Below are 54655 nucleotides of genomic sequence, written 5' to 3'. Positions count from 1 at the left end.
GTCGCCGTGCCCGCGCTGGTCCGGTGCGATCACCCGCCACTCGGAGCCGAGGGCGAGGGCGAGCGCGGTGAACGAGGCGCCCTCGGCGAGATGGCCGTGCAGCGCGAGCAGCGGCCGGCCCGCGCCGCCGGTGTCCAGATAGGACAGGCGGCGCCCGCCCAGGTCGAGGGAGGAGCGGGTGAACGGCGAACGGGTGGATCCGGTCATGGCGAAGCTCCTTGGGGCGGTGGCCGGTTGGCGCGACACCAGGAACTATACGCACGTTTAATACGCCCGTACAAGACGCTTGTTTAAATCGACCCGCTGTCGGGCCCCTGCGTACCGGGTGGAGGCGTCGGTGCGCCGGGCAGCTTCACCACGGCCACCGTGCCGCCGCCCTCGGCCGCCTCCAGGGCGACCGAGCCGCCGCTCTGCTGCACCGTGCGCGCCACGATCGACAGGCCCAGGCCCGAGCCGGGCAGCTGGCGGGCACTCGGTGAGCGCCAGAACCGGTCGAAGACATACGGGAGTTCGTCGGCCGGTACGCCGGGGCCGTGGTCGCGCACGCGGAGGGTGCCGCGGTCGAGGGTGACCTCGACGGTGCCGCCGGGCGGGCTGAACTTCACGGCGTTGTCGAGCACGTTGACCAGCGCCCGCTCCAGGGCCGCGGCATCGGCGCGCACGTACCAGGGGGCGAGCTCCGCGCTGATCGTCAGCTCCGGGCCGCGCAGCCGGGCCCGGTCGACCGCGGTCTGCGCGACCTGGTGGAACCCGACGACCTCGACCTTCGCGGCCTGCGTGGAATCGGGCCGCGACAGCTCCTGCAAGTCGCCGATCAGCGCGGCGAGTTCGGTCATCTGCGCCTTGACGCTGGCGAGCAGCGCCTTGCGGTCCTCGGGCGGGATCGCCCGGCCCGTCTCCTCGCTGCGGGCGAGCAGTTCGATGTTCGTACGGAGGGAGGTCAGCGGCGTCCGCAGCTCGTGCCCCGCATCGGCGATGAGCTGCGCCTGGCGCTCCTGCGAGGACTCCAGGGCGGCGGTCATGGCGTTGAAGGACCGCGAGAGCCGCGCGATCTCGTCGTCGCCCTCGGCGGGGATGCGGACGGTGAGGTCTTCGGTGCGGGCTACGTGTTCGACGGTGTCGGTGAGTTGGTCCACGGGGCGGAGTCCGGTGCGGGCGACCCACATGCCGGCGGCTCCGGCGCCGAGGACGCCCACTGCGGCCACCACGGTGAGGACCAGCGTGAGCTTGCTGAGGGCGTCCGTGGCCTCGCTGAGCGGGCGTGCCACGGTGATGGCGCCCGAGTAGCCCTGGATGGGGTAGGTGTACGCCCGGTACTCGACGCCGTTGTCCGCCTTGACGTTGTGCAGAATGCCGCTCGACTCACCCTTGGCGACGGCCACGTCCGAGTCGTTCACCGCGACGGCGTGCTGCCCGAAGACGACACAGCTGCCGCCCTGGGAGTCCACCAGCTGGATTGTCTGGTCGAACAGATCGGGTCCGCCGATGACCCGGGCCTTCAGGCACTGTCCGTCCGGCGTGACAAGCCCGGCCGCCTCGCGGGGCGTCATGCGGTTGTTCTGGAGGGCGTCGTCGAGCGAGTCCACCAGCGCGTCGCGTACGAAGAGCCAGCAGACCACCGCGCAGGCGGTCACCGCGAACGCCACCGCGGCGGAGACGAGGATCGCGATCCGCGACCGCAGGGGCAGCCGCCGGGCGCGCTCGACCAGAGCGTTCACTCCGCCCCACCCGACCGCAACACATACCCCACACCCCGCACCGTATGAACCAGCCGCGGCTCACCCCCCGCCTCCGTCTTCCTTCGGAGGTACATGACGTAGACGTCCAGGGAGTTGGAGGAGGGCTCGAAGTCGAAGCCCCAGACCGACTTCAGGATCTGCTCGCGCGTGAGCACCTGGCGCGGGTGGGCCAGAAACATCTCCAGGAGTGTGAACTCCGTGCGCGTGAGCTCCACGGCGCGCGACCCCCGTACGACCTCCCGCGTCGCGAGGTTCATCCGCAGGTCCGCGAACGACAGCACGTCGTCGTCGACCTGGTCCGCCGCCACGGCGGCCGCGTACGAGCTGCGGCGCAGCAACGCGCGGATCCGGGCGAAGAGTTCGTCCAGTTCGAAGGGCTTGACCAGGTAGTCGTCCGCGCCCGCGTCGAGGCCCGTGACCCGGTCGCCCACCGTGTCGCGGGCCGTGAGCATCAGGATCGGCGTCGTCGCGCCGGACGCGCGCAGGCGGCGCGCGGCCGTCAGGCCGTCCATGCGGGGCATCTGGATGTCGAGGACCACGAGGTCGGGGGCGCAGGCGGCCGCCTTCTCCAGGGCCTCGGCCCCGTCGGCGGCCACCTCGGTGGCGTATCCCTCGAACGCGAGGCTGCGCTGGAGCGCCTCGCGCACGGCGGGTTCGTCGTCGACGATCAGGATGCGCTGCTGTTCGCCTTCGGCGGGACTCATCGGTCTTCGTGTCCTCGTTGGTCAGGGCTGATGGGAGGCTCGGCGGCCGGTGCCGCTCTCAGCCTCGCACGGTGTGCGCGCTCGTGCGGCGGGCTCGGCCGCGGCGGGCGGCCGTGGCCGGTTCGGCGGCCACTTCGGGGGCCCGCTGCCCGGGGTCCCGGCCGTCGGCCGGCGGGTGCAGCGCGCCGGCCAGGGCGAGCGGTCCTGCCACGCCCGAGGGGCGGCCCCAGCCGAGGGCTTCGGCGAGCGTGTGGCGGATGCGGTTCACGGTCACGGTCACGGTGGGCAGGGACATGGGGTCCTCCCTCGCGGTGGGCGCCGTGACGTGCGCCGTCACGGCGAGGGGTGCGGTGCCGGGGCGGCGGGGTCAGGTCATCGAGCCGCCGCGCAGCTTCGCCAGGTCGTCCTTGACGTCGTTGATCGGGATGGCGAAGCCCAGGCCCACGCTGCCGGAGTTCGACCCGGCCGAGGAACTCGGGGAGTACATCGCGGAGTTGATGCCGATGATCTCGCCGTTCATGTCGATCAGGGCGCCGCCGGAGTTGCCCGGGTTGAGCGAGGCGTCGGTCTGCAGGGCCTTGTACGTGGTCGTGTCCGAGCCGGTGTCGCCGTTGAACTGCTGTCCGCCGAACTCGAAGGGCCACTGCCCGTCGCCCTGCTGCCCCGGCGCCTGCCGCTCGTCGGTGGAGACGGTCACGTCGCGGTCGAGCGCGGAGATGATGCCGCTGGTGACCGTGCCGGTCAGGCCCTCGGGGGAGCCGATCGCGACGACCTGGTCGCCGACGCCGACCTTGTCGGAGTCGCCGAGCGTGGCGGCCTTGAGACCGGAGGCGTCCTTCAGCTTCAGGAGCGCGAGGTCCTTCTTGCTGTCGGTGCCGACGACCTCGGCCGTGTAGGTCTTGCCGTCGTTCGTCTGCACCTGGACCTGGCTCGCGCCCGCGATCACGTGGTTGTTGGTGATGATCTCGCCGTCGGAGGTGATGATCACGCCCGAGCCGGTGGACGTACCGCTGCCGGTGTTCGCCTTGATCTCGACGATGCTGTCGCTGACCGCGTTGGCCACACCGGCGACGGTGCCCTTGCTGCCGGCGGATGCGTTCGTGCCGTTGATGCCGGTGGTCGCTGTGGTGTCGTTGCCGAAGAGTTCCTGGGCGGCGTACGCGGTGCCGCCGCCGACGGCCGCGGCGACCAGGGCGACGGCGGCGAGCACGGCCACCGGGCCGCGGGCGCGCTTCCTCGGGGCGGGCGCCGGGTGCGCGGCGGGCTCGTGGCCGAAGGCCGCCCAGCCGTTGCCGTTGGCGGGAGTACCGCCGTCACCGCCGCTACCGCCGCCGGCCGGCTCGGACGCGGGCCAGACGGTGGTGCCGGGCGAGACGGAGACCGGCGCCACGGGAGGCTGGGCGGGAGGCGGCGGGTACGCGCCGTACGCCGGGGGCGGCGTGCCGTACGCCGTGTCGGGGGAGGGCTGCGAGGACTGCCCGTACGCGGGCTGCCCGTGCGAAGGCTGCGGGGAGGGCTGCTGCTCGGGGTGGTTGCCGCTCTGGCGGTAGCTCTCGGTCATGTCTCAGAGCTTCGCCGCGGATCATGAGAGCTTCCTGAGGCCGTGCTGAGAAGCCCGGCAGAACCCCGTATGCCCCAAATAAAGACGGCCGGGCCTACGGCTGAAGACGGCCGCGCCTACGACCCGCAGCCGCAGGACCGCCGTACGACGAGCCGCGCCGGGAACTGCCGCAGCCGCTCGCGCCGCGAGCCCGCCACGCGCAGGGCGTCGTCGAGGACGAGGTCCACCGCCGCGCGGGCCATCGCCGGGCGGTCCGAGGCGACCGTGGTCAGCGGCGGGTCCGTGAGGCCGGCCTCCTTGACGTCGTCGAAGCCGGCGACGGCCAGCTCGCCGGGGACGTCGATGCGCAGCTCGCGCGCCGCGCGCAGCACGCCGATCGCCTGGTCGTCGGTGGCGCACACCAGCGCCGGCGGCCGGTCGGGCCCGGCGAGCAGCGACAGGGCGACCTGGTAGGCGTCGTAGCGGTTGTACGGGGCCTGGAACAGGCGGCCCTCGGTGGAGATGCCCGCCTCCTGCATCGCCCGGCGCCAGCCCTCGACGTGGTCGGTGACCGGGTCGCCGACGACCGGGGTGCCCTCGGTGCCGCCGAGGCAGGCCACGTACGGGTGGCCGTGCTCGAGGAGGTGGCGGGTGGCGAGCTGGGCGCCGCCCACGTCGTCCGTGACGACCGCGACGTCGTCGAGCGCCTCGGGCCTGCGGTGCAGCAGCACCAGACGGGCGTCCCACGCCTCGATCTCGGCGGCCGCGTGCTCGCTCGGGCCCTGGCTGACCAGGATCAGGCCGGAGACCCGCATCCCGAGGAAGGCCCGCAGGTAGTGCACCTCGCGCTCGTCGAGGTAGTCGGAGTTCCCGACGAGGACCATCTTTCCGCGCTCGGCGGCGGCCTGTTCGACCGCGTGCGCCATCTCCGCGAAGAAGGGCTGGCGCGCGTCCGGCACGATCATGCCTATGAGGTCGGTGCGCCGCGACGCCATCGCCTGCGCCACCCGGTCCGGGCGGTAACCCAGCTCCTTGATGGCGGCGAGTACCCGCTCGCGCGTGGCCGGGGCGACCGGCCGGGGTCCGTTGTTGATGACATAGCTGACGACGGCGGTGGAAGTCCCCGCCAGTCGCGCCACATCGTCCCGCGTCACCTTGGCCACGCGCGGCAGTCTACGCGGGAAGAGTCACCTGGTGGCAGGTCGAATGACAGCTTCCGTACGCCCGCCGGAAGGGCTTTCGCCCCCTTCGGACCCCTTGTCCCCGGCGGCCTGTGCCGTGCCGGCCGGGTCCGAGGGGCGTTCCGCCTTGTCGGCCTTCTCCGGCGTAACAAAGCGATAACCGACGTTCCGGACCGTGCCGATCAGCGCCTCGTGCTCGGGCCCGAGCTTCGCCCGCAGCCGTCGTACGTGGACGTCGACCGTGCGCGTACCGCCGAAGTAGTCGTAGCCCCAGACCTCCTGGAGCAGCTGGGCGCGCGTGAACACGCGGCCCGGGTGCTGGGCCAGGTACTTCAGGAGCTCGAACTCCTTGAAGGTCAGGTCGAGCACGCGGCCCTTGAGCTTCGCGCTGTACGTGGCCTCGTCCACCGACAGATCGCCGTTGCGGATCTCCATCGGGGAGTCGTCGCCGGTCAGGCTCTGCTTGCCCATCGCGAGCCGGATCCGGGCCTCGACCTCGGCCGGGCCCGCGGTGTCGAGCAGCACGTCGTCGATGCCCCAGTCCGCGGTGACGGCCGCCAGGCCGCCCTCCGTCACGACGAGGATCAGCGGGCAGCCGGGCCCGGTGGAGCGCAGCAGCTGGCACAGGCTGCGCACCTGCGGAAGGTCGCGGCGGCCGTCGATCAGGATCACGTCGGCACCCGGGGTGTCGACGAGGGCCGGGCCCTCGGCGGGGGCCACGCGCACGTTGTGGAGCAGCAGTCCGAGGGCGGGCAGCACCTCCGTCGACGGCTGGAGGGCATTGGTGAGAAGCAGCAGAGAACTCATCGCCGCCCTCCTGCCCCGGTCTCGGTCGCAAGATGGTGATGCTCGGTTCGCTCGCCCATAACGTCTGGTTCCTCCTCGGTCCCTGCGAGGACGTTTACGGCACTGCTGGCACTGCTGGTACCGCTCGGTCTTTCCCGTGGTGCTGCCCGCGGGTCACGCGCCCATGAACCCTGCAGAAAAGCACAAAAGGACCCGGGGGCTGCGCTGCCCGGATCCTCTGGCAAGGAGAATAGCCCACATGAGTTCACCTCCGGCAGGCCGAACGGCGCGATCTTCTGTGCTACCGATCACGCGCGGGAGGCGCCGCACCACGCTGCGTGCGGCCGACGGAGTCGCGATCGAGGCCGCGTACGAGCCCTGTGTGCAGGGCGCCGAGGCCTCCGGGGGCCTGGCGTTCGTGGTCGCGCACGGCTTCACGGGCGATCTCCTCAAGCCGCACGTACGCCGGGCCGCCGGGGTCTTCGCCCAGGTCGCGGGCGTGATCACCTTCTCCTTCCGCGGACACGGCCGGTCCGGCGGGCGCTCCACGGTCGGCGACCTCGAAGTGCTCGACCTCGCCGCGGCCGTCGCGTGGGCCCGCTCCCTCGGCTACACCCGCGTGGTCACCGTCGGCTTCTCGATGGGCGGTTCGGTGGTGCTGCGCCAGGCCGCGGAGCACAGGGGGCGCACGGAAGCGCGCCCCGACGCGGTGGTGGCCGTCAGCGCCCCGGCCCGCTGGTACTACCGCGGTACGCCCTCGATGCGGCGCCTGCACTGGCTGATCACGCGGCGCACGGGCCGGGTGGTGGGCCGCCACGTCCTGCGCACCCGTATCCACCACAAGGACTGGGACCCGGTCCCGCGCTCGCCGGTCGAGTCGGTCCCGCTGATCGAGTCCCCCTTGCTGGTGGTCCACGGGGACCGGGACCCGTACTTCCCGCTGGACCACCCCCGGATGCTGGCCTCGGCGGCTCCCGGCGTGGAGCTGTGGGTGGAGCCCGGGATGGGGCACGCGGAACATGCGGCCGGGGACGAGCTCCTGGGCCGGATCGGGGAGTGGGCCACGCGCGCGGCCGGCTCCTAGCCGGTGGGCTGCGCGGCACCGGGCCGGTGGTCCGCCCGGCCCGTTCCCCGGGTACGCCCGGCCGTGACAAGAACCGCACCCGGCCCCGAACACCCCCGCCCACCCCGCATCATGGATGCGAACCACACGAAGGAGGGGCCCACATGGCACAGGGCACGATCCGGTACTGGGCCGCCGCCAAATCCGCCGCCGGCCTCGCAGAGGAGCCCTACGACGCCGAGACGCTGGCCGAAGCGCTGGACGCGGCCCGGGTGCGACACCCCGGCGAACTCGTCCGCGTCCTGCAGCGATGCTCGTTCCTCATCGACGGCGATCCCGTCGGCACCCGCGGACATGAGACCGTACGCCTTGCCGAGGGCGGCACGGTCGAGGTGCTCCCGCCGTTCGCAGGAGGGTGACCCGCACACGATGAGCGACCAGCACAGTCAGGAGCACGGCGGGTCCGGCCCGTACGACCCGTACCGGCAGCAGCAGCCCGAGCCGCAGTGGCCGACGGGCGCGGGCGGCCAGGACGACGGGCCGCACACCCAGCGCTGGCAGGGCCGCACCTGGGAGACCCAGTCGCACCCGCACACCCCCGCCGCGGCCGCGGACACGGCGTACCTGCCGCCCCAGCACGCGGCGGAGTCCCCGCAGCAGTCCTACGGCGGCCCGCAGCCCGGTCACGCCGCCCCGCAGCAGACGTACGGCGGCCCGCTCCCGCCGGAGGCCCCGGCCACACCCGACCCGTATACGGGCCAGGATCCGTACGGGCACCAGCAGGCGTACGCGGCTCAGCAGCCGTACCCGCAGCAGTCGTACGGGGATCAGCAGTCGTACGCGGATCAGCCCTCGTACGGCGATCAGCCCTCGTACCAGGCGGCGACGCAGGAGCCGTACCCGCAGCAGTCCGCCGCCGACCCCTATCCGCACCAGCAGTCCGCCGCCGACCCCTATCCGCACCAGCAGTCCGCCGCCGCCCCGTACCCCTACGAGGAGCGCGCCGCCGACGCCTACGCGTACAGCGCGGCCCAGGCAGCCGCGGCCGCACCGGAGGCGGGTCAGGCGCAGGTCCATGCGCAGGCGCCCGCCGAGCCGGCGCCCGCCGCGGCCCCCGAGGGCGCCCCCGCCTACGGGCCCGCCACCGTCGTCGGCAATACGCGGATCACCGACGCCCAGCGCGCCCGCGCCGAGGGCCGTTCGCCGATCATCGCGCCCGGCATCCAGCCCGCCGGGATCACCGCCGCGCTCGGTCTGCTGCTCGCGGGCGGCGCGGCCCTCGGCGACTACGCGCTGCTCGTTCCACTGCTCGCGCTCCAGGGGCTGACCGCGGCCGGCTGGTTCCGCCTGAACGGGATGTGGCCCGCGCGCCAGGGCATCGCCCTCGCCTTCGCGGGCGCGCTCACCGCGGACATCGTGCTGCTCGCGGCCGGCCGCGAGCACGCGCCCGCCGCGATCATCGGCACGCTCGGCGTCTGGGTGCTGCTCACGCTGGTGATCCAGCTGCGCTCGCGCGCCGACGCGGACGACCGGATGCAGGGACTGATGGCCACGGTGGCCTCGGCGGCCCTCGCGATCATCGCGGCCGGCTTCCTCGGGGCGTCCGCCGACGCCGCGACGGTGGGCGCGCTCGCCGTCGCGGTCGCCACCCTCGCGCGGGCGCTGCCGCTCCCGGCGGCCGGGTCCGTCGTGGTCTCGCTGCTCGCGGCGGCCGGCGCGGGTGTCGCGGCCGGTGCGATGACCGGCCTCGGTTCGGGCGGTGCGCTGCTCGGGTTCGGCGCCGGGGTCTGCGCGCTGGTCGGGCTCCGGGTGGCCAGCTACGACTACCCGTCGCGGTTCGTGCACATGACGGCGGGCGTCGCCCTGCCGCTCGCGGCGGCCGCGCCCGCGGTGTACCTGCTCGGGCGGGTCATCGGCTGAGGCGCCCGGCCATCTTCCCGGCCTTCTTCCCGTACGGCGCCGGGGTGCTGTTCCACGAGGAACGCACCCCGGCGCCGTCGTTCGTCACAGCTCCTCGACAAGATCCGGAAGCCCCGCCGTCCGCACAAACGCGCGAGTTAGGCTCCCGGGAACGACACCGAAGCGAGGGCCCCACCGTGCGCGGACTGCGAATACTCCTGATCATCGCCGTGATCCTGGGCGGACTCTTCGTCGCGGCCGACCGCATCGCCGTGGGCATCGCCGAGGACGAGGCGGCGGAGCAGCTGCGCACCAGTGAGAACCTCGCCGAGAAGCCGGACGTGTCCATCAACGGCTTCCCCTTCCTGACCCAGCTCGCCGGGGGTGAGCTGGACGACGTGTCGATCGGCATCGACGACTACGACGCCCCTGCCGACGGTGTGCAGGGCGGCAAGATCCGTATCGCCGAACTCGACGCCACCATGCGCGGCGTCGCCTTCTCCGACGGCTACAGCTCGGCCACCGCCGACAGCGCCGAGGGCACCGCACTCGTCGCGTACGACGAGCTCCTCAAGGCCGCGAAGGTGGAGGACGCGCAGGTCGCGCCCGGGATGACCGCGAAGGTCGTGGGTCTGTCGCAGGGCCAGGGCGGCAAGATCAAGGTCGCCATCCAGGTCACCGCCTTCGGCAAGCAGCTGCCGCCCATCGGTCTGACCAGCACGGTCACCGTGGAGGAGGGCAACACGGTGTACGTGCACGCCGACGCGATCCCGAAGGTCGGCGGCATCGCGGTCGCAGACCGCAAGATGCGCGAGATCTCCGACTTCAAGCAGAAGATCGACGGGCTGCCCGCGGGCATCGACCTCAAGTCGGTCCAGGCGGCGGAGAAGGGCGTGGAGATCGCGGTCACCGGCTCGCAGGTGAAGCTGGTCGGCTGACCTGACCTGGGCGGTTGGTTCGGCGGCCCGGCATTGTCAGTGGGCGCCGATAGCCTTGAGGGGCTGGTGCGGCCCCCGGGCGGGAGGGGTCTGTCCGGCGTACTCCCGCCCAGCCACGCTGTGGACCCGCCCCGTCCCGTTCTACGAGACACCGACGTCCACGCCACGACTGTGACGGGCGCGACACCGCCCTCCCGGGCCCGTGGAAGCTGGTCCGACGCCACTCGAATCCCAAAGTCCGGACGATCGCGTATCAGCATACGGACGACCGGTGACACGGCGACCGATACGTCCCTACGATCGGGCCCATGAAGCAACAGGCATGGGGCCTCCCCAGCTCGAAGAGCGAGGGGACGGATCTCACGAAGCGGCGGGCAGTGGACCTGTGCCGCGTCGCCGCCATGCTCTGTCGCACCGTCTGAGCGGGCATCCAGGCCTCCCCGGTCGCCAACTCCCGCTTTCACCGGACCTCTTGAGCCCATCGGCTCGGGGTCACCCTGTGCCCGTGCGCTACGCACCCGTACCCGTACGTCCGCACACCCCGACGCATCCCTGCCGCAACTGCCCCGGAGGAGACAGCACATGAGCCGCACCGACGTCCTGGTGGACGCCGACTGGGTCGAGGCCAACCTCGACAACCCGAAGGTCGTCATCGTCGAGGTCGACGAGGACGCCTCGGCGTACGACAAGAACCACATCAAGAACGCCATCAAGATCGACTGGCAGCAGGACCTCCAGGACCCGGTCCGCCGCGACTTCATCGACCAGGCCGGCTTCGAGAAGCTGCTGTCCGAGCGCGGTATCGCCAACGACGACACGGTCGTCCTCTACGGCGGCAACAACAACTGGTTCGCCTCCTACGCCTACTGGTACTTCAAGCTCTACGGCCACCAGGACGTCAAGCTCCTCGACGGTGGCCGCAAGAAGTGGGAGCTGGACTCGCGCGACCTCGTCACCGAGATCACCCCGCGCCCGGCCACCGAGTACAAGGCCAAGGCCCAGAACACCGCGATCCGCGCCTTCCGCGACGACGTCGTGAACGCGATCGGCAACCAGAACCTGGTCGACGTGCGCTCGCCCGACGAGTTCAGCGGCAAGCTGCTCGCCCCGGCGCACCTGCCGCAGGAGCAGTCGCAGCGCCCCGGCCACGTGCCCTCGGCCCGCAACATCCCGTGGTCGAAGAACGCCAACGACGACGGCACCTTCAAGTCGGACGAGGAGCTGAAGAAGCTCTACGCCGACGAGCAGGTGGACCTCGCCAAGGACACCATCGCGTACTGCCGCATCGGCGAGCGCTCGGCCCTGACCTGGTTCGTGCTGCACGAGCTGCTCGGTGTCGAGAACGTCAAGAACTACGACGGCTCCTGGACCGAGTACGGCTCCCTGGTCGGCGTGCCGATCGAGCTCGGCGCCGGCAAGTAAGCAACCGCCCCTTTTCCTCTAGGAGTTCAGCATGTGCGGAGCGAAGGCCGGCGGCCCGGACGCCTCGACGATCAAGCCCGGTGAGACCACCATCCAGGGCCAGGTGACCCGCGACGGCGAGCCCGTCACCGGTTACGTGCGCCTGCTCGACTCGACCGGTGAGTTCACCGCCGAGGTGCCCACCTCGGCGACGGGCCAGTTCCGGTTCTACGCGGCCGAGGGCACGTGGACCGTACGGGCCCTGGTGCCCGGCGGCACCGCGGACCGCACGGTCGTCGCGCAGACCGGCGGTCTCGCCGAGGTCGCCATCGCGGTGTAGCCACCGCACGGGCAGCGTGCCGGCTGCCCACCGGAAACGGCCGGAGGGCCGCACCCCTGGGGGTTGGACGCCATACCAGGAACTGGGTGCGGTCCTCCGGCTTCTGCGTGCGGGCCGCCGGCTTCCGCGTGCCGTTCCGGGCCCTCGCGACGGGGCTACGCTGGAGATATGTACGCGCGAAGGCGGCACGTCTACTTCGCCATGATGGGGCTCTGTCTGGGCCTGTTCGTGCTGGCGTGGGCCGTCGTCCGGCTGTGGTCCGTCCCGGTGGCCGTCGGCATGTGCGTGGTGGCCATGGTGATCCCGCCCGTGGCCGCGATCGTCGCCAACCGGCGGGGACCCGAGGACCGTTGGTGGGACGACCCTTCGGGCGACCCGCAGTCCGACACCTGGTGGGACGAGCTGGACGGCAAGCGCAGGCCTCCTTCGTAGCGCGGCGGACACGCTGCGCGGCGGGCACGCCACGTACCGCGCTCAGGCCTCGCAGTGTGCCGCCAGGCCTGCGAGCAGCATCTCGCTGCCCTCGCGCGCCTGGTCGTGGGCCTCCTTCGTGGCGGTGGTCTGGGAGAGCGTCACCTTCGTGTGCGCACCCTGTTCGGTGAAGGTGAGCTCCATGACCTCGGACTCGCCGCCCGGCACGTCCATCGCGACCACGATGTGCTCGCGCTCGACGACCTCGCGGAACTCGCCGCTCAGCGGGAACTGCCCCCCGTCCGGCATCCCGAGCGTGGCCTTCCATGGACCGCCGGGACGCAGATCGATCTCGACGGTGCCCTCCACGGCCCCGAACCAGGACGGCCACTCGGCCGGCGTCGTGTAGGCCTGCCACACGCGGGACACGGGGGCGGCGATCTCGCGGGACACGGAGTAGGAGTAGCCGGTGGTGTGCTGCTGCTCGCTCATGGTCGTATGCCTCTCTCGTCAGGTGGTGCATCGGTGCGGCTCCAACTGGGCGCCGCGTTCGAGGTGTTGACGTGCCGGGGCGGGAAAAGTCATCGGCGCCCACCGGTCCGAGGTCCGGTTGGCCAGCTGTGTACCGGTGACGGGCGGTGCGATGTGTTCTGCGGCGAGATGGTTCCGCGCAGGTCAGAGGGTGTCCGAACCGTTATCGGCGGCCGTGCAACTCCCCGTGTTTCCCGGGGGTCTTCTGGGCGCGTCGATACGGAATCGGCGCGTCCCAGGAACCCAGGGGGGATCGTGGAACCAGCAGCACCGCCCGTGCCGCCGGACGCAGGGGAGGCGTCCGGCCCCTTCGCAGGGTCGGCGTCCGGGCCCTTCGCCGGGGAGGCGCTCGGCCCCTTCGCAGGCGAGCCGCCCGCACCCGATGAGCCCGCCGCGCCGCCGCGGCCCAAGCGCCGTCGCGGGCGCACGACTGCGCTGATCCTCGCCGCCGCGGTCCTCGGCGTCACGGGCGGCGGGGCGTACGGGTACACGGTCCAGGCGGACCGTGAGCCGACGCCGTTGCCGGCGCTGTCGCAGCACGGTCTCGTGTATCCGGACAAGCCGTCGAAGGCGGCGAAGGACGCGGCCGGGCGGCACAAGACGGACGGGGATCTGCGCAAGCTCCTCGTGCCGCGGCCGAAGGGTGCGCGCACCCCGGGCGCGGCCGACGTCGGTGGCGCGCTGCCGGACTCCGGCTGGCTGTCGCCGCGCGACTACGTCCTCAACTACGACGACCCGGACTGGATGGTCGAGTACCTCAACGGTCTGGGCATCCGCCGCGTCGCCTCCGCGTCCTGGATGCAGGGCGCCCACCGTGTCACCAGCGTCGACCTCGTGCAGTTCCGGGCCGACGGCCAGCGGGGCGCGGTCGAGCACGCGGTCGAGCAGCTGTCGTACATGCCCGAGACGAAGGCGGGGGCGGGCAACCCGGGCCACGCGTTCAAGGGCAGCGTCGAGGGGCGCTACTTCGTCTACCCGGTCGAGAACAAGCCGGGCTATCTCCCCTTCTACCGAGCGCGGGCGATCGCCTACCGCGGTGACGTGATGGTCGATGTGCACATCTCCGACACGAAGCCGATCAGCAAGAACGACATCCGCTCGATCGTGGAGAAGCAGGTGGGCCGGCTGTGAACGAGGTACCCGAGACGCTGACCGCGGGGCCCGAGCGGCCCGAGCGCGGATCCGGGCGCGGACGCAGGATCGTGGCCCTCGTTCTGCCGGCCGTGGTGGTCCTCGGAGCCGTCGGCGGCGCCGCCTTCCACGTCAGGTCGACGGTGGACCGGGCCGATACGACGGTGACCACCCGGCACTGGGGCACCCACAAGTCCGGCAAGGACCCGGCGGCCGACGCCCACCGCGGCCGGCACGACACCGAGCTCTCCAAGCTCCTGCTGCCGGTGCCCGTGGGCTACCGGCTCGGCCCGGACATCGACGAGAACGGCAACGACAGCTCCCTGACGGGCAAGCAGGCCACGGCCCGCCTGAAGGCCGCGGGCCGTGGCCTCACCGGCCAGCAGCGCCGGCAGTTCAACCAGCGGGTCGAGAAGTTCGGGGTGGAGGGGGTCGCCGGGCGTTCCTACGTCGAGGAGCAGGCCGGCATGGTCGTGGAGACCACGCTCACCAAGGCGAAGGACAGCAAGGCGCTGCGTCAGCTCCAGTCCTTCATGACCGATCTGCTCAAGGTCCTCCCCGGATCCAAGAAGGGCCCGAAGGTGGAGGGGCACCCGGGCGTCCGGTGCACGCTCGTCCCCGGGGACAAGGACGAGCCGGTCGACGACCTCTTCTGCTCCGCGCAGGTCAAGGGCGTCTACGTGAGCTTCTACGCGTACGGCCCGAAGCCCATGAGCACCACCGAGGCGGCCCGCCTCCTGAAGAAGCAGCTCGACCACATCGATGCGCCGGGGGAGTACGTATGACCGACCAGCAGCTGCCTCCGGCCGCTCCGGCACCGCAGCCGGAGATCCCCGCGCAGTGGGGCGGGGTCACCCAGGTCGAGGCCGAGGGGCCGGCCACCTGGGTGCAGCCACCGCCGCCCAAGCCCTCGCTCAAGGACCGGCATGTGCTGCGGGCCGTCGCCCGCTGGACCCTGGCCGTGCTGGTGTTCGGCGGGGCAGGCGCCGGCACCGCGTACGGCATCACGTCCATGGAGCGGACAGACGTGCCGGGCCTCGCGACCCAGGCGGACGGGCGCTGGGATTACCCGGCCCTGAAGCTGCCCGCACTCCCCGAGGGCAAGCCCCGCCCCTTCGGCGAGGCGAACCCCGGCGAGATCCACCACGCGGCCCTGACCGACCTGATGCTGGACGCGCCCAAGGGGGCGAAGGACGACACGGGTCCGAAGGCCGTCACGGGCAAGGAGTTCGCCGGGCTGTACGCGAAGGACAGCCGCGGCGAGGTGGCGAACGGGCTGCGCGACTACGGCATCCGCGAGATCGTCTCCCGCTCCTGGACCGCTCCCGACGGCACGCAGAGCCGGATCTATCTGGTCCGTTTCCCCTCGGTCGGGTACGCGGACGGCTTCCTGGACGAGATCCTCTCGCCCGCCGGGGACGCGGGCCGGGAGATCGAGGGCGTCGGGGCGACGGTGGTCGACGAGAAGTGGGAGAACCCCCGTGAGGACATCGAGACCCAGCTGTACATGTACGACTCGGCCCCCGAAGACAAGGGGGACGACCGGGTCGCCTACCTGGCCTCCGGCGACACCATCGGTGTGATCGTCCAGACCCGCAAGGGCGGCGCCGAGCGGGTCCCCTTCCACCAGACCGTGGTCCTGCAGACCCAGCTCCTGGACTGAGGCGGGCCCGACCGGACCCACCTCACAGCGACCCCCGGGCCCCGGCCGACTAAGCTGGGGCCCGGCCGTTTACCTGCCCCACCGCTCATCGAGGAGCACCGAAGTGCTTGAGGCATTCTTCTCAGCCCTGCTCGTCCTGGTCTGCGTCGGCGTTCTCGCCTTCGCCGGACTGACCGTGAAGAAGCTGTACCAGGGTCAGCGCTGACCTTCGTACGCCGCCGTCCGCCGCGTACCCCCCTACGCCGTACTGAGAGCAAGTCATGATCGAGATCCCGTCCGACCTGAACCCCTCCCTCGTGCCCCTCGCCTTCCTGCTCGGCAACTGGGCGGGTGCGGGCGTCTCGGACTTCCCCGGTGCCGAGAAGTGCAACTTCGGGCAGGAGGTCACCTTCAGCCACGACGGGCGTGACTTCCTCGAGTACCACTCGCGTACGTGGGTCCTGGACGCCGAGGGCAACAAGGTCAAGCCGCTCGAGACCGAGTCCGGCTTCTGGCGGATCGACGCCGAGCGCAAGGTCGAGGTCGTGATGGTCCGCGACGACGGTGTCGTCGAGGTCTGGTACGGCGAGCTGGCCGACAAGAAGCCGCAGATCGACCTGGCCACGGACGCCGTCGCGCGCACCGCCGCCTCGGGCCCGTACAGCGGCGGCAAGCGCCTGTACGGCTACGTCAAGGGCGACCTGATGTGGGTGGGCGAGAAGCAGACCCCCGAGGTCCCGCTGCGCCCGTACATGTCGGCCCAGCTGAAGAAGGTCGTGACCCCGGAGGAGGTCGCCGAGATGGCGCGCAACCTCCCGGACATGCCGGATGACGGCATCGCGTTCTTCAAGTAGGCCGCGCCTCCGCCGAGCCGCAGGGCTTCTGAGCCTCGCAAGGGCGGCACCCGTTCCCGGGTGCCGCCCTTCTGCATGCGCTTGGCAATTTTAGTACGGATCCGTATAGTCCATAAACGTGAATACCGAATCCGTAGAATCAAGGCTGGAGCCCGGCGGGGAGAGCCTGCTGGCGCTTCAGCGCGCCACCCACGCGACCCTGCACGTGCTCACCACGGAGCTCGCCGCCCTCAAGCTCACGCCCTCCGAGATCAACGCGCTCGCCAACCTCGCCGACGGCCGGCCGCGCACGGTCAGCGAGCTCGGCGCCGCGATCGGGTCCAAGCCGACCACGACGACGGGTGTGCTCGACCGGCTGGAGAAGCGCGGCCATCTGACCCGCGCGCTCAAGCCGGGCGACCGCCGCTCCGTGCGGATCGAGCTCACCGAGCAGGGGCGGGCCGCCGCGGCCACGGTGCGCGAGGCCTTCGCGGAACTGGAGGCGCGGGCGCTCGCGGCGGTGCGGCCCGAGGATGTGGCCGGCTACCGGGCCGTGCTCGCCGCACTCGGGGAGGCCGCGCGATGACCGGGGCCGAGGCCTTCGAGGGGAAGGTGGCCGGGACCTTCGACGGGCTCATGGCCGAAGTCATGGCCGACGCGTCCCGGTTCGGGCACCGTCAGCATGTCCATCTGACCTGGCTCGCGGTCCGCCGGCACGGCACGGAGGCGGCGATACGGCTGGTCAGTGACGGAATCCGGCGGACGGCCCGGTACGCCGGTGCCCCGCAGAAGTACCACGCGACGGTCAGCCGCGCCTGGGTCGAGCTGGTCGGGCATCACGCAGACGAGACCGACGAGTTCGACGAACTCCTCGTACGGCGGCCGGAGTTGCTCGACAAGCGGCTGCTGGTCCGGTACTACACCTCGGCCGCGCTCGCCGCCCCGTAGGCCCGCACCGGCTGGGTGGCACCGGACCGGGCACCCTTCCCGTTCCCCTCCGCCGCCTGAACGGACCGGCTCCCGTCCGCCTGAACGACCGGCCCCCGTCCGCCTGAACGCACAGCCCCCGCACCGCACACCCCCGCCCACCTACACTGGGCCCTGTGGTGAGCACCGACTGGAAGAGCGACCTCAGGCAGCGCGGCTACCGGCTGACGCCGCAGCGTCAGCTTGTCCTCGAGGCGGTGGACACCCTCGAGCACGCGACCCCCGACGACATCCTCGCGGAGGTCCGCAGGACGGCCTCGGGCGTGAACATCTCCACGGTCTACCGCACGCTGGAGCTCCTGGAGGAGCTCGGTCTGGTCAGCCACGCCCACCTCGGCCACGGCGCCCCGACGTACCACCTCGCGGACCGCCACCACCATCTGCACCTGGTCTGCCGCGACTGCACGAACGTGATCGAGGCCGACGTGTCGGTGGCCGCCGACTTCACGGCGAAGCTCAAGGCCGAGTTCGGGTTCGACACCGACATGAAGCACTTCGCGATCTTCGGCCGCTGCAAGGACTGCACGGCACAAGCGGGCCAGGCCGCGGAGGCAGCCTCCCGGGGCCCCGGGGAATAAGCCCGGCCGTCGCCTCGTCGTAGATTGGGTGACCATGAAGAGCCCTTTGCTGTCCCTGCCCGGCGCCGTCCCCGCCGAGGGCGCCGACGAAGGTGTCGCCGCGCACTACGGCGAGCTGTACCGGGAGCAGCGCGCCCTCGCAGACGGCAGCGGGGTCGTCGACCTCTCGCACCGCGGCGTCCTGACCGTCACCGGCGACGACCGCCTGAGCTGGCTGCACCTGCTGCTCACCCAGCACGTGGAACAGCTGCCCCCGCACCAGGCCACCGAGGCGCTGATCCTCTCGGCCAACGGCCACATCGAGCACCACCTCTCGCTCGTGGACGACGGCACGACCACGTGGGCGTACTTCGAGGCCGGCACGGGCGAGGCGCTGCTCGCGTACCTGGAGTCGATGAAGTTCTTCTACCGGGTCGAAGTGGCCGACCGCACCGAGGAGTTCGCGGTCGTGCATCTTCCGGCCGGTTCGATCGCGCCGGTGCCGGAGGGCGTCGTCGCCCGTGAGACCGCGTACGGCCGCGATCTCTTCCTGCCGCGCGACCAGCTGGAGTCGTACGTGGCCGAGCACGGCCCGGCGGTCGGCATCCTCGCGTACGAGGCGCTGCGCGTGGAGGCCCACCGGCCGCGGCTCGGCTTCGAGACCGACCACCGCACCATCCCGCACGAGCTGGGCTGGATCGGCAGCGCGGTCCATCTCCAGAAGGGCTGCTACCGCGGCCAGGAGACGGTCGCCCGCGTGCAGAACCTGGGCAAGCCCCCGCGCCGCCTGGTCTTCCTGCACCTGGACGGCAGCGAGGTCCACCTGCCCGGCCACGGCACGGAGGTCAGGCTGGCCTCCGACGGCCCCGAGGGCCGCAAGATCGGCTTCGTGACCACCTCGGCCCGCCACCACGAGCTGGGCCCGATCGCGCTCGCGCTGGTCAAGCGGAACGTTCCGGTGGACGCCCAGCTCCTGGTGGGGACGACGGCGGCGGCTCAGGAAGTCGTCGTAGAGCCGTAAGCAGCAATCAAGGCAGTCAGCCGCCCACCGACTCCAGCGCCGTGCGCAGCGCCCACGGTGTCGCCGCCGCCCACGCCTGCGGGGAGCAGGAGTGCGGGTACGGGACGGGCCGCGCGGAAGCGGCGCGTTCGTAGCCGCCGAGCACCTCGGGCAGCCGGTATCCGTGGTGGGCGGCCGCCTCGGTGAGGCCGGCCGCGACCTTGCGCAGTTCGTCGGCGAGACCGTAGCGGGCCAGGCCGAGGGCGATGACGCCGTTGTCGTGCGGCCAGGCGCTGCCCCGGTGGTACGAGAGCGGGTGGTACGGCAGTTGGCCCGCGGCCAGGGTGCGGATCGCCCAGCCGGAGAAGAAGTCGGGCTCCACCAGGCGGCGGCCCACGCGCCGGGCGCGGTCCTCGTCGAGGATGCCGGACCACAGCAGATGGCCCGCGTCGGAGGCGAGCGCGTCGACCTGCTGTCCCTTGCCGTCCAGGGCGAGGGCCGGGAAGTCGTCATCGGCCAGCCAGAAGTCCCGTACGAAACGGGCCCGCAGGTCGTCGGCCCGGGCGTCCAACTCCCGTGCCAGGGAAGGGTCCTGCCAGACCTCCTCGGCCACGCGCGCGGTGCGCCGCAGCGCGTCGTACGCGTATCCCTGCGCCTCGCAGACCGCGATCGGGCCCTCGGCCTGCCGGCCGTCCTTGAAGCAGACGGCGCCCGCGGAGTCCTTCCAGTTCTGGTTGACCAGGCCGTCGGGGTCGGGCGAGTAGACGAGATAGCCGTGCTCGTCGAGGCCGCCGTCGCCGGTCATCCAGGCGACCGCCGCGCGTGCGTGGGCTTCGAGCCGGCGCGCGAGGGTGTCGTCGGCCGTGCGCGCCCAGTGGGCATGGAGCAGGACGAGGAAGAGCGGGGTGGCGTCGACGGCACCGTAGTAGCGGCCGTATGGGACCTGGCGGAAGTGCGCGAGTTCGCCCAGGCGGGTCTCGTGCACGATGCGCCCCGGCTGTTCGCCGCTGTACGCGTCGTACCGCTCGCCCTGCACGGCCGCGAGCGCGCTCAGGGTGCCCGCCGCGAGCTCCGGCCGGTACGGGAGCATGAAGTACGAGGTGAGCAGCGAGTCCCGGCCGAAGAGGGTGAGGAACCAGGGGATCCCGGCCGCGGGCACGCCGACCGTCTCGCCGTCCACGCCGGTGGCCGGGATGGTGAGCAGCCGCAGGTCGTCGAGGCCCTTGGCGCAGGCCAGGGAGAGGGGGTCGGTGCCGGTCGGGCCCTCGGCACCGGACGTGCCGGGTGCCGCGGTGAGGGGCGGGCCGTACGGTTGTGCTTCCGTGCGGAGCCGCAACTCCGCCTGCCCGTGGGGCGGTACGTGCAGCCGCCAGGTCAATCGGCAGGAACCGTCGGCCTGTTGGACCTCCACCTCGTCCGGGGCGGGGTCCGCCGTGACGGCCGTCCGCGCATACCAGTCCTCGCGCCGGTAGCCGAACTCCACGCCCGTCGCGGTGGGCGTCGTGCGGTACTCGGCGCCCGGCTTCGCGTAGGCGCGGTCGTCGGCGCGCAGCTCGAACAGGTCCGCGAAGTCCGCGCCGACGGTCAGCGTCACCTCGGCCGTCAGCGGCTCGGCGCCGCTGCCGACGATCCGCAGCGCGTCGGTGAACTCCCCGGCGGCTACGGCCTGTCGGCGGAACACGGCGTACGCGGGCGGCGCGTCCCGGGTGCCCTCGGGCGTGAGCACGCACTCCGCGGCGCCCTCGCCGGAGGGGGCGGCGGGGGACAGGACGAAGGGGGAGTCGCCGTCGACGGTCAGCTGCCAGCGGCTCAGGTGGCGGGCGTCGCGCGCGAACAGGCCGTCGGGCGAGGTGCCGCGCGTGCCGGTGATCGAGCCGTCCGCGGTGAGATGCGCGAACGTGGCGTCCCGGACGAGCTGCACGCGTGCCCCGGTGCCGCTCATCGCCCCGCCTCCGTGCGGTCGTCGGTGTGCAGCAGGTCGAGCGTGAGCGCGGCCGTCCAGGAGAAGGAGCGTGCGCCGCGGCCCTCGCCGGTGGTGGGGTCGACGTACTCGGCGAACCCGGAGCCGCCCGCCGTCTCCAGGAGCGAGGCGCGGATGCGGTCGGCGTGCGCGTGCCGGCCGTGCGTGCGCAGTCCGCGCTCGATCAGCCAGGCCGTGTTGAACCAGGCGGGCCCGCGCCAGTACCGGGTGCGGTCGAAGGCGGGACCGGTCAGGTCGTAACTCGGCACGAGCGCGGTGGCGTCGGCGTGGAAGCCGGGTCCGTCGAGCGTGCCGACCAGGCGGTCGACGATCGATGCGGGGAGTCCGGGCACGAGCAGTGGTGCCAGGCCGGCGACACTCCGCTCCCGTACGAGCTCGTCACTCACCAGATCGCGGGCGAGGAACGCACCCGCCTCCTCGTCCCACAGCCGCGCCACGAGCGTCTCGGTCAGACGCTCAGCGCGTGCCCTGTGCGGTGCCGGGTCGGCGCCCAGCTCGGCCGCGATGTCGGCGAGCGCGTGCTCGCTGACGGTCAACAGGGCGTTGAAGCAAGGGTCTTCGAGCGCGAAGGCATGGCGGGCTGCGCGGTCGTCGTAGCTCGCGTCCCGGTAGTCGGCCGCGAGCCGGACGTACCGCCCGTAGTCGAGGTCCGTCGGGCGGTCGGCGGGGTGGCCGTGGTCGAGGTCGGCGCGGCGGAAGCTGCCGGTGTCGATGGGGGAGATACGGGACAACGGGCCGTCCCAGCACGGGCTGTTGTCCATGCCCGGCTCCCACGGGTGGACGATCGCCGCGAGCCCCGAGCCGCCGAGGTCGCGCGCGCCCAGGAGGTACGCGTGCCAGGCCGTGAGGTGCGGGAAGACCCGCGACAGGAAGCCGCGGCGCCGCGACTCGGCAGGATCGGCTTGGTGGACGAGCCATGCGGCGAGCGCGTGCACCGGCGGCTGCACGATGCCCGAGGTCTCCAGGGAGGCGGGGGCGCCGGCCGGGTGACCGGCCGTGGACGACCGCCAGAAGTCGGGGCTGGGGAAGTAGGCCCCGTTCGGTACGGCCGAGTTGAAGACGATGTGCGGGACGCGCCCGTCCGCCCACTGAGCCGCGAGCAGCGACTCCAGCTCGCGCTGGGCACGGCGCGCCGACAGATGCCGCAGTCCGATGGCGATGAACGCCGAGTCCCAGCTCCACTGGTGCGGGTACAGGGTGCGGGAGGGGACCGTGCCGGACCCCGTCCAGTTGTCGAGCAGGACGCGCGCCGCACCGCGCCGCAGGGTCAGGTCCGCGGCGGCGGTGCGGGCGGGCCGGTCAAGGAGTGCCGTCACGCGCCGGACCCCTTGAGGAACGCGGGCACGGAGCGCACGGCCTCGACCGGGTCCCCGGTCAGGCGGCACTCGGCGGCGAGATAGCCCTCGTACCCGATGGTGTGCAGGGCGCCCAGCCAGGCCTGCCAGTCGAGGTGTCCCGCGCCGGGCTGGAAGCGGTTGGAGTCGGAGACCTGGGCGTGCCCGATGTACGGGGCGTGCGCGATGATCGCCGCCGCAGGGTCGGACTCCTCGATGTTCATGTGGTAGCTGTCGATGCCGATCTTCACGGAGTCCAGACCGACCTCCTTGATCAACTCGGCTGCCTGCTCGAGGCGGTTGACCATGTGGTCCTCGTACCGGTTGAGCGGTTCGAGGTAGAGCGTGACGCCCTCGCGCGCCGCGTGCTCGCCCAGCTCGGCGAGACCGGAGAGCAGCACCTCGCGGTCCTCGGCCTCGGAGCGCGGCGGCTCGAACGGGGGCAGCCGGCGCGAGAACATCCCGTACGAGGCCGGGGTCTGGGCCCCGAGCCCGCCGATCTCGCCGATCACCGTGAGCTGCGACTTCATCTGCTTGATCGCGTCGCGGCGCAGCTCCTCGTCGAAGGCGCCGAAGAAGTGCAGCATCTCCACGCACACGGTCGGCATCACGACGCCGTCCTTGAGTGCCTGCTTCAGCTCCGGCAGGCGCGAGGCGAAGTGCAGATCGCCTTTGGCGCGCAGCTCGACGGCGTCGTAACCGGCCTCCTGCGCGAACTCCCACTTCTCCTGGAGGGATTCACCGGGAAGGAGCTGTTCCTGGGCAGCGGTCTTCAGCATGAGTTCGGGACCTCTCAGAATTCCAGGACGACCTGGAGGGCGTCGGCGGGGCGCTCGTCGAGCAGGACGTACGCGTCGGCGGCCTCGGCCACCGGCACGACATGGCTGACCAGCGAGGTCACATCCACCTGGCCCTCGGCGACCAGGCGCAGGAAGGTCTGCTGCAGGCGCTCCACGCTCCAGCGGCCCGAGAGCGGGGCGGGCACGCCGCCGATCTGGGAGCAGACGATCTCGACGCGGTTGTGGTGGAACTCGTCGCCGAGCCGCAGCCCGATCCCGTCGCCCTGGTAGAAGCCGGAGGCCACGACGCGGCCGCCGACGGTGACCGAGCGGACCGCCTCGTGCAGCGCCGGGTACACCCCGCTGATCTCGATGGCGAGGTCCGCGCCGCGGCCGTCCGTGGCCTGCCGTACGAGATCGGCCACCTCGCCGGAGCGGGCGTTGAGCGCGGTGTGGGCGCCGTACTTCTTCGCGGTCTCCAGGCGTACGTCCATGGCGTCGACGGCGGTGACGCGGGCGCCGCTGAGCTGCGCGAGGCGGGTGGCGATCAGGCCGATGACGCCCTGGCCGAAGACGGCCACGTCCTCACCGAGGTTGATGCCGCCGGCCAGGACCGCGTTGTACGCGATGGCGCCGACCCGGGCGAACGCGCCCGCGAGCGGCTCGAGTCCGGCGGGCAGCGTGTGGCCGATCATGCGCTCGACGGGGACGATGCCCTCGCTGCGGTGGCCCCAGATGCCCCAGACCAGGTCGCCCACGGCCGGCAGCCCGGGGGTGCCCGCCAACTCCGGGGAGATCTCGGTGACTTCGCCGACCTCGGAGTAGCCCCAGCCGACGACCGGATACGCGATTCCCGCCGCGCCGTCGCGGAAGAGCCGGGACTCGGCGTCCCAGGTGCGGGTCAGATACGGGTTCGTGCCGCGGTAGGCCGTCAGTTCCGTGCCCGCCGAGATGCCCGAGTAGCGGGTGTGGACGCGCAGATGGCCGGGCGGCAGCTCGGCCGGTGCGTGCTCGGCCACCTCCACCTGGCGGGGACCTGTGAATTGAACGACGCGTTCCACGGACGACTCCGGAAAGAGGTGGTTCGGCTGGTGTTACGCCGACACTATCTCGCACTTATGTCTTGTCAACAGTCAAAAGTAGTGCTGAGATGCGTCACGGACAGGCGAAAGTCGGCGACGAGGACGGCAATGCGTACGAGGATCCAGCGGTCGAGGATGATCGCGGTCGGCGTCACGGCGGCTCTGGGCACCGGGCTGCTCACGGGCTGCTCCGGCAGCACCGGGCCGGGCAAGCCCGACCGCGAGATCACCGTGTGGTCGCAGGAGAACCTGCCGGACCGCATCGCCGCGACGCGGAAGGTCATCGACGGCTTCGAGGAGAAGACCGGCGTCAAGGTCAAGCTCGTCGGGGTCGACGAGGGGCAGATGCCGCAGCTGATCATGTCGGCCGCCGCCTCCGGCAATCTGCCGGACGTGATCGCCGCGGCCCCGCTCGGCCAGACCTGGCAGATGTACAGCAACGGCCTGCTGAACACGGAGATACCGCGCGAGATCCTCGGCAAGCTGGACCGCTCCACCTTCGACAAGAACGCCCTGGATCTGACCTCGGACGGCGCCACCAGCCTCGGCGTCCCCTCCGACTCCTGGCTCCAGCTGCTCGTCTACCGCAAGGACCAGTTCGACAAGGCGGGCCTCGCCGCCCCGGACACGTACGAGAGCGCCCTCGCCGCCGCGAAGCAGCTGACCACCAAGGGCAACGACGGCATCTCCGCCGCCACCGACCCCTCCGACGTGTTCACCTCGCAGAGCTTCGAGAGCCTCGCCCTCGCCAACGACTGCCAACTCGTGGACGACAAGGGCGAGTCCGCGCTCGGGTCCCCGCAGTGCGCGCAGGCCTTCGCCGCGTACGACGAACTCGCCCGCGAATACGGCGCACCCGGCATCCAGACCGTCGACTCCACCCGCGCCACCTACTTCGCGGGCCGCTCCTCGATGATCATCTGGTCCTCGTTCCTGCTGGACGAGCTCGCGGGCCTGCGCAAGGACGCGCTGCCGAGCTGCGCCGAGTGCAAGAAGGACGAGGAGTTCCTCGCCCGCAACAGCGGCATCGTCACCGCGCTCAAGGGACCCGACGGCCAGGAACCCGCGCAGTTCGGCGAGATCACCTCGTGGGTGACCACCAAGACCGCGGAGACCGCGGCCTCGCGTGAGTTCATCGAGTACATGATGGGCACCGGCTACGAGTCCTGGTTCGGGATGGCCCCCGAGGGCAAGATCCCGGTCCGGCACGGCACCGCCGCCGAGCCGCAGAAGTACGTGGACGCGTGGCGGCAGAGCGAGGTCGGGGTGGACACCCGCAAGCCGCTCGACGAGGTGTTCCCCGACGCGCTGCTCGACCAACTCGCCGACGGCGTCGGCAACTTGCGCCGCTGGGGGATCAGCCAGGGCGAGGGCGCGCTGGTCGGCGCGACCAACGGCGAACTGCCCGTGCCCAAGGCCATCGGCGCCATGACCAGCGGCCAGCTCTCGCCCGATGAGGCCGCGCGCGAGGCGGAAGAAGAGGTCGCCGCCTTGAAGAAGTCGCTGCAGTAGCTGCTCCCGTACGAGCCCTCACACGTACCTCACGAAAGCCGTGCCCATGACCACCGTCACCCCCAGCGCGGAGCCGCGCCCCAACCCGCCGGACGGACCGGCCGAGCCGCGCGCCCGGGCCCGCGCCCGCAAGCCGCTCACCGCGAGCCGCCGCGCCAACCGCGCGGGCCTCGCCTTCGTCAGCCCCACCTTCCTCGTCGTGCTCGTCGTCGTGGTGCTGCCGATCCTGTGGACCGTGCTGCTCGCCTTCCAGCACGCGAAGCTGGTGGACATCCAGGGCATGGGCCTCATCGGCAACTGGAGCCTGGACAACTTCCGGCAGGTCTTCGACTCGGCCGGCTTCTGGTCCAGCCTCGGCACCACCCTCATCTACACGGCCGGTTCCACCTTCGGCTCGATCGCGCTCGGCCTGGTCGCCGCGCTCGCGCTGCGCCGCCCGTTCCGCGGCCGCGGCTTCCTGCGCGCCGCGATGCTCCTGCCGTACGTGGCCCCGGTCGTCGCCGTCGCGTTCGTGTGGGAGGTCGCGCTCAGCCCGCAGTACGGCATCGTGAACGAGTGGGGGCGGCGGCTGTTCGGCTGGGACGACCCGATCGCGTTCCTGTCCACGCGCAGCTACGAAGTCGGCCTGCTCGGCGTGCACTTCGAGATACCGCTCGCGCTGTTCACCGTCATCGCCTTCGAGATCTGGCGCTACTTCCCCTTCGCCTTCCTCTTCATCCTCGCCCGCCTCCAGGCGGTGCCGGACGGGCTCGAAGAGGCCGCGAAGGTCGACGGCGCCACCCTCACGCAGACCTTCCGGCACGTGCTGCTTCCCCAGTTGATGCCGGTGATCGCGCTGCTGAGCGTGCTGCGCTTCATCATGACGTTCAACAAGTTCGACGACGTCTACCTGCTGACCGGCGGCGGCGCCGGCACGGACGTGGCCGCCGTGCGCGTCTACGACTTCCTCACCGCCCGCTACGACGTGGGCGCCGCGGCCGCCCAGGCCCTCGTCCTGGCCGTGGCCCTCATGGTCCTGCTCGGCCTGTACTTCAAGTTCTTCGGCAACAAGATGCAGGAGGAGTCGTGACCTCGTCCCGCAAGGCGGCCATGTCGCGCGCCCGCTTCGAGGAGAAGTTCTTCGGCGCCGCACGGTGGGTGGTCATCGCGTTCCTCGTGCTGATCACCGTCGTGCCCTTCTACTACATGCTGCTTCTGTCGGTGAAGCCGATCGACGCGCTGCTGCTCGACCCGGGCGCGCTGTGGGTGTCGGCGAAGGACTTCACCGTCTCCACGTACCAGGAAGTCCTCCGCTCCACGGACGACGGCGGCCAGGGCTTCCTCGGCCTGCTGTGGAACTCGGCGCTCGTCTCGCTCGGCACGGTCGCGCTGACCCTGCTCGCCGCGGTGCCGGGCGCGTACGCCATCAGCCGCCTGAAGTTCTTCGGCGGTCGCCAAGTCAGCGCGCTCTTCCTCGCGGTGTACCTGTTCCCGTCGACGCTGCTCGCCGTCCCGCTCTTCGTGATGTTCGCGAAGATGGGGCTCTCCTCCAGCCTCGTCGGCCTCGCGATCGTCTACGTGGCGCAGACCGTGCCCGTCGCGATCTACATGCTGAAGAACTACCTCGTGACCATCCCTTACTCGATCGAGGAGGCCGCCGCCCTCGACGGGTGCAGCCGGCTTCAGACCGTGCGCAAGGTGATCCTGCCGCTCGCGCTGCCGTCCCTGATGGCCACCGGCCTGTACGTGCTGATGATCGCGTGGAACGAGTTCCTCTTCGCGCTCCTCTTCCTGGCCGCCGAGCCCGGCAAGTGGACGGTCTCGCTCGGCCTCGCCCAACTGGCCAACGGCATCGAGGTCTCCAAGACGGTGCTCATGGCGGGTTCGGTGGTCCTGACGATTCCCGTGGTAGTTCTGTTCTTCGCCGCCGAACGCCTCCTCACCGAGGGCCTGACCAGCGGCGCCGACAAGAGCTGAGCAGGGGGAAGACGCGATGACGACGCCGATCCAGGCGACCGCGGGACGGCTGCTGCAGCTGATCCGCACGGGCCAGGCCAACACCCGGGCCGACCTCCAGCGCGCCACGGGCCTGTCCCGCTCGACGGTCGGCCACCGCCTCGACGAGCTCAACGGGGCCGGCTGGCTGCGCCAGGACTCCGGCACGTCCACCGGCGGACGGCCCTCGCACCGGCTCGTCTTCGACCCCGCGCACGCCGCCGTCCTCGCCGTCGACCTGGAGACCCGGCACGCCCGCGCGGCCGTCGTGGACCTCGCGGGCACCGTGCTCGCCGAACACCGCGGCTCCGTGGTGATCGCCGACGGCCCCGACCTCGTACTGGACCAAGTCGCGGGCTGGCTCCCGAAGTTGCTCGACGAGGCCGGCGTCCCCGCCGCGAAGGTCTGCGGCATCGGGCTCTCCGTACCGGGCCCGGTCGACTGGGAGAGCGGCACGATCGTGCAGCCGCCGATCATGCCCGGCTGGGACCGCTACCCCGTCCGCGAGCGGATGCAGCAGGCGTACGGGGAGCATGTCGGCGCGAGCCTGGAGGCCGGCGCGGTCCCGGTGTTCGTCGACAACGACGCCAACCTGATGGCGCTCGCCGAGCAGCAGCACGGCTACCCCGACTGCTCGGCCTTCGTCCTCGTGAAGGCCTCCACCGGCATCGGCGCCGGTGTGGTCGTGCGCGGCGAGGCCTACCGCGGCATCGACGGCGGCGCCGGCGACATCGGCCACATCCGGCTGCACGACCGTGCCGACGCCCTGTGCATGTGCGGCTCGTACGGCTGCCTCGCCGCCGTCGCGAGCGGCCGCGCCCTCGCCGGACAGCTGGCCGACTCCGGCCTGGACGTCTCCTCCGGTACGGACGTCAGGGCCCTGCTCGAACAGGGCCACCCCGAGGCCGTACGGCTCGCGCGCGAGGCCGGGCAGCGGGTGGGCGAGGTGCTGGCCACCGTCGTCACGCTGCTCAACCCCGGGGTGCTGATGCTGGCCGGCGACCTGGAGAGCATCCCGTTCATGACGGGCGTACGCGAACTCCTCTATCAGCGCGCGATGGCACGCACCACCGCCCACCTCGACGTCGTGACCTCCGGACTCGGCGAACAGGCCGGACTGATCGGCGCCGCCGCGATGGTGGTGGACGTCCTCTACGCACCCGGGCGCGCGGACGCGCGACTGCGGGCGATGGCGGCGGCCTCGGCCTCGAAGTCCGCTCCCGATTCCGACGGCACCCCCGCCCTCGATCCCACCGAACAGGACCCCAAGTGACCGACACCGCCGTATGGACCGAGGACCCGGTACGGGTCGGGCTCGTCGGGGCCGGACCCTGGGCCCGCGCGATGCACGCCCGGATGCTCGCCGCCGGACCCGAAACCCGGCTCACCGCGGTGTGGGCCCGGCGCGCGGACGCCGCCCGCGAGACCGCCGAGCCGTACGGGGCCGCGGTGGCCGCGGAGTTCGCGGAACTCCTCGACCGGTGCGAGGCCGTGGCCTTCGCCGTGCCGCCCTCCGTCCAGGCCGAACTCGCCCCGCTCGCGGCCAAGAGCGGCAAGGCGCTCCTCCTGGAGAAGCCCATCGCCCTCGACCTCGCGGCCGGCCGGCGCCTCGCGGACGCCGTGGACGAGGCGGGCGTGGTCACGCAGCTCGTCCTGACCAAGCGCTACCACCCCACGACCCGCGCTTTCATCGCGGCGGCGCAGCAGTTGGAGGTCACCGGCGCCCGCTCCTGCTACCTCCACGGGGCCTTCCTGGGCGGCGACTTCGCCACCTCCTGGCGCCTGGAGCACGGCGCGCTGCTCGACCTCGGCCCGCATCTGCTCGACCTGCTCGACGCGGCCGTCGGCCCGATCACCCGCATCCGCGCCACCGGCGACCCGCGCCGCTGGACCGAGCTGACCTGCGAACACGAGAACGGCGCCGTGAGCCAGGCCTCGCTGTCGGGTTCCGTGGCGCGCGAACGGGCCCTGACCCGCGTGGAGTTGTTCGGGCCCGGCCCCGAGCTCGTCTACGACACGGCGGAGATCGACCACGAGGAGTGCTGGCCCGTCCTGCGCCGCGAGTTCGCCACCGCCGTACGGGCCGGGCGCTCCGGCGAGCTGGACGTGCACCGGGGGCTGCGGCTCCAGCGGCTCATCGAGGAAGCGGTACGGGACCTCCGGAGCTAGACCTCAAGGAGCACCGCGAGTCCTGAGCCGCTAGATCTCGAGCAGCACCGTGAACGGCCCGTCGTTCGTCAGCGACACCTGCATCGACGCACCGAAGCGCCCCGTGCCCACCGTCGCCCCCAACGCCCGCAGCTGAGCGACCACTTCGTCGACCAGGGGCTCGGCGACCGGGCCGGGGGCGGCCGCGTTCCACGTGGGGCGGCGGCCCTTGCGGGCGTCCCCGTACAGCGTGAACTGGGAGATGACCAGCAGCGGTGCGTCGATGTCCGAGCAGGACTTCTCGTCCGCGAGCATCCGCAGGCTCCAGAGCTTGCGGGCCAGCTGGGCCGCCTTCTCCTTGGTGTCGTCATGCGTCACGCCGACCAGGACGCACAGGCCCTCGCCCGTGAACGCGCCGGTCGTCTCCGGACCGTTCTCACCCTGGACGACGACGCTCGCCCCGTTCGCTCTCTGCACCACCGCACGCATACGGGACATCATGCCGTGCGGCCGCGAAGGCCCGGTGATCCGCTCCCCGTACGACCGAACGGCAGCACCGAACAGGCACCCCCGAGCGGGGGTGAAAAGCCTCAACTGCCGGGTGAACCACGGCAGAAGTTCCCCCGCGCGACCCATCCGCCGCGTAATGCCATGCACCTATCCGGGGCCGATCGAGTGCACTCCGCCACAATTCCCCACACTCAGTGGCACGATGCTCACACACGGTGCACCGCGCCGTTCGAGAGAGCTTGGGGGAGGAACAGTCGCATGAGTACACCGAGTACCGGACAGCCTTCCGGGCCCGTGCCGACCGCCCGTTCCGCGAGGGCGGAGACCGGCGCCGTACCGCGTCCGCCGGTTCAGCGCAGCGCGAGCCCCTCGCCGAGCTCTTCCGGCACGGCGTGGCCCATGCCCGAGCTGCCCGAGCACGACCTGCGCGCGCTGCGCCTGCCGGAGCTGCGCCGGCTGCGCCGCACCTCGCAGCAGGACGAGGCGGACCTCAGCTATCTGCGCCGCCTCCTCCAGGGCCGGATCGACATCCTGCGCGCCGAGCTCGCCCGCCGGCTGCACACCCGGGCGCCCGAGGCCGCCGCACCCGACCCGGCCGTGGTCGAGCGGCTCTCGGAGATCCTCGCGGACGCCCCGTCCTCGCACCGCTCGTCGGCCCGCCACGTGACGCTCGGCACCCCGCACGGCGAGGAGTACCGGCTGCTCGCCAGCGAGATGCTCGCGGAGGTCGAGCTGAGCGACCTCGACGCCCGTACGGACGAAGAGCTGCACACCGCGATGGGCCGCCTCGTGCGCTACGAGCAGCAGGTCTCCCGGCGCCGCCAGGCCCTCCAGCGCACCGCGGACGATTGCAGCGCGGAGATCGCACGCAGGTACCGTGAAGGCGAAGCACAAGTAGACGACCTGCTGTCCTGAGCCGCCACGGCCGCATCGGGGCGCGGGTCCGCGCCACCGGAAGGCCGACGATGACCTCCACCGCCCCTGCCACGGCTCCCGCCACCGCCGCGATACCCCCGGTCCTCGCCGAGGTCGTACGGTCCGGCTTCGTCGAGGGCCACCACCGGGGCTCCCTCGTCGTCCTCGCCGCGGACGGCAGCGTGGAGCACGCGATCGGCGACGTGACCGCCCCCGTCTTCCCGCGCTCGGCCAACAAGCCCATGCAGGCGGCCGGCATCCTGCGCGCGGGCCTCGACCTCGCCGGCGAGCGGCTCGCCCTCACCGCGGCCAGCCACTCCGGCGAACCGTTCCACCTGGACCTCGTCCGCAAGATGCTGGCCGAGCAGGGCCTCGCCGAGACCCAGCTCCAGTGCCCGCCGGACCTGCCCCTCGACCCCGTCGAGGCCGAGACCTACCTGGCCGGGGGCCGCACCCGCGAGCGCGTCACCATGAACTGCTCGGGCAAGCACACCTCGATGATCGCGGCCTGCGTGCGGGCCGGCTGGCCCACCGAGAGCTACCTCGACCCCGCCCACCCCTTGCAGCAGCTGATCCGCGAGGTCGTCGAGGAGGCGGCCGGCGAGCGGGTGGCGTCCATCGGCACCGACGGCTGCGGCGCCCCGCTGATGGCCCTGACGCTGCCGGGCCTGGCCCGCGCCTTCCGCCACTTCGTCCTCGCCGCTCCGGGTACGGCCGAGCGCCGCGTGGCCGACGCCATGCGCGCCCACCCCGAGTACGTGGCCGGCACGCGGCGTCCCGACACCTGGCTGATGCGCGAGGTGCCCGGTGCGCTGTCGAAGATGGGCGCCGAGGCGGTGCAGGCGGTCGCGCTGCCGGACGGCCGCGCGCTCGCGTTCAAGATCGACGACGGTGCGACCCGGGCGCTGGGCCCGGTGCTCGCCCGCGCCCTGGATCTGATGGGCGTCGAGGCGTCCGTGGTCGAGCGGATCGGCGCGTCCCCGCTGCTCGGCGGCGGGGTGCCGGTGGGGGAGATCCGGGCCGCGTTCTGACGGTCGGTGGGCCCGCGGCGGCCGGTCTTCAGCGGCAGGTGGTGCCCTCGTCCGGGAGGCGGCCCTCCGTGAGGTAGCGCTCCACGTGCTCGTGGACGCAGGTGCTCGGCGTGACGTACGCGCCGTGGCCCTCGCCCTCGTACGTGAGGATCCGGCTGTCGTTGCCGAGCGCGTCCGCCATGTGCGCGGTGTTCTCGTACGGCGTCGCGGGATCGCCGCGCGTGCCCACGAGCAGCGCGGGCGGCGCGTCCTCGGCGGCGACTTCGCGTGCGGAGTCGTCGCCGGGCACGGGCCAGCCCGTGCACTGGAGCATCGCGGCGGCGGTGCGCCGGCCGAAGACCGGTGAGGCCTCGGTGAACTCGTCCACGGCGGCCAGGAAGTCCGCGGGCGTGGGGCGTTCGGCCGTGTCCCGGCAGGAGACGGCCCGCAGCGCGTCCGACTCCTGCTGCTCGCGGTCGCCGGGCGCGGCGGGCAGTGTCCCGGGAGCGGTGAGCGGGAGCCCGGGTACGGCGGGCAGTACCCCGGGTACGGCGGGCGGCAGGCCGGGCGTCACGGGCCGGGTGTCCGGCGGTGAGGTGCCTGCGGTGTCCGGCCGCGAGGTGCCCGTGAAGGTCTGGCCGCCGAGTGCCGCGAGTGCCGTGCCGTCGCCGCGTACCACCAGATCCGCGAGGGCCGCACGCAGCGGCGGCCACCCCTTCGTACGGCTGTACAGCGAAGCCTGTACGGCCTCGGTGAACGTCCCCTGGTCCAGGCGCCCTTCACCGGCCCGCACCGAAGTGCCGTCGAGCGCCTTGAACCGGTCCTCCACCGTGCGCCGTGCCGCGGCGGCGCTCGCGCCGAGCGGGCACTCCTTCGGGCCCTGCCGTACGCAGTCGGCGAGGAAGTCGTCCAGGGCGAGCTGGAACGCCCTGGTGTTCGCGAGCGCCGCACCGCGGGTGTCCACGGTCGGGTCGTCCACGCCGTCGAGCACGAACTTCCCCGCCCGGCCGGGGAATTGGTGCAGGTAGTTCGCGCCGAGCTTGGTGCCGTACGAGAAGCCCAGGTAGTGCAGCTTGTCGTCGCCGAGTGCGGCGCGCAGCACGTCCAGGTCCCGGGCGGCGTTGGTGGTGCCCACCCAGGGCAGTACGTCGCGGGCCTCGTCGCAGCGGGCGTTGTACCGGCGCTGCGCATCGGCCACGCGGCGGGCCTCGTCGGCGGTGTCGGGAGTCTGGTCGTGGTCCGCGGGTGCGTCTGCCGGTGCGTCCGAGGGCTCGTCCGGCGGTTCGTCCGGCGGCCGGCAGAACACCGGGTCACTGTTGCCGACCCCGCGCGGATCGGGGGCCACGAGGTCGAACCGCTCGTTCAGACGGGCGAGTTCGGGCAGGTGGGAGTTGAGCGCGAGGCGGCCCGAGAGGCCGGGGCCGCCGAAGTTGAGCACGAGGGAACCGATCCGCCGCTTCGCATCGGCGGCCCCGATGCGCAGCATCGCGATCTTCGCGGTGCCGGCCGGGCCGGACGGAGCGGCGTAGTCGCGCGGCACGTCGATGTCCCCGCACTCCGCGCGCGCCATGGCGGCGGGCAGCTTCTCCTCGGAGCTCGCCCACGTGCGCCGTGCCTCGTCGGCCATCTCGGCGGCGCAGTCCTCCCAGGCGATGCGCTGGGCGTAGAAGCGCGTGAGGTCGGGCTGGTCCGCGGCGGCGCGGGCCGGGGCCGAGGCCGGTGCCATGAGGGCGAGGACCAGGGAGGCCGCGGTGGTGAGAACCAAGGCGGCGGTGCGGGGGCGACTGCGATGGGTGCCAGTTATGTCACCTTTTGCGGTCATGTCTCCACCGTAGGTGAAGGAGGGGCATGGCGCTGCGGCGTATGGCTGGCGCCATGTGTGGCGCCATAGCGTCGCCATTGGCTCGACAGTGGCGCCACATGTGTGCCATAGTGGTGCCACCGGTTAGTTCGGCCGTCCCGGACGGTCGTACTGAGCAAGAGGGGCCGGTGTCACAGAGAAGCCTTCGGCGCCGTCATAGGGGTGTGGGGACCGTGGAGACAGGACACAGCAACCAGCAGGCGCAGGCGCCGGGCGCCTTCGTGGCGTTCGCCCGCTTCGTGCTCTGCGGCGGCGGCGTCGGTGTCCTCTCCAGCTTCGCCGTGGCGGGCCTGGCCGCCTGGATGCCGTGGGTGCTCGCCAACGCGCTGATCACCGTCGCGTCCACGCTGCTCGCCACCGAGCTGCACGCCCGCTTCACCTTCGGCGCCGGCGGCCGCGCGACCTGGCGCCAGCACGCGCAGTCGGCCGGTTCGGCCGCGGCCGCGTACGCGGTCACCAGCATCGCGATGCTGATCCTTCAGCTGCTCGTGACGGCGCCCGGCGCGGTGGTCGAGCAGGTCGTCTACCTGTCCGCCTCCGGGCTCGCGGGCATCGGCCGGTTCGTGGTCCTGCGCCTGGTGGTCTTCGCCCGCAACCGCGCGCAGACGGCGACCGCGAGCGCCACTGCCGGCGCGAAGGCCACCGCGACCACCGCCGCGACACCCGTGCCCGCGGCGGTCCGCGCCTCCATGCCGGCCGGTCCGCAGGCGCTCTGTCCGGCGGCCTGACGGGTGGCCGTCCCGTCCGCGGTACGGCGGGTCCGTCCCGCCGGGCCGCGGACGGCCCCGGAAAACCCGGATGCATCGCGGCACAACCCCCGCTTACGGTGGTCCGTATGGTCGACATCCGTACGCTCGAAGACGCCGACGTAGCCGACTGGACCCGGGCCCTGAGCACCGGCTTTCTGCGCAACCCGGTCGTCGGCGAGGAGGAGTTGGCGTACCGGCGCTCCTTCCTCGACCTCAACCGCACCCTGGGAGCCTTCGACAAGGGCCGGTGCGTGGCCACCTTCCGCTCCTTCCCGCAGGAGCTCACCGCCGTGGGCGGCGCGCCGGTGCGGGCCGACGCGATCTCCAACGTCACCGTCTCGCCCACCCACCGCCGCCGCGGACTGCTCGGCCGCATGATGGCCGCCGACCTCGACGCGGCGAAGGAGCGCGGCGACACCGTGGCCACGCTGATCGCCGCCGAGTACCCGATCTACGGGCGGTACGGATTCGGCCCCGCGACCTGGACCACCCAGTGGGAGATCGACGTCCCGCGCACCGGCCTCGACCCGCGCTGGTCCGGCCCGGAGTGCGGCGGCCGGATCGATCTCGTCGACGGCGCGGACGTACGCAAGCTCGGACCCGAGCTGCACGAGCGGCTGCGCGCGCGGCAGCACGGGGCGATCGACCGCGACGAGCGCTGGTGGAAGGCGAACACGGGTGCCCTTCCGTACCCGAACCACCCGTGGACGGAGCCCCACTACGCCACCTACCGCGCACCGGACGGCGAGCTCCAGGGCCTGGTCGTCTACGCGGCCGACGACAACTGGAACGACAACAAGCAGCCGCAGAACACCGCGACGGTCCGCGGCCTCGACGCCGTCACCCCGGCCGCCGAGCGCGCGCTGTGGCAGTACGTGGCCTCGATCGACTGGATCACCAAGGTCCGTACGGGATACCGCGCCCCGGACGACCTGCTGCCCGACGTCTTCCCGGACCCGAGGGCGGCCCGCGTGACCAGTCACGCCGACTGGCTGTGGGTCCGCATCCTCGACGTCGTACGGGCCATGGAGGCGCGCACGTACCAGGGCGGCGGATCGCTCGTCCTCGACGTGGTGGACCCGGCCGGGTACACCGGCGGGCGCTTCCGCCTGGAAGCCGGACCGGAGGGGGCGTCCTGCACCCCCACCAAGGATGGCGCGGAACTGACCCTGGACGTACGGGAGTTGGCCTCGCTGTGGCTCGGTGACGCGTCCGCCGTGCGGCTGGCCGCCCTCGGCATGGTCACCGAGGAGCGCGCGGGTGCCGCGGCGGCGGCCGACGCCCTGCTGCGGACGTCCCGGCGACCGTGGTGCCCGGACATCTTCTAGGGGCCTTCGGGTAGCCCCTGGCGCCGGAAGCCTTCGGGTGGCTCCCGGTGCAGGGCGTCGGCGTTCCGTCCCGGTGCGCCGGCGTGGTGCCGGGACGCCGGTGACCGGCCGGGCTCCCTTCTCCCCTCCGGAAGGGGGACCCGGCCGGCCGGACCTGTGGGACCGATCGGCCGGCCTTGTGCGGCGCCGGCCGACCGGACCGCGAGGCGGGACCGGTCAGCCGGACTGGGCGAGCAGCATCACGAGGATGACCGCGCCGATGCTGCTGAACATGGTGTTCTTGGCCTTGACCCCGATGGTCAGCGCGGCGAACGCGATGAGGCCCATCGGGCCGAACTTCCACTGGATCGCCTGCTCGAAGGCGAGGGCCAGGCCGGCGATGACGAGAGCGATGAGCGGCATGACGGTCCCTCCTTGGGGTCGGGGAGGAGCCCTGCGGATCGGCCGCACTCCGTCGGGGGCCAACCGTGCAGGGATCTGACCATGTTGCTCTGGGTGCATCCAGCTTGCCGGAGTTGGTGACCAACTCACAAAGGTTTATTTGCCGTTGAGGCCGATCCATAACCAGGTTTCCAACAACTCCCCGAAGATGGCGAGAAGTTGTACCATTTGGTTGTGAGCCCGAAGCGTGCTCCCCAGGACGAGGTCCACACCGGTCCCCGCAGCGCAGAACGCGCGCGCAGGTCGCACCGCGAGGTGGCCGAAGAGCTGCGCGCGCGCATCCGGTCCGGCGAGCTTCGGCCAGGCCAGCGGATGCCCACTCAGGCCAAGTTGGCAGACGAGTTCGGCGTGGAGCGCGGCGCCGTACGGCAGGCGCTCGACCTCCTCAAGGCCGAGCGGCTGCTGACCAACGTGACCAAGGGGAGCCCCGCGACGGTCGCCGCCGACGCGGTCGAGGTGATGCACTCCTACGCCGGCGCCGAGGCGGCCCCGAAGCCCACCACCGTGGCCCTCGGCCCGCGGATCACTTCGGCGTTCGCCGAGCCCGTGGTGGAGATCGACGCGATCTGCCTGACCTCGGTGTCGCTGACCCTCGCCATCGGCGAACCGCTGCGGCAGATCCACGCGGGGGGACCGAAACCGGCCAGTGTGCGGGTCCGCGTCCTGCTGCCGAGCCGCGACATCGATCTCGCGTTCCCGGTCCCGGTCCAGGGCGTCTCCGCAGGTCAGGAGTGGCACAACCCCGTACGCAGACAGTGGCTCGCCCAGCGCAACGCGCAGGGGCAGGTGCTGCGCCACAACCTGCTGGCGCTGCGCGCCACGCACGGCATCGACGTGCAGGTCACGTTCCGCGCCCTGCCGTTCACACCGCCCGTGAAGCTCTATCTGCTCAACGGGACGGAAGCGCTCTTCGCGTACTACACGCTCACGCGCCGGGGCGCGCAGATCGACCACGAGAACATCGAGATGTACGACGCCCAGGGCACGCGGTCGATGCTGTTCGCGTTCCAGCATGGTGCGGGGCTGCGGGACACGACCTTCGTCGAGCAGTCGCACCTGTGGTTCAACGCCCTGTGGGAGACGATCAGTTCCCCCCTGGAGCTGGCGCCGCCCGGGCTGTAGTGCTGGGCCCGGGCGGAGCTCAGAAGGCGGGGCCGGCGACCAGGACCGCGAGGACGACGGCGCCCAGCGAGCTGCAGGTGGGATTCTTGGCCTTGATGCCGATCGTCAGGAGCAGCAGACCGATGATGCCCATGGGTCCGTACTGCCACTGGACGAGCTGCTCGAAGCCGATGACGAAGATCGCACCGAGTACGGCGATGACTGGCATGGTGGTTCCTCCTTCGGGGTGGGGAGGAGCTACACGACCCAACTTCGACCAACTGTCGGCAACTTGGTGTTAGTTGGCTCCTAGTCTCACCAGGTTTCTTCCCTTGGTTGGTACGTCGAAACAAGTGCGGCCAGCTCAAGGGGAGTTGTAACCTTTTGGTCGTGACCCAGGCCCAGGAGAGCGTGACGGTGAACGGCAGAAAGCCTTCGCACCACGAGATCGCGGAGACCCTCCGCAACCGGATACGGAGCGGCGAGCTGCAGCCCGGCAGCAGGCTGCCGACCCAGGGCCGGCTCGCGGAGGAGTTCGGCGTGGAGCGGGGCACCGTGCGGCTCGCGCTGAAGATGCTCCAGGACGACGGGCTGCTCAAGAACGTCACGAAGGGCGCACCCCCGCAGATCGCCCCCCAGGCCGCCCCCTCGGTGCAGGCCGGTCCGCAGCCCACGATGGTGGGCCTCGGCCCGCAGCTGGTCCGCGCCTTCTCGCGGCCGCACGTACGGATCGACGCCCTCAGCCTCACCTCCGAGACCCTGATGATCGCGCTGGGCGAGCCGCTGCGCCGGGTCCACGAGGGCACCCTGCGCCCGGAATCCATCCATGTGCGCCTGCTCCTGCCGAGCCGCGACATCGACCTCGCCTTCCCGGTCCCGGTGGAGGGCGACGCGGAGGCGGTCCACAAGCGCTGGCTCGACCAGCGCAACGCGCAGGGCCAGGTGCTGCGCCACAACCTGCTCGCGCTGCGCGCCACCCATGACATCGACGTCCAAGTCACGTTCCGCGCCCTGCCGTTCACGCCGCCTGTGAAGCTGTATCTGCTCAACGGCTCGGAGGCGCTGTTCGCGTACTACATGATCATGCGGCGCGAGGAGTCGATGGACGGGCGCGAGACGGTCGAGATGTACGACACGCTGGGCACCAAGTCCCTGCTCTTCTCCTTCGAGAAGCCCGCCACGGGAGAACCGGCCGCGGGCAAGGACTCGTCGTTTGTGGAGGAGTCGCAGAGTTGGTTCGACGCACTCTGGAACACGATCGCGGGGGACCTGACACTCTCTTAGTGACTTCTGAAACGACACAGACCCCACAGGCGGCCCAAGTGATCGAAAGAGTCCGCAATGTGATCACCGGCAAGCGCGCGGTGCTCTTCGACTTCGACGGGCCGATCTGCCGGCTCTTCGCCGGGCACCCGGCCTCCGACGTGACCCGGCACCTGCTCGGCTGGCTGGCGCAGCACGGCGGCCCGGGCGCCGTCGACCCGGCCTGGAAGAGCGACGACCCGCATGCCCTGCTGCGCGAGGTGGACCGCACCCACACGGACCGCGCCCTGATCGAGCGTCTCGAGGACGAGCTCACCCAGCAGGAGCTGAAGGCCACGGGCAGCGCCTACCCCACCCCGTACGTGGACCGCCTGATCCAGACGTGGAGCGCCACCGGGGTCGGCCTCGCGGTGACGACCAACAACTCCCCGCTGGCGGTGGAGCGTTACCTCACCGCCCGCAGGCTGCGGCAGTGCTTCACCGGCGGCATCCACGGCCGCACCCACGAGGTCCACCACCTCAAGCCCGACCCGTCCTGCCTGCACCGGGCGCTGGACTCACTCCAGGTGCCACCCTCGGCGGCCCTGATGATCGGCGACACCTCGGCAGACCTGCACGCGGCCCGCGCCGCGGGGGTGGCCTTCCTCGGCTACGGCCGCGACCCCCACCGCCAGTCCCGCCTCCACACCGCGGGAGCCGACCTCGTCGTGGACTCGTTGGAGCCGGTTCTGGAGCTGGTGTGGGAGACGGCCGCGCGCCACTGAGGCCGGGAGACGGCCCCGCGTCGCGGAGGCCGGCTCAGGCCTGCGCCAGCACGACCAGGGCCGCCATCGCGGCCGCGTAGGCGACCGTCGAGTTACGGGTCCGCACGGCCGTGACCACGAGGGCGATGGTCACGATCACCGGTCCGCCTTCGATGAGGTGCATCTGGTCGAGCAACTGCCAGAGAACGATGACCAGTTCAAGGGTCTCGGGGAACCTTGCCATGAGACTTTCCCTCCCCTCTTCCAGTCCAACTGGACTGGTTGTCTGATTGGTGTGTCCCCTGGACTGGTGATCGATACGCTAACTCCCCACCTGGGAAGACGAGTTGTCTGAAAGTGGTTTGTGGCGGTCTTTCGGGCGGTACGTTGAAGAGCGTGAGTGACAGTGGCGGCGGGCCTTACCAGGATGTCGCGAACGAGCTGCGGGCCAGACTCAAGAAGGGTGTCTACCGAGTCGGCCAACAGCTCCCGCCGCAACGCCAGTTGGCCGACGAGTTCGGAGTGGCGCGCGACACCGTGGTGAGGGTGCTGCACGAGCTCGCCGAAGAAGGCCTGATCGAGTCGCGCCGGGGGAGTGGCACTCGGGTGCGTGCGCATCCCGAGACGCTCAGGGCGCAGCAGCAGATCCCGTCGATGACCCAGGACGGACGCAGCCGCCGAGTGACCCTCGGACCGCTGATCGGAGCGGCTTTCGAGACACCCCACGTGAGCCTCGACGTCTTCACCCTGACATCGGAGTCCCTCGACGCGCATATCCGGGTGCAGGCGGAGAGGGTGCGGGCGGGGGAGATCACCCCGGAGTCCGTGCAGGTCCGCATGCTGCTTCCGGACGCGTCGACGTATCTGCCGTATCCGCGCGTCAAGGCAGATCCCGAGGACGAGCGGCCGCAGGAGCGGCTGCGGGCCATCAGCGATCTCCACTCCCAGTCGCTGCAGCGCGTGCTGGGGGAGCTGGCCACGGAGGGCCTGGTCAAGTCGGTGTCGGTCGAAATCCGCACCGTTCCGCTGGCTCCGGCCTTCAAGGTCTATCTCCTCAACGGCCGTGAAGCGCTGATCGGGCCGTACCAGGTCCTCGAACGCAGGATCAACCTGCTGGACGACACCCCGGCCGATGTCGTGGACGTGCTGGGGCTCGGGTCCACGCTGGCGCATCACGCGGAGGATGACGACGCTGCCTCGCCGGGGTCGGTGTTCGTCGCCAGTCTGCGGGACTGGTTCACCTCGCTGTGGGATCTGCTGGCGACCCCACCGCAGCCGAAGCCGCCGACTATGAGCCCCTCGGCTCGAGTCCGTCCGCCCGTGTGAGCGCACCCTTGCCCCGCGGTAGCGACCGCGTCAGGTACGGGTTGGCCACACGGCGCGACGGCAGGCCCAGGGCCGCTGTGGCGTCCGCCAGGGTCATCGCGTAACGGTCCACCGCGCGGCGGACGTTGGGCGCGTCCAGACTCTCGCCCGTCACGAGCCGGTCCAGGTCGATGTACGCGGATCGGATCAGCTCGATCCAGCGGTAAACCCGCAAGTCCTCCTTCCACCCACGGGTGTACTCGGGGCCGAGCAGTTTGGACCACCGGGTGAACATCCGCGCCCGGATGGCCGGTCGCACCGGGGTGAGATGGAGGTGGCGCACCAGGTCGTAGAGCGGATCCCCGACCATCGCCATCTCCCAGTCGATGATGGTGAGTTCACCGTTGGGCTGGCGGACGAGGTTCCAGGGATTGAGATCACCGTGCAGCAGCGCGAAGCTGCGCGACGTCACCTCGTGGCGGCGCAACAGAGTGCGCAGGCGGACCTCGTCCGGAAGGCCCAGGGCGCGCGCGAGCTTCTTGGAATCGGCGGGCAGCGAGGCGACCAGGCGCACCAACTGCTCACTGAGCCAGGCGTAGAAGTCCAGATTGAGGGCGGCAGGATCGAGTTGCCGCAGGGCCGCGGGCTCGATGGCCGCCAGGGCGCCGAGCTGGTCGACGAGGTTGTCGGCCTCGTGCGGCAGCAGACCGTGCTCGGGGTGGTTGGGCGGCCGCCCGTCACCGTCCGGGCCCTCGTAGGAGTGGATGGCGAAGTCGTCGTCGAGGCCGCTGGTTCCGAGGGCCAGGACGCGTGGTGCCCGGACCGTCCTGGCGGTCGCCGCGGATCCCTCGATGAGCCGCAGCACCGCATGCTCACTGAGGAAGGGCTGCTCCCTGCGGCCCTCGCCGCCCACCTTCCGGCGTACGACGATCGGCCGGTGTCTGCCGGGCACCTGCACCACGGTGTTGAGGTGCGCCGTCCCCTTGAAGACCCGGTTCGCCGGCGCGGCGCCTTCCGCCTCCAGTGCCGCCAGTACGGTGTCACGGTCGCAGTCCGGATGCTTGAAGCGCTCGTCGGGCTCGAAGGTGATGCCGCGTGCGGCGCGCGACTGGCCCTTGCTTCCGATGCGAGCGGCCTGCCACCGGTACAGCGCCCGCTCGATGTCCGCTGCGGACATTTCTGCCAACTGCAGTGGCGCGGCGGCCCGTTGCAACGCCCTGGCCACCTGGCCGGTGGCGAATTGCAGTCGGTGGGGCGCGAGGGTGTCGCCGAGGGAGGCGGCGGCGCGCATCACGTCGGGGAAGACCGACTGCGCGTATTCGAAGGCGATGTAGTGCTTCAGATCGCGCGACAGATCCCGCGTGGCCTCGGGGCGCACCCGCTGCATGTCGGCGGCCCAGCACTCGATCACTTCGTTCTGCTGATGCTCCGGGTAGTGCATCCGCACGAGGTGGTTGGCCAGGTCGTGGAGCGGGTCGCCCCAGGACGCCAACTCCCAGTCCACGTAGATCAGCGGAGGCTGGCCGTCGTAGGTGACGATGATGTTGTCGCGGTGCAGGTCGGTGTGCAGGAGGCTGAAAGGGCGCGGTGACATCGCAGGAAGGCGTTGCGCGTACTGCGTCAGTGCGTCCTCGCTGATGCCCAGTGCGGCGAACAGGCCGCCGAATTCAGCCCAGTTGGGCTTTCGGATCTGCTCGTCGGCGAGCTGCGCCAGTGCGCGCAGGAAGCCTCGGCTGTCGCGTTGGTTGCGTGGCCAGGTGTCCGGCAGCTTCGGCAGCGATTCCCTGCGTACGCGTGTCATGTCGGCCAGGACACCCGTCAGGGCCCGCAGGAGCAGCCGGTCCACGGGTTTGCCGTTCTCGCAGATGCTGGAGAGCGGCACTCCTTCCACATAGCTGTGGATGACGGTGTCCTCATGGGCAGCGAGGCGACGCGGAATCTGCGGCAGGAAGGCCTTGACCGAGTCGAGAACCCTGCCTTCGTCTTCCCAGGTCCGGATGACCACACGCAAGGCGTCGGGCAACCGGGTCCGCACCATCACTTTCGTGCCCGGTGCCTCGCCCACCAGCGCTGCCATGTCCTCGGTGAGAGGAACCATGAAGTTCCGATTGTGGTGGCCGCGGGTCATCGCCCCGTGGCGTCGCGCGTGCTCCACGAAGGCCGCCCGCAGTTCGTACGGGGTATGCGCCTTGCCTTGTGGAGGAGCGGGACAGGGGACGGAATCACCGGCCACTGCTGGCTCCTGTTGCTCCTGATCGAACCCGGTGCCGTAGGAGACGGCAGGGGTGCTTCGCACCTTAGTCGCGGACTCTAGTGGTGGATGTTGAAACATTCGACCGGAGCACAGGATTCGTTGCTCCATTGAGTGAGTGGAACGTCCGTGCCGGATGGTTTCCCGGTCTTGTCTCCCGCGAGGACTGCCGGGACCATGACGCTCCAGTGCTCTGATCGGTCCGAGGCACGTCCGTGGGCCGCGGCGGGGAGGAGCTCGGGTGGCACACGGTGGCAGCGGTGGTCCGGAGCCGGGCATAGGCGGCCGGTTCAAGCGTTTCCAGACGCGTTTCCAGGCGCCGCTGACCAGGGCGATTCTGGCCGTGATCTTTGTGACGGGCCTGGTGGCGCAGTTCGTGGCACCCGTCGGTGATGCGCTGGAAGGCCATGCTTTCCTCGGTGGCGCTCTGCTGAGCCTCGTCGCCTACGTGCTGTACGACGCGATCCAGGAGTTGGTGGCCTCGGCGCGTACCCCGGCCCGCTCCTTGGTCAGCTCACGTGATCTGAGCGGCTTGGTGAGTGAGGCCTTCCGCGCTCGGGATGTTGACATCTGTTTCGTCGGCTACACGGGCGAGACGCTCTACAACGAGCTCTACCACCGACTGGAGCGGCTCCTCGACGATCCGGGCCCGACGCGCAGAGTCTCGGTGCGGATGCTGATCCCCGACTTCTGCCGCGAGATGTCCGTGCCCGCGCGGGTGGGGCCGGACGAGTCGCCCGTGGACGACCCGGAGTTCCGCAGAAGGCTCGAACTCAAGTGCCAGGACTACGACATGACCCTGTCGGGCCTGGCGGAGCAGCTGTCCGTCCGGGGAAGGGTGGAGGTGACCTGCACCTACCGGGTCTACCACGGTGAGCCGACGGAGAAGATCTGTCTCTTCAACAAGGAGCTGGTCCTGCACGGCCTGTACGACGTGGACGCCCGTATGCAGATGTCCAATTCGGGCCGAGTGGTCTATGACCCCAAGGGTTACAACACAGATCTGTACGTATGGTCGGCCAGGGACGGCACGGCCACCGAGGTGCGTGCCGTGGCCCAGTGGGTCAGGCATTTCGAGGGGCGCTGGAAGCTGGCCGACGCGCCCTCGTGGCGCCGCTGAGTCCCCGCCGCTTCAGGCAGTGCGCCTCCTGAACAACACCCCCGCCCCCACCACGGAGACCCCCAGAATCCCCGCACACCAGGCCAGCGCGACCCAAGGGGTCGAGCCCACCGGCTGGCCCAGGAGGAGGCCGCGGAGGGATTCGATGACCTGGCTGATGGGCTGGTGTTCCGCGAAGCCCTGGAGCCAGGACGGCATGGAGTCCGTGGGGACGAAGGCGCTGCTGGGGTAGGGCAGGAAGCTCACGAAGAAGGTGAAGCCGCCTGCTGCTTCGGGGGACTTGGCCAGGAGGCCGACGGCCGCGCTGAGCCAGGACAGGGCCAGGATGAAGGCCACCAGGATGCCGAGGGCGGCGAGCCAGCCGGCCCAGGTGGCCGACGGGCGGAAGCCGATCGCGAAGGCCAGGGCGAAGACCAGGGCGGTCGCGACGAGGTTGCGGGCAGCCGAGGCGAAGACGTGGCCGGCGAGGATCGGGGCGCCGGAGATGTCCAGGGAGCGGAAGCGGTCGATGATGCCGTTCTTGAGGTCCTCGACGACCGCCATCGCCGTGTTCGAGGAGCCGAAGCCGGCGCAGAGCAGCAGGACGCCCGGGACGACGTACGTGACGTACTGCTCCGTCGTGCCGGTCTCGATGGCGCCGCCGAAGAAGTAGACGAAGATCAGCAGCAGCATCACCGGCAGTGCGAGTGCGGTGATCAGGGCGTCCACGTTGCGCCGGCTCATGCGCAGCGCCCGGCCGCTCATGACCAGGGTGTCGGTGAGGGCTTCAGGCATGGGTGGGCTCCTGGGGGGTCGTCGGTTCCTGTGGGGCGGGGGACTGAGGGGGCGTGGGCTGAGGGGGCGTGGGCTGAGGGGTGGAGGACTGCGGGGCCGGGCGGCCCGTCAGGGTCAGGAAGACGTCTTCCAGCGTCGCCGTGTGGACGGTGAAGTGCGTGATGGCCGTGTGGGCCGGGTCCAACTCGTCCAGGAGTGCGCGGACTTCGGCCGCGCCGCCGTCCGTGGGGAAGCCGAGGACGCGGGCGTCCGGGTCGCTGTGGAGAGCGCGCGGCGCCAGCCGCAGATACGCGGCCGAGTCGGCGAGCGTGATGTCGAGGCGGTGGCCCGCGACCCGCCGCTTCAGTTCGGCGGCCGTGCCTTCGGCGACGATCCGGCCCGCGTCGAGGACGGCGATCCGGTCCGCCAATTGGTCTGCCTCTTCCAGGTACTGGGTCGTGAGGAAGACGGTGGTGCCCGCGGCGCGCAACTCCCTTACCACCGACCAGAGTTCCTGCCGGCTGCGCGGGTCGAGGCCCGTGGTGGGCTCGTCGAGGAAGATGATTTCCGGCGACCCGGCCAGCGAGGCCGCCAGGTCGAGGCGGCGGCGCATGCCGCCCGAGTAGGTCTTCGCCAGGCGGTCCGCGGCCTCGGTGAGGTCGAAGCGGGTGAGGAGTTCGGCCGCCTTCGTACGGGCTGCGGCGCGGGAGAGGCGCCCGCCGCCCGCGGTGCGCGCGAGGCGCGCCATCATCCGGAGGTTCTCGGCGCCCGTCTGCATCTCGTCCACCGCCGCGAACTGGCCGGTGAGGCTGATCGCCCGCCGTACGCGCGCCCGTTCGGTGCGCACGTCGTGGCCGGCCACCCGCACCGTTCCCGCGTCGGCGCTCGCGAGCGTGGCCAGGATGCGGACGGCGGTGGTCTTGCCCGCACCGTTGGGTCCGAGCAGGGCGAACACCGTGCCGCGCGGCACCGTGAGGTCGATGCCGCGCAGCACCTCCTGGCTGCCGTAGCTCTTGCGCAGGCCGGCGGCCTCGATCGCGGTGGACCGCGGGCCGGTCCGCGGCGCGGGCGGTGCGGCTGCCGGAGGCGGGGCGGCAGCTGTGGTGGTGGTCCGGTCTGTCATGGGCGGTGCCCTTCGCGTCTGTGGGTGCGGCTCGCGGCCGTGTGCCGTGCGGCTCGCGTCCGTGTGCTGTGCGGCTCGTGACCGTCTGCGGCCCGCGACCTTCCGCGGCTCGCACGTTCTTCTGCGTATGCCCTACGCGTTACTGTGTAAGGGTTACGCAGAACTAGGATGTGCGTCAAGCTCGGGACCTGGAAGTCCGGGTCGGGCGAGGGTCGGATCAGGGTCGAGTCAGGGAGGCCTCATGGGGCACATCGCGCGCGCGGACGACGCATCCGGCCTGCCGGCGAGCCTCGCCACGGCCTGGGGCCTGCGCGAACGCCCCTCGAAGGGGCCCAAGCCCGGCCTGTCCCTGGAGCGCATCGTGGACGAGGCCGTCCGCATCGCGGCCTCCGAAGGAGTCGACGCCGTGTCGATGGGGCGGGTGGCCAAGGGCCTCGGGGTCTCGACGATGTCGCTCTACCGGTACGTCGGCGCCAAGGACGAACTCCTGATCCTGATGCAGGAGGCCGTCACGCCGCCCCCGCCGCCGCTAGATCCGGAGGCGGACTGGCGTACGTCGATGGAGACCTGGTGCCGTGCGCAGCGGAAGGTGTTCCATGCCAACCTGTGGCTGCTGCGCATCCAGGTCTCGGGGCCGCCGGCGAGCCCGCGTGGCGTGGAGTGGATGGAGTACGGCCTGTCGGCGCTGGCCGGCACCCCGCTCGACGAGGGCGACAAGCTGGGCGTCCTGATGATGGTCGGCGGTTTCGTGCGCAACGAGGCCACCGTCATGTCCGACATCGACGCGGCGATCCGCGAGCGGGGGCACACCCCGGACGAGTACCTGAGCGCCTACGCCCGCACGCTCGGCGTGCTCTCCACGCCCGAAAGCCACCCGGGCGTCACGAAGGTCCTCGCGTCCGGCGTGCTCGACCGCGCGGACGGCCCCGACACGGAGTTCGACTTCGGCCTCGAGCTCGTGCTCGACGGGGTGGCGGCGCTGATCGAGCGCAGGGCGCGGAGCTAGTCCTCGCCGGCGAGCGCCCGCCTAGCCCCCTTCGCTCAGCTCCCCCTTGAGCAGATCAAGCAGCATCCCGTCCGCCCAGCCGCCCCGCTGGTGGTCGTACCACTGCTTGCGCAGGACGCCGACGCGGCGGAATCCGAGGCGTTCGTAGCAGGCGATCGCGGCCGTGTTCTCGGCGGCCGGGTCGATGGTCAGGCGGTGGTGGCCGCGGGCGTCGAACAGCCAGCGGGCCAGGGTGCGGATGGCGTCCGTGCCCAGGCCGAGCCGGTGGTGGCCGGGGTGGACGAAGATGTCGATGGTGGCGTGCCGGAAGTCGGGGTCCGGCTCCTCGTCCCACTGGATCATGCCGACGGTCTCGCCCTTGACGGAGATCGCGAGATGCCGGTGCTCCGGCTCGCCCAGATCGCCCTCGGGGTCCGGCCAGTGCCACCAGCGGCGGACTTCGTCGGTGGCGAGCGCGGTGCGGAACGCCGGCAGGTCGGCCGTCGTCGCGGGCCGCAGGCTCACATACGTGCCGTGCAGGGGGTCCATCCCCCCAGTGTCCTCCCCGATGTCCGCGCGGGCGGCTCACGGGAGGCTCGTACTGCGGCTTCCGCGCTGCGGGATCTGGGTCCGGAAGGAGGCTTACGGCCGTTCCGGACGCACACCCGTCACGCCCCCAACGCGCCCACCCCCGAGCCCAGTTGGCCGAAAGCCAGCCCGGCCGCATCACGCGCGTCCGGCAGCACGTCCGCCACCTTCTCGCCCGCCTCGATCCGGCGTCGGTTCTCCTCCGCGAGGATCCTGCGCACCGCGATGATCTGACCCGCGGCCAGCCGCGCCGCGGTCCCGCCGCCGAGCGCCGCGGCCAGGGCCTCCTCGGAGCGGGTCAGGAAGCCGAGCATGCGGGCCACCACTGACGGGGTGCCGTAGGCCAGGCGCTGGAAGGCCAGGACGTCCGGGTGGTCGCACAGGCCCGTGACCGGGTCCTGCCGTTCGAGCCCGGCGAGGAAGTCGCGGCGCAGGGCCTCCAACGGGGTCTCGTCCGCCGCGCGCCCGGTCACGACGCGGGCGGCCTCGTCCTCGTGGTCCGCGAACCGGTGCAGGACCAGGTCCTCCTTGGCCGGGAAGTACCGGAACAGCGTGGGCTTGGAGACCCCCGCCGCCGCGGCCACCTCGGCGACCGGCACCTGGTCGAAGCCCCGCTCCAGGAAGAGGGCGATGGCCGTCTCGGAGAGGGTGTCGAAGGTCTGCTGCTTCTTGCGGGCGCGCAGGCCGGGGGCGGGTTCTGGCATGGAGGCAGCCTACCCCGTATCCGTAACCCGGTAAAAAATGTAACTCGGTTAAGTTATTCTCGAGGGATGAACGCCCCGGACCTGCGCCATGCCCTGGCCGAAGAACGCAGCCACCACGACCACTGCCGCACCGCACTCGCCGCGATGGTCGAGGGCGCCCATGAACAGGTCGTGGTCGGCGAGCACGCCTCCGCCTCCGGGGCCGACGCCGAGGTCCTCGGCTACGAGCTGCGCAGCCGCGCCAAGGAGATGGCCGAGCTGCCCGAGGGGCCGCTGTTCTTCGGCCGGATCGACTTCGCGGGCGTACGGGACAGCGAAGTCGCCGGCGATCACCGCGGGCAGAGCTACCACATCGGCCGGCTGCGGATCACCGAACACCCGGCTGCCCCGCCCCTCGTGGTCGACTGGCGCGCCCCCGTCTCGCGCGCCTTCTACCGGGCGAGCGCCCACGACCCGCAGGGCGTCGCGGTCCGCCGCCGCTTCGGCTGGGCGCCCGGCAGCCGCGGCGACTCGGCGGACCTGACCGGCTATGAGGACGAACTCCTCGGCCAGGGTGAGGAGTTGAGTGGACCGAGCGCGCTGCTCGCCGAGGAGATCGAGCGGCCGCGCGTGGGCCCGATGCGCGACATCGCGGCCACCATCCAGCCCGAGCAGGACGAGCTGGTGCGCGGGGACCTCGGCCTCTCCGTGTGTGTGCAGGGGGCGCCCGGCACCGGCAAGACGGCGGTCGGGCTGCACCGTGCCGCGTATCTGCTCTACACGTACCCGCAGCGCATCCGACGCGGCGGCCTGCTGATCCTGGGCCCCAACCGGACCTTCCTCGCGTACATCGCGGAGGTCCTTCCCTCGCTCGGCGAGACGGGGGTGCGGCAGTCCACCGTCGATGACGAGATCGCCCGCCACCCGGTGCGCGCCGTGGACGAGCCGCGCGCCGCCGCCGTGAAGCACGACGCGCGCATGGCCCGGGTGCTGCACCGCGCGCTGTACGCGCGGGTGGCGCTGCCCGCCGACTCCCTTGCCGTGGTGGACGGTTCGTACCGCTGGCGGGTCTCGCTCGGCGAACTGGAGCGGATCGTCGCGGACGTACGCGACGAGGCGCCGGCCTACGCCACCGGGCGCGAGAGGGTGCAGACGCGGGTGCTCGCCCTCGTACGCGACCAGGCCGAGCGGCGCTCGGGCACCCGGACGTACGCGTGGCTGCAGAAGATGGGCCGGCAGGTGCGCGGGTTCCTGGACGCGGTGTGGCCGAAGGTGACGCCCGAGGAGGTGCTCGCCGGGCTGCTCGCGGATCCGGCCGCGCTCGCGGCGGCCGCCGAGGGGATCCTCACGGCCGGGGAGCAGCAGGCGCTGGTGTGGGCGAAGCCGCCGCGCTCGTTCAAGTCGGCGAAGTGGTCGGCGGCGGACCTCGTGCTCCTCGACGAGCTCGCCGGACTGATCGAACACCCCGAGGGATACGGGCACATCGTGCTCGACGAGGCACAGGACCTCTCGCCCATGCAGGCCCGCGTGATCGCCCGGCGCGCCCGCTTCGGCTCGCTCACCGTGCTCGGCGACCTCGCGCAGGGGACCACGCCGTGGGCGGCGCGCAACTGGCCCGGTCTCCTTGCCCACTTGGGCAAGCCGGACGCCGAGGTCATCCCGCTGACCACCGGGTTCCGGGTGCCGGAGGCCGTGGTGGAGCTGGCGAACCGGCTGCTCGGGACCCTGGACGTGATGGTGCCGGCCGCCCGGTCGCTGCGCCGGGACGGGGAGTTGAGGCTGCTGCCGGGCCCGGACGTGGTGGCCGCCGCCGTCGAGGCGGCCGGGCGGGCGCTGGAGCGAGACGGTTCGGTCGGGGTGATCGCGGCGGACGCCCAACTGCCGGTGCTTCGGGCCGCGTTGACGGCCGCCGGGTTTGATCCGTCCGGTCCCGAGGAGACGGCCGCGCGGCTGACGCTGCTGCCCGCCTCCCTCGCCAAGGGGCTCGAATACGACCACGTGGTCGTCGTGGAGCCGGCGGCGATCGCCGAGGCCGAGGAGCGGGGCCGCGAACGGCTCTACGTGGCGCTGACCCGCGCCGTCTCCCGGCTGGATGTGGTGCACGGGCGGGAGCTGCCGTTCTGAGACGGCCGCGGTGTGCGGGTCTGACACGGCCCGGTGCGTGGCTCTGAGGCGGCCCCGGAGCGTGGCTCCGACGCGGCACCGGTGTGCGGCTCTGACGCGGCCCGGCGTCCGGCGCGTTCCGGGGCGGCCGCGCGTGGTCTCCGCCGGGCGTGGGCGTAGCCTCTGGAGAAGGGACCTTTTCGGCGGTGGAAGGCGGGGCGGCGGTGGCCGGTGCGGGGACGGGAGTCCAGGACAGAGCCGAGGAGTTCGAGCAGCTGAGGCCGCTGCTCTTCTCCATCGCGTACCGCATCCTCGGCAGCGTCAGCGAGGCCGAGGACGCCGTCCAGGAGACCTGGCTGCGCTACGAGACCACCACGACGCGCCCCGACTCGCTGAAGTCCTTCCTCTCCACGGTCGTCACGCGCATCTCCATCGACGTGCTGCGCTCGGCCCGCGTGCGGCGTGAGGAGTACGTGGGGGACTGGCTGCCCGAACCGCTCCTGAGCGATCCCTACGAAGACCCCGCGCGGGCGGCCGAGTTGGCGGACTCGGTGTCCATGGCGGCGCTGCTGCTCCTGGAGCGGCTCAGCCCGCTGGAGCGGGCGGTGTTCGTGCTCCGCGAGGTGTTCGGCTTCGGCTACCCCGAGGTGGCGGAGGCCGTCGGCCGTACGGAGGCGGCCTGCCGGCAGCTGTCGGCGCGGGCGCGCAAGCACATGGAGGAGGGCCGTACGCGCTTCGACGCCGACCGCGAGGCACGCGAGGAGCTCGCGGCGCGCTTCTTCGCGGCGCTGCGCGAGGGCAAGGTCGAGGGCCTTCAGGAGCTGCTGTCCGCCGATGTCCAGCTGGTGGGCGACGGGGGCGGCAAGGCGCCGCAGCTCGCCCGGCACGTGCAGGGTGCGGACAAGGTCGCGCGGCTCATGGCCGGCGCGTTCCCGCCCGTCTTCTCGATCGGCACGATCGTCGATGCCCGGGAGATCAACGGCCAGCCCGGCGCTCTCTTCCGCGACCGCGAGGGCAACGTGGCCGTGGCCGTCCTGCTCGACATCGTGGACGGCGAGATCGCGGCCATCCGCTCGGTCATCAACCCCGACAAGCTGGGGCACCTGGCTCCGCTGGCGGATGTGTGGGCGATGAAGGACGAGTGGAACCGGACGCGGCGGGGGTAGGGCGGACGCGGCGGGCCGGGTGCGGACGTGGCGCGCGACTGCGGACGTGACGCACGAGTGTGGTGCATCGGCGCCGCAACGTCAGGGCTCCCGGAGGCACGCGGCCTCCAGGAGCCCTGACGGCGAGGCGGCACAGCCCGGCTCGGCCCGTTCCCTCATCCCAGCTCCGCCCGGCTGTGCCCGCCTCTCTGCTCAGCCCCGCCGGCGGGTGCGGACCGCGCCCCGGGGGCCGAGCTCACTGCGCGGCGGCGGACCGCCTCGCAGGGGCTCAGTGCTGCTCGGCCGGAGCCGTCCGCCCCAGGACCTCGGTGATGCGGATGAACCCGTCCGTGCCGTGACCGAGGCCGATCACCCGCCGGGCCAGGCCCTCCGCCGCGCGCATCACGCCCGCGTCGATGCCGTGGGCCTCCGAGGTGTGGACGATGTGGGCCATCGAGGAGGCCGCCGAGGTGATCGGGTTGGTGTCGCCGCTGTAGACGCCCTGGTCCGCCCGTGTCCCGTAGTCCTGGAAGATGTCCGGCAGGATCGCGGCGATGCCCTGTGCGAACGGCGCCAGCTCCGCCCCGGAGACCCCCTCCGCCTTCGCGACCGCCAGCGCGTGCGTGTACCCGGCCATCGCGGTCCAGAAGATGTCGAGGAGCGCGATGTCGTACGCGGCGGCCCGTCCGTGGTCCTCGCCGAGGTGGGTGCGGGTGCCGCCGAGGGCGGCGAGCACCGGCTCGTGCTCCCCGTACAGACCGGCCGGGCCCGCGAACAGGAAGACGGCGTGCGGAGTGCCGATCGTCGCGGTCGGCGTCATGATCGCGCCGTCGAGGTAGCGGATCCCGTGCGCCTCCGCCCACCGCGCGCTCTCGCGGGCGCGGTCGGGGGTGTCGGCGGTGAGGTTCACCAGGGTGCGGCCCTTGAGGGCGGTGGTGGCCGATTCCGTACGCAGCAGGGCGTCGGAGGCGTCGTAGTTCACCACGCACACCACGACCAGATCGCTCGCCGCCACGGCCTCCTCGAGAGACGCGGCCCCGACCGCCCCTTGCGCGACCAGCTCCCGGTCCCGCCCGGGCGTCCGGTTCCACACGGTGGTGCGCACCCCGGCGGCCACGAAGGCACCGGCCAGCGCACGGCCCATGGGGCCGAGACCGAGGACGGTGACGGAAGAACCTGAGGGGGTGGACTGGTTGGACTGCTCGGACATGCTTCTCAACTCCCGTACTGGACAAGAAAAAATTTCCGCAGGACTTCCCGCGGGCACGCCGGACGTGCACCTCGGAACCTGAATCGGACGTGAAAGGGGCTCACTCACATGACGCGCAGCCGCGCCCAGGACCAGGACGTCTGCGGAGTGACCGCGGCGATCGCGGTGATCGACGGCAAGTGGAAGACGGGCCTGCTGTGGCTCCTCGAACAGGGACCGCAGCGCCCCGGCGCGCTGCGCCGTCAACTCCCCGGTCTGAGCGAGAAGGTGCTCACCCAGGCCCTGCGCGAGATGGAGCAGGACGGCCTGGTCCACCGGGAGGTGCACGACGTGCTGCCGCTGAAGACCGAGTACACGCTCACTCCCTTCGGCCAGGACCTCGCCACGGCGCTGGCCCCGCTCTCGGACTGGGGCCACCGCCGCCTCCTACGCATGCAGGAGGGCCCCGAGTTGCTGTCGGCGGCCCGCTGACCACCTGCAAACAGCTTGATCCAGTGGGGAGTTGCTGCCAAGTACGCACAAAAAGGTGGGTACTCGCAGGCCATGGACGAAGGTGGCGTGCACCACTATTGCAAGCATCTGCTTGCAATAGTTAGCGCGACTGCGGCAGCATGCAGCTATGGCAACGCTCAACGTCGGCAATCTCGGTGAGTATCTGCGCGAGCAGCGGCGCAATGCGCAGCTGTCGCTCAGGCAGCTCGCCGATGCCGCGGGTGTGTCCAATCCGTATCTGAGTCAGATCGAGCGCGGGCTGCGCAAGCCGAGTGCCGAGATTCTGCAGCAGCTGGCGAAGGCCCTCCGGATCTCCGCCGAGACGCTGTACGTGCAGGCCGGGATCCTCGACGAGCGCGACCGCGACGAAGTCGAGACGCGGGCCGCGATCCTCGCGGACCCCTCGATCAACGAGCGGCAGAAGCAGGTGCTCCTGCAGATCTACGAGTCGTTCCGCAAGGAGAACGGCACCGCTCCCACAGCCGCTCAGGACGGCAGCGACACCGCCGATGACCAGCCCCGCGCGGCCGGCGACGACTGACGCCAGCACCCTCATACCTATCGGAGGTACGTACGTCATGGCTCTCACCGACGACATCCGCAAGGCCGTCACCGACCCCAAGCCCCTCTACTTCGCCGCCGGTACCGCCGACCTCGCCTTCCAGCAGGCCAAGCGCGTGCCCGAGCTGATCGAGAAGATCCAGGCCGAGGCCCCCGAGCGCTTCGAGTCCGTGCGCAACACCGACCCGAAGGCCGTCCAGGAGAAGGCCGCCGCCCGCGCCAAGGAGGTGCAGGAGGTCGTGCAGGCCAAGGTCGCCGAGGTCATCGGCGGCTTCGACACCGACCTCAAGAAGCTCGGCGAGACCGCCCAGGACCTGGCCCTGCGCGGGGTGGGCGTGGCCGCCGAGTACGCCGTCAAGGCCCGTGAGAAGTACGACGAGGTCGCCGAGCGCGGCGAGCAGGCCGTGAAGACCTGGCGCGGCGAGGCGGCCGAGGAGATCGAGGAACTGGCCATCGTGGTCGAGGGCAAGGACGAGACCGGCGCCGCGCCGAAGGACGAGGCTCCGGCCGCGTCCGCCGCGGCTCCTGCTCCGGCTGCTGCTCCGGCCGCCGAGGCCAAGGCCCCGGCCAAGAAGCCGGCCGCCAAGAAGGCTCCGGCCCGTAAGCCCGCGGCGAAGAAGACCACGCCGGCTGCCGAGTAAGGCACAGGCGGCGGACTTCCCGCCGAGCGACCGGCCCGGGCACGAACGGAGTGTCCGGGCCGTTCTCCGGGTACGGTGGCCGCAATGAACCGGACAATGAGTGGCCCGACACACAGGTGGTGGACGAAGTGCTGATGCAGGGTTTCGCCGGCTTCATGTGGCTGCTCTTCATGGCGATGCTGGTGCTCGCGGTGGTGGCCCTCGTCATGGCGGTGACGTTCCGCGAGGACGCCTATCGGGCCGCGGACAAGCAGACCAAGAATTTCTGGCTGATCATTCTC

Annotated in this window: 60 protein-coding genes (2 of these 60 only partly in view); 37 read left to right on the top strand and 23 right to left on the bottom strand. The window is 71.6% G+C overall.

What is annotated here, in order from left to right:
- The 7 genes from BLT97_RS31560 to BLT97_RS31530 form a co-directional block, all read right to left on the bottom strand.
- Positions 1 to 207: the 5' end (the start) of an alpha/beta fold hydrolase gene (locus BLT97_RS31560; protein ID WP_093616371.1), read on the bottom strand. It extends 591 nt beyond the left edge of the window; only the first 207 of its 798 coding nucleotides appear in the window; its start codon is at positions 205 to 207; its stop codon lies off the left edge, out of view.
- Between the two features lie 83 nt (positions 208 to 290).
- Complete coding sequence (locus tag BLT97_RS31555; protein WP_093616369.1) at positions 291 to 1718, bottom strand: sensor histidine kinase; 1428 nt, start codon at positions 1716 to 1718, stop codon at positions 291 to 293.
- Positions 1715 to 2443, bottom strand: a complete 729-nt coding sequence (locus BLT97_RS31550) for a response regulator transcription factor (protein WP_093616367.1) — start codon at positions 2441 to 2443, stop codon at positions 1715 to 1717. The genes BLT97_RS31555 and BLT97_RS31550 overlap by 4 nt, the downstream gene beginning before the upstream one ends.
- A 58-nt stretch (positions 2444 to 2501) precedes the next feature.
- Positions 2502 to 2738, bottom strand: coding sequence for a hypothetical protein (locus BLT97_RS31545; RefSeq protein WP_093616365.1), 237 nt, complete (start codon positions 2736 to 2738; stop codon positions 2502 to 2504).
- 72 nt (positions 2739 to 2810) lie between these two features.
- On the bottom strand, positions 2811 to 4004 hold the full coding sequence (locus BLT97_RS31540; RefSeq protein WP_093616363.1) for a S1C family serine protease: 1194 nt from the start codon (positions 4002 to 4004) through the stop codon (positions 2811 to 2813).
- A gap of 116 nt (positions 4005 to 4120) precedes the next feature.
- A complete protein-coding gene (locus BLT97_RS31535) occupies positions 4121 to 5146 on the bottom strand; it encodes a LacI family DNA-binding transcriptional regulator (RefSeq protein ID WP_093616361.1) in 1026 nt (341 codons plus the stop codon).
- A gap of 24 nt (positions 5147 to 5170) precedes the next feature.
- Positions 5171 to 5971: a response regulator transcription factor gene (locus tag BLT97_RS31530; protein ID WP_093616359.1), complete on the bottom strand. Its 801-nt coding sequence runs from the start codon at positions 5969 to 5971 to the stop codon at positions 5171 to 5173.
- 238 nt (positions 5972 to 6209) lie between these two features.
- Between BLT97_RS31530 and BLT97_RS31525 the strand changes: the two genes are divergently transcribed.
- The 8 genes from BLT97_RS31525 (at position 6210) to BLT97_RS31490 (ending at position 12023) form a co-directional block, all read left to right on the top strand.
- Entirely contained in the window at positions 6210 to 7034 is an 825-nt protein-coding gene (locus BLT97_RS31525; protein ID WP_093616357.1) for an alpha/beta hydrolase, read from the top strand.
- Between the two features lie 143 nt (positions 7035 to 7177).
- Positions 7178 to 7432, top strand: a complete 255-nt coding sequence (locus tag BLT97_RS31520; protein ID WP_093616355.1) for a MoaD/ThiS family protein — start codon at positions 7178 to 7180, stop codon at positions 7430 to 7432.
- A 10-nt stretch (positions 7433 to 7442) separates the two neighbouring features.
- Entirely contained in the window at positions 7443 to 8933 is a 1491-nt protein-coding gene (locus BLT97_RS31515; RefSeq protein WP_093616353.1) for a hypothetical protein, read from the top strand.
- Between the two features lie 176 nt (positions 8934 to 9109).
- Positions 9110 to 9850, top strand: a complete 741-nt coding sequence (locus BLT97_RS31510; RefSeq protein WP_093616351.1) for an LmeA family phospholipid-binding protein — start codon at positions 9110 to 9112, stop codon at positions 9848 to 9850.
- A gap of 308 nt (positions 9851 to 10158) precedes the next feature.
- Positions 10159 to 10272, top strand: a complete 114-nt coding sequence (locus BLT97_RS39015; RefSeq protein ID WP_342742799.1) for a putative leader peptide — start codon at positions 10159 to 10161, stop codon at positions 10270 to 10272.
- Between the two features lie 160 nt (positions 10273 to 10432).
- Positions 10433 to 11272 carry a sulfurtransferase gene (locus BLT97_RS31500; RefSeq protein ID WP_093616349.1) on the top strand — a complete coding sequence of 280 codons (840 nt, stop codon included), beginning with the start codon at positions 10433 to 10435 and terminating at the stop codon, positions 11270 to 11272.
- Positions 11273 to 11303: 31 nt separating this feature from the next.
- The gene (locus BLT97_RS31495) at positions 11304 to 11591 is read left to right on the top strand and encodes a DUF1416 domain-containing protein (RefSeq protein WP_054232391.1); all 288 of its coding nucleotides are present in this window, start codon (positions 11304 to 11306) and stop codon (positions 11589 to 11591) included.
- A 168-nt stretch (positions 11592 to 11759) separates the two neighbouring features.
- Positions 11760 to 12023 (top strand): DUF3099 domain-containing protein, encoded by a 264-nt coding sequence (locus tag BLT97_RS31490; RefSeq protein ID WP_093616347.1) that lies wholly within the window; start codon positions 11760 to 11762, stop codon positions 12021 to 12023.
- 42 nt (positions 12024 to 12065) lie between these two features.
- On the opposite strand, the gene BLT97_RS31485 is transcribed toward BLT97_RS31490, so the two are convergent.
- Complete coding sequence (locus tag BLT97_RS31485) at positions 12066 to 12494, bottom strand: SRPBCC family protein (protein ID WP_093616345.1); 429 nt, start codon at positions 12492 to 12494, stop codon at positions 12066 to 12068.
- Between the two features lie 294 nt (positions 12495 to 12788).
- Here BLT97_RS31485 and BLT97_RS31480 point away from each other — a divergent pair, with 294 nt between their 5' ends.
- The 8 genes from BLT97_RS31480 to ygfZ all read left to right on the top strand — a co-directional run bounded on the left by BLT97_RS31480 (position 12789) and on the right by ygfZ (position 18704).
- Positions 12789 to 13664 carry a hypothetical protein gene (locus BLT97_RS31480; RefSeq protein WP_342742798.1) on the top strand — a complete coding sequence of 292 codons (876 nt, stop codon included), beginning with the start codon at positions 12789 to 12791 and terminating at the stop codon, positions 13662 to 13664.
- Positions 13661 to 14449: a hypothetical protein gene (locus BLT97_RS31475; protein WP_093616343.1), complete on the top strand. Its 789-nt coding sequence runs from the start codon at positions 13661 to 13663 to the stop codon at positions 14447 to 14449. The genes BLT97_RS31480 and BLT97_RS31475 overlap by 4 nt, the downstream gene beginning before the upstream one ends.
- Positions 14446 to 15327 (top strand): hypothetical protein, encoded by an 882-nt coding sequence (locus BLT97_RS31470; RefSeq protein ID WP_093616341.1) that lies wholly within the window; start codon positions 14446 to 14448, stop codon positions 15325 to 15327. The genes BLT97_RS31475 and BLT97_RS31470 overlap by 4 nt, the downstream gene beginning before the upstream one ends.
- Positions 15328 to 15587: 260 nt before the next feature.
- Positions 15588 to 16160: a heme-binding beta-barrel domain-containing protein gene (locus BLT97_RS31460; protein WP_093616339.1), complete on the top strand. Its 573-nt coding sequence runs from the start codon at positions 15588 to 15590 to the stop codon at positions 16158 to 16160.
- Between the two features lie 118 nt (positions 16161 to 16278).
- On the top strand, positions 16279 to 16725 hold the full coding sequence (locus BLT97_RS31455) for a MarR family winged helix-turn-helix transcriptional regulator (RefSeq protein ID WP_218137340.1): 447 nt from the start codon (positions 16279 to 16281) through the stop codon (positions 16723 to 16725).
- On the top strand, positions 16722 to 17087 hold the full coding sequence (locus BLT97_RS31450) for a hypothetical protein (RefSeq protein ID WP_218137339.1): 366 nt from the start codon (positions 16722 to 16724) through the stop codon (positions 17085 to 17087). The genes BLT97_RS31455 and BLT97_RS31450 overlap by 4 nt, the downstream gene beginning before the upstream one ends.
- Before the next feature lie 155 nt (positions 17088 to 17242).
- A complete protein-coding gene (locus tag BLT97_RS31445; protein WP_093616337.1) occupies positions 17243 to 17704 on the top strand; it encodes a Fur family transcriptional regulator in 462 nt (153 codons plus the stop codon).
- A gap of 34 nt (positions 17705 to 17738) precedes the next feature.
- The gene (ygfZ, locus tag BLT97_RS31440) at positions 17739 to 18704 is read left to right on the top strand and encodes a CAF17-like 4Fe-4S cluster assembly/insertion protein YgfZ (RefSeq protein WP_093616477.1); all 966 of its coding nucleotides are present in this window, start codon (positions 17739 to 17741) and stop codon (positions 18702 to 18704) included.
- Between the two features lie 16 nt (positions 18705 to 18720).
- Here ygfZ and BLT97_RS31435 read toward each other — a convergent pair whose 3' ends face one another.
- Genes BLT97_RS31435 through BLT97_RS31420 form a run of 4 tightly spaced genes read right to left on the bottom strand, consistent with a single transcriptional unit; the run spans position 18721 to position 23838 of the window.
- On the bottom strand, positions 18721 to 20625 hold the full coding sequence (locus BLT97_RS31435; protein ID WP_093616335.1) for an amylo-alpha-1,6-glucosidase: 1905 nt from the start codon (positions 20623 to 20625) through the stop codon (positions 18721 to 18723).
- The gene (locus BLT97_RS31430; protein WP_093616333.1) at positions 20622 to 21980 is read right to left on the bottom strand and encodes an MGH1-like glycoside hydrolase domain-containing protein; all 1359 of its coding nucleotides are present in this window, start codon (positions 21978 to 21980) and stop codon (positions 20622 to 20624) included. The genes BLT97_RS31435 and BLT97_RS31430 overlap by 4 nt, the downstream gene beginning before the upstream one ends.
- Complete coding sequence (locus BLT97_RS31425) at positions 21977 to 22777, bottom strand: sugar phosphate isomerase/epimerase family protein (RefSeq protein WP_093616331.1); 801 nt, start codon at positions 22775 to 22777, stop codon at positions 21977 to 21979. Before BLT97_RS31425 ends, BLT97_RS31430 begins: the two co-directional genes overlap by 4 nt.
- 14 nt (positions 22778 to 22791) lie before the next feature.
- Complete coding sequence (locus BLT97_RS31420) at positions 22792 to 23838, bottom strand: zinc-dependent alcohol dehydrogenase (protein WP_093616329.1); 1047 nt, start codon at positions 23836 to 23838, stop codon at positions 22792 to 22794.
- Positions 23839 to 23967: 129 nt separating this feature from the next.
- Here BLT97_RS31420 and BLT97_RS31415 point away from each other — a divergent pair, with 129 nt between their 5' ends.
- Genes BLT97_RS31415 through BLT97_RS31395 form a run of 5 tightly spaced genes read left to right on the top strand, consistent with a single transcriptional unit; the run spans position 23968 to position 29514 of the window.
- Positions 23968 to 25371 (top strand): ABC transporter substrate-binding protein, encoded by a 1404-nt coding sequence (locus BLT97_RS31415; protein WP_093616327.1) that lies wholly within the window; start codon positions 23968 to 23970, stop codon positions 25369 to 25371.
- Positions 25372 to 25417: 46 nt separating this feature from the next.
- The gene (locus BLT97_RS31410) at positions 25418 to 26440 is read left to right on the top strand and encodes a carbohydrate ABC transporter permease (protein ID WP_093616325.1); all 1023 of its coding nucleotides are present in this window, start codon (positions 25418 to 25420) and stop codon (positions 26438 to 26440) included.
- Positions 26441 to 26460: 20 nt separating this feature from the next.
- Entirely contained in the window at positions 26461 to 27327 is an 867-nt protein-coding gene (locus tag BLT97_RS31405) for a carbohydrate ABC transporter permease (RefSeq protein WP_093616475.1), read from the top strand.
- A 16-nt stretch (positions 27328 to 27343) separates the two neighbouring features.
- The gene (locus tag BLT97_RS31400) at positions 27344 to 28618 is read left to right on the top strand and encodes an ROK family transcriptional regulator (protein WP_093616323.1); all 1275 of its coding nucleotides are present in this window, start codon (positions 27344 to 27346) and stop codon (positions 28616 to 28618) included.
- Positions 28615 to 29514, top strand: a complete 900-nt coding sequence (locus BLT97_RS31395) for a Gfo/Idh/MocA family protein (RefSeq protein WP_093616321.1) — start codon at positions 28615 to 28617, stop codon at positions 29512 to 29514. The genes BLT97_RS31400 and BLT97_RS31395 overlap by 4 nt, the downstream gene beginning before the upstream one ends.
- A 30-nt stretch (positions 29515 to 29544) precedes the next feature.
- Here BLT97_RS31395 and dtd read toward each other — a convergent pair whose 3' ends face one another.
- On the bottom strand, positions 29545 to 29982 hold the full coding sequence (gene dtd / locus BLT97_RS31390; protein WP_176953955.1) for a D-aminoacyl-tRNA deacylase: 438 nt from the start codon (positions 29980 to 29982) through the stop codon (positions 29545 to 29547).
- Between the two features lie 279 nt (positions 29983 to 30261).
- Between dtd and BLT97_RS31385 the strand changes: the two genes are divergently transcribed.
- On the top strand, positions 30262 to 30918 hold the full coding sequence (locus tag BLT97_RS31385; protein WP_093616317.1) for an RsiG family protein: 657 nt from the start codon (positions 30262 to 30264) through the stop codon (positions 30916 to 30918).
- 50 nt (positions 30919 to 30968) lie between these two features.
- Entirely contained in the window at positions 30969 to 31949 is a 981-nt protein-coding gene (locus tag BLT97_RS31380) for an asparaginase (protein ID WP_093616315.1), read from the top strand.
- Positions 31950 to 31977: 28 nt separating this feature from the next.
- On the opposite strand, the gene BLT97_RS31375 is transcribed toward BLT97_RS31380, so the two are convergent.
- Complete coding sequence (locus tag BLT97_RS31375) at positions 31978 to 33693, bottom strand: alpha/beta hydrolase (protein WP_245769651.1); 1716 nt, start codon at positions 33691 to 33693, stop codon at positions 31978 to 31980.
- A 269-nt stretch (positions 33694 to 33962) separates the two neighbouring features.
- Between BLT97_RS31375 and BLT97_RS31370 the strand changes: the two genes are divergently transcribed.
- Both BLT97_RS31370 and BLT97_RS31365 read left to right on the top strand, forming a co-directional pair.
- Positions 33963 to 34517 (top strand): GtrA domain-containing protein, encoded by a 555-nt coding sequence (locus tag BLT97_RS31370; RefSeq protein ID WP_093616311.1) that lies wholly within the window; start codon positions 33963 to 33965, stop codon positions 34515 to 34517.
- 107 nt (positions 34518 to 34624) lie between these two features.
- Complete coding sequence (locus BLT97_RS31365) at positions 34625 to 35866, top strand: GNAT family N-acetyltransferase (protein ID WP_093616309.1); 1242 nt, start codon at positions 34625 to 34627, stop codon at positions 35864 to 35866.
- Between the two features lie 216 nt (positions 35867 to 36082).
- Here BLT97_RS31365 and BLT97_RS31360 read toward each other — a convergent pair whose 3' ends face one another.
- Entirely contained in the window at positions 36083 to 36268 is a 186-nt protein-coding gene (locus BLT97_RS31360; RefSeq protein WP_093616307.1) for a hypothetical protein, read from the bottom strand.
- 213 nt (positions 36269 to 36481) lie between these two features.
- On the opposite strand from BLT97_RS31360, the gene BLT97_RS31355 reads away from it, so the two are divergent.
- Positions 36482 to 37429: a winged helix-turn-helix domain-containing protein gene (locus BLT97_RS31355; RefSeq protein WP_425442788.1), complete on the top strand. Its 948-nt coding sequence runs from the start codon at positions 36482 to 36484 to the stop codon at positions 37427 to 37429.
- A gap of 19 nt (positions 37430 to 37448) precedes the next feature.
- On the opposite strand, the gene BLT97_RS31350 is transcribed toward BLT97_RS31355, so the two are convergent.
- On the bottom strand, positions 37449 to 37637 hold the full coding sequence (locus tag BLT97_RS31350; protein WP_093616303.1) for a hypothetical protein: 189 nt from the start codon (positions 37635 to 37637) through the stop codon (positions 37449 to 37451).
- A gap of 155 nt (positions 37638 to 37792) precedes the next feature.
- On the opposite strand from BLT97_RS31350, the gene BLT97_RS31345 reads away from it, so the two are divergent.
- Both BLT97_RS31345 and BLT97_RS31340 read left to right on the top strand, forming a co-directional pair.
- On the top strand, positions 37793 to 38692 hold the full coding sequence (locus BLT97_RS31345; protein WP_176953954.1) for a GntR family transcriptional regulator: 900 nt from the start codon (positions 37793 to 37795) through the stop codon (positions 38690 to 38692).
- A gap of 38 nt (positions 38693 to 38730) precedes the next feature.
- The gene (locus BLT97_RS31340; RefSeq protein WP_245769650.1) at positions 38731 to 39435 is read left to right on the top strand and encodes an HAD family hydrolase; all 705 of its coding nucleotides are present in this window, start codon (positions 38731 to 38733) and stop codon (positions 39433 to 39435) included.
- Positions 39436 to 39469: 34 nt separating this feature from the next.
- Here BLT97_RS31340 and BLT97_RS31335 read toward each other — a convergent pair whose 3' ends face one another.
- Complete coding sequence (locus BLT97_RS31335) at positions 39470 to 39658, bottom strand: hypothetical protein (protein ID WP_093616299.1); 189 nt, start codon at positions 39656 to 39658, stop codon at positions 39470 to 39472.
- 152 nt (positions 39659 to 39810) lie between these two features.
- Between BLT97_RS31335 and BLT97_RS31330 the strand changes: the two genes are divergently transcribed.
- Positions 39811 to 40740 (top strand): winged helix-turn-helix domain-containing protein, encoded by a 930-nt coding sequence (locus BLT97_RS31330; protein ID WP_245769649.1) that lies wholly within the window; start codon positions 39811 to 39813, stop codon positions 40738 to 40740.
- Here BLT97_RS31330 and BLT97_RS31325 read toward each other — a convergent pair.
- Positions 40703 to 42817: a phosphotransferase gene (locus BLT97_RS31325; RefSeq protein ID WP_342742797.1), complete on the bottom strand. Its 2115-nt coding sequence runs from the start codon at positions 42815 to 42817 to the stop codon at positions 40703 to 40705. The genes BLT97_RS31330 and BLT97_RS31325 overlap by 38 nt on opposite strands.
- Positions 42818 to 43211: 394 nt before the next feature.
- On the opposite strand from BLT97_RS31325, the gene BLT97_RS31320 reads away from it, so the two are divergent.
- Positions 43212 to 44090, top strand: coding sequence for a hypothetical protein (locus BLT97_RS31320; RefSeq protein ID WP_093616295.1), 879 nt, complete (start codon positions 43212 to 43214; stop codon positions 44088 to 44090).
- A 12-nt stretch (positions 44091 to 44102) separates the two neighbouring features.
- On the opposite strand, the gene BLT97_RS31315 is transcribed toward BLT97_RS31320, so the two are convergent.
- Positions 44103 to 44864 (bottom strand): ABC transporter permease, encoded by a 762-nt coding sequence (locus BLT97_RS31315; protein ID WP_245769648.1) that lies wholly within the window; start codon positions 44862 to 44864, stop codon positions 44103 to 44105.
- On the bottom strand, positions 44857 to 45966 hold the full coding sequence (locus BLT97_RS31310) for an ATP-binding cassette domain-containing protein (protein ID WP_093616293.1): 1110 nt from the start codon (positions 45964 to 45966) through the stop codon (positions 44857 to 44859). The genes BLT97_RS31315 and BLT97_RS31310 overlap by 8 nt, the downstream gene beginning before the upstream one ends.
- 241 nt (positions 45967 to 46207) lie before the next feature.
- On the opposite strand from BLT97_RS31310, the gene BLT97_RS31305 reads away from it, so the two are divergent.
- Positions 46208 to 46972 carry a TetR/AcrR family transcriptional regulator gene (locus tag BLT97_RS31305; protein ID WP_093616291.1) on the top strand — a complete coding sequence of 255 codons (765 nt, stop codon included), beginning with the start codon at positions 46208 to 46210 and terminating at the stop codon, positions 46970 to 46972.
- A 21-nt stretch (positions 46973 to 46993) separates the two neighbouring features.
- On the opposite strand, the gene BLT97_RS31300 is transcribed toward BLT97_RS31305, so the two are convergent.
- Positions 46994 to 47500 carry a GNAT family N-acetyltransferase gene (locus BLT97_RS31300; protein ID WP_093616289.1) on the bottom strand — a complete coding sequence of 169 codons (507 nt, stop codon included), beginning with the start codon at positions 47498 to 47500 and terminating at the stop codon, positions 46994 to 46996.
- Between the two features lie 119 nt (positions 47501 to 47619).
- On the bottom strand, positions 47620 to 48243 hold the full coding sequence (locus tag BLT97_RS31295; RefSeq protein WP_093616287.1) for a TetR family transcriptional regulator: 624 nt from the start codon (positions 48241 to 48243) through the stop codon (positions 47620 to 47622).
- 66 nt (positions 48244 to 48309) lie between these two features.
- Here BLT97_RS31295 and BLT97_RS31290 point away from each other — a divergent pair, with 66 nt between their 5' ends.
- Both BLT97_RS31290 and BLT97_RS31285 read left to right on the top strand, forming a co-directional pair.
- The gene (locus tag BLT97_RS31290) at positions 48310 to 50346 is read left to right on the top strand and encodes a HelD family protein (protein ID WP_093616285.1); all 2037 of its coding nucleotides are present in this window, start codon (positions 48310 to 48312) and stop codon (positions 50344 to 50346) included.
- 185 nt (positions 50347 to 50531) lie between these two features.
- Positions 50532 to 51491, top strand: a complete 960-nt coding sequence (locus BLT97_RS31285; protein ID WP_245769647.1) for an RNA polymerase sigma-70 factor — start codon at positions 50532 to 50534, stop codon at positions 51489 to 51491.
- Positions 51492 to 51759: 268 nt separating this feature from the next.
- Here the strand turns inward: BLT97_RS31285 and BLT97_RS31280 are convergent, their stop codons facing one another.
- Complete coding sequence (locus BLT97_RS31280; RefSeq protein ID WP_093616283.1) at positions 51760 to 52680, bottom strand: NAD(P)-dependent oxidoreductase; 921 nt, start codon at positions 52678 to 52680, stop codon at positions 51760 to 51762.
- A gap of 108 nt (positions 52681 to 52788) precedes the next feature.
- Between BLT97_RS31280 and BLT97_RS31275 the strand changes: the two genes are divergently transcribed.
- From BLT97_RS31275 to BLT97_RS31260, 4 genes are all read left to right on the top strand, one after another.
- A complete protein-coding gene (locus BLT97_RS31275) occupies positions 52789 to 53151 on the top strand; it encodes a winged helix-turn-helix transcriptional regulator (RefSeq protein WP_093616281.1) in 363 nt (120 codons plus the stop codon).
- A 148-nt stretch (positions 53152 to 53299) separates the two neighbouring features.
- A complete protein-coding gene (locus BLT97_RS31270; RefSeq protein ID WP_093616279.1) occupies positions 53300 to 53713 on the top strand; it encodes a helix-turn-helix domain-containing protein in 414 nt (137 codons plus the stop codon).
- 37 nt (positions 53714 to 53750) lie between these two features.
- On the top strand, positions 53751 to 54374 hold the full coding sequence (locus BLT97_RS31265; protein ID WP_093616277.1) for a hypothetical protein: 624 nt from the start codon (positions 53751 to 53753) through the stop codon (positions 54372 to 54374).
- A 134-nt stretch (positions 54375 to 54508) separates the two neighbouring features.
- On the top strand, positions 54509 to 54655 hold the 5' portion of the coding sequence (locus BLT97_RS31260) for a DUF2516 family protein (RefSeq protein ID WP_425442789.1). It continues 186 nt past the right edge of the window; 147 of the gene's 333 nt are visible here — the first part of the coding sequence; its start codon is at positions 54509 to 54511; its stop codon lies beyond the right edge, outside the window.

It is taken from the genome of Streptomyces indicus, from assembly GCF_900100315.1.
Classification (GTDB): domain Bacteria; phylum Actinomycetota; class Actinomycetes; order Streptomycetales; family Streptomycetaceae; genus Streptomyces; species Streptomyces indicus.
The sequence above is the reverse complement of the archived record's forward strand: the minus strand, read 5'-3'. Positions and strand labels throughout refer to the sequence as shown.

Excerpts from the sequence above, each read along its gene's own strand:
- BLT97_RS31410 (WP_093616325.1), top strand. The coding sequence starts at position 25,418 with ATGACCACCGTCACCCCCAGCGCGGAGCCGCGCCCCAACCCGCCGGAC.
- BLT97_RS31315 (WP_245769648.1), bottom strand. The coding sequence starts at position 44,864 with ATGCCTGAAGCCCTCACCGACACCCTGGTCATGAGCGGCCGGGCGCTG.
- ygfZ (WP_093616477.1), top strand. The coding sequence starts at position 17,739 with ATGAAGAGCCCTTTGCTGTCCCTGCCCGGCGCCGTCCCCGCCGAGGGC.
- BLT97_RS31400 (WP_093616323.1), top strand. The coding sequence starts at position 27,344 with ATGACGACGCCGATCCAGGCGACCGCGGGACGGCTGCTGCAGCTGATC.
- BLT97_RS31545 (WP_093616365.1), bottom strand. The coding sequence starts at position 2,738 with ATGTCCCTGCCCACCGTGACCGTGACCGTGAACCGCATCCGCCACACG.
- BLT97_RS31300 (WP_093616289.1), bottom strand. The coding sequence starts at position 47,500 with ATGGACCCCCTGCACGGCACGTATGTGAGCCTGCGGCCCGCGACGACG.
- BLT97_RS31405 (WP_093616475.1), top strand. The coding sequence starts at position 26,461 with ATGTCGCGCGCCCGCTTCGAGGAGAAGTTCTTCGGCGCCGCACGGTGG.
- BLT97_RS31450 (WP_218137339.1), top strand. The coding sequence starts at position 16,722 with ATGACCGGGGCCGAGGCCTTCGAGGGGAAGGTGGCCGGGACCTTCGAC.
- BLT97_RS39015 (WP_342742799.1), top strand. The coding sequence starts at position 10,159 with ATGAAGCAACAGGCATGGGGCCTCCCCAGCTCGAAGAGCGAGGGGACG.
- BLT97_RS31425 (WP_093616331.1), bottom strand. The coding sequence starts at position 22,777 with ATGCTGAAGACCGCTGCCCAGGAACAGCTCCTTCCCGGTGAATCCCTC.
- BLT97_RS31350 (WP_093616303.1), bottom strand. The coding sequence starts at position 37,637 with ATGCCAGTCATCGCCGTACTCGGTGCGATCTTCGTCATCGGCTTCGAG.
- BLT97_RS31385 (WP_093616317.1), top strand. The coding sequence starts at position 30,262 with ATGAGTACACCGAGTACCGGACAGCCTTCCGGGCCCGTGCCGACCGCC.
- BLT97_RS31325 (WP_342742797.1), bottom strand. The coding sequence starts at position 42,817 with ATGGTTCCTCTCACCGAGGACATGGCAGCGCTGGTGGGCGAGGCACCG.
- BLT97_RS31290 (WP_093616285.1), top strand. The coding sequence starts at position 48,310 with ATGAACGCCCCGGACCTGCGCCATGCCCTGGCCGAAGAACGCAGCCAC.
- BLT97_RS31525 (WP_093616357.1), top strand. The coding sequence starts at position 6,210 with ATGAGTTCACCTCCGGCAGGCCGAACGGCGCGATCTTCTGTGCTACCG.
- BLT97_RS31515 (WP_093616353.1), top strand. The coding sequence starts at position 7,443 with ATGAGCGACCAGCACAGTCAGGAGCACGGCGGGTCCGGCCCGTACGAC.
- BLT97_RS31305 (WP_093616291.1), top strand. The coding sequence starts at position 46,208 with ATGGGGCACATCGCGCGCGCGGACGACGCATCCGGCCTGCCGGCGAGC.
- BLT97_RS31500 (WP_093616349.1), top strand. The coding sequence starts at position 10,433 with ATGAGCCGCACCGACGTCCTGGTGGACGCCGACTGGGTCGAGGCCAAC.
- BLT97_RS31270 (WP_093616279.1), top strand. The coding sequence starts at position 53,300 with ATGGCAACGCTCAACGTCGGCAATCTCGGTGAGTATCTGCGCGAGCAG.
- BLT97_RS31280 (WP_093616283.1), bottom strand. The coding sequence starts at position 52,680 with ATGTCCGAGCAGTCCAACCAGTCCACCCCCTCAGGTTCTTCCGTCACC.
- BLT97_RS31540 (WP_093616363.1), bottom strand. The coding sequence starts at position 4,004 with ATGACCGAGAGCTACCGCCAGAGCGGCAACCACCCCGAGCAGCAGCCC.
- BLT97_RS31310 (WP_093616293.1), bottom strand. The coding sequence starts at position 45,966 with ATGACAGACCGGACCACCACCACAGCTGCCGCCCCGCCTCCGGCAGCC.
- BLT97_RS31550 (WP_093616367.1), bottom strand. The coding sequence starts at position 2,443 with ATGAGTCCCGCCGAAGGCGAACAGCAGCGCATCCTGATCGTCGACGAC.
- BLT97_RS31335 (WP_093616299.1), bottom strand. The coding sequence starts at position 39,658 with ATGGCAAGGTTCCCCGAGACCCTTGAACTGGTCATCGTTCTCTGGCAG.
- BLT97_RS31275 (WP_093616281.1), top strand. The coding sequence starts at position 52,789 with ATGACGCGCAGCCGCGCCCAGGACCAGGACGTCTGCGGAGTGACCGCG.
- BLT97_RS31380 (WP_093616315.1), top strand. The coding sequence starts at position 30,969 with ATGACCTCCACCGCCCCTGCCACGGCTCCCGCCACCGCCGCGATACCC.
- dtd (WP_176953955.1), bottom strand. The coding sequence starts at position 29,982 with ATGCGTGCGGTGGTGCAGAGAGCGAACGGGGCGAGCGTCGTCGTCCAG.
- BLT97_RS31295 (WP_093616287.1), bottom strand. The coding sequence starts at position 48,243 with ATGCCAGAACCCGCCCCCGGCCTGCGCGCCCGCAAGAAGCAGCAGACC.
- BLT97_RS31460 (WP_093616339.1), top strand. The coding sequence starts at position 15,588 with ATGATCGAGATCCCGTCCGACCTGAACCCCTCCCTCGTGCCCCTCGCC.
- BLT97_RS31365 (WP_093616309.1), top strand. The coding sequence starts at position 34,625 with ATGGTCGACATCCGTACGCTCGAAGACGCCGACGTAGCCGACTGGACC.
- BLT97_RS31415 (WP_093616327.1), top strand. The coding sequence starts at position 23,968 with ATGCGTACGAGGATCCAGCGGTCGAGGATGATCGCGGTCGGCGTCACG.
- BLT97_RS31520 (WP_093616355.1), top strand. The coding sequence starts at position 7,178 with ATGGCACAGGGCACGATCCGGTACTGGGCCGCCGCCAAATCCGCCGCC.
- BLT97_RS31435 (WP_093616335.1), bottom strand. The coding sequence starts at position 20,625 with ATGAGCGGCACCGGGGCACGCGTGCAGCTCGTCCGGGACGCCACGTTC.
- BLT97_RS31485 (WP_093616345.1), bottom strand. The coding sequence starts at position 12,494 with ATGAGCGAGCAGCAGCACACCACCGGCTACTCCTACTCCGTGTCCCGC.
- BLT97_RS31470 (WP_093616341.1), top strand. The coding sequence starts at position 14,446 with ATGACCGACCAGCAGCTGCCTCCGGCCGCTCCGGCACCGCAGCCGGAG.
- BLT97_RS31490 (WP_093616347.1), top strand. The coding sequence starts at position 11,760 with ATGTACGCGCGAAGGCGGCACGTCTACTTCGCCATGATGGGGCTCTGT.
- BLT97_RS31530 (WP_093616359.1), bottom strand. The coding sequence starts at position 5,971 with ATGAGTTCTCTGCTGCTTCTCACCAATGCCCTCCAGCCGTCGACGGAG.
- BLT97_RS31360 (WP_093616307.1), bottom strand. The coding sequence starts at position 36,268 with ATGCCGCTCATCGCTCTCGTCATCGCCGGCCTGGCCCTCGCCTTCGAG.
- BLT97_RS31495 (WP_054232391.1), top strand. The coding sequence starts at position 11,304 with ATGTGCGGAGCGAAGGCCGGCGGCCCGGACGCCTCGACGATCAAGCCC.
- BLT97_RS31265 (WP_093616277.1), top strand. The coding sequence starts at position 53,751 with ATGGCTCTCACCGACGACATCCGCAAGGCCGTCACCGACCCCAAGCCC.